The following is a 57,671-nucleotide window of genomic DNA, read 5'->3' as shown; positions in this document are numbered from 1 at the left end:
TCTGTTTGATTCATGTAGTCAATCATTGAAGCTAATGTGGTTGATTTTCCACTACCTGTTGGACCAGTTACTAGCACCAATCCTTGGGGTTTTTTTGAAATGTTTTTAACTACCTCTGGCATTTGTAACTCATCTATTGTAGGAATACTAGTTGGAACCACCCTTACTGCTAAAGATATGCAGTTACGTTGGTGATACGCGTTAATTCTAAATCGTGAAACACCTGAAATACCATATGAAAAATCAATCTCACCATTCTTCTCAAATTTTTCAAATAACGAATCTGATAATATAGCTTCTGCCATTCCTTTTGTAATTGCAGGGGTTAGGTTCTCTTTTCCATATTGCTTTAAATCTCCATGTACTCTAAGAACAGGAGGCATCCCTACAGTTAAATGAACATCAGAAGCTTCTAACTCAAACGCGTGTTGTAATAACATATCGAAACGTTCTTTCATAATCTTCTTGACCTCCTAACTACTTTGGGCAACTCTTAATACTTCTTCAATTGATGTATGCCCTTGCTTCACCTTCAAGAGACCATCATCAACTAGAAAAATCATACCATTTTTCCATGCGTAACTTTGAATATCATTAATGGAGTTGTAATTCATCATCATTGTTCTGATCGTATCATCAATTACCAATATTTCTTGAATTGCCATCCGACCTTTATATCCCGTTCCTTGACAACTGTTGCAGCCTTTTCCTTTATATATCTTGTCTACTTTTAAACCACGCTTATTAAAATGTTGATGTTCCATATCAGTAGGGGTATATTCAGTTTTACAGTCTCTACAAATTTTCCTTACTAATCTTTGAGCAACAATTCCAGAAAGGGAAGATACCACCAAATATGGTTCAACCTCCATGTCAAATAGTCTAGGAATGGTTGCAATTGCACTATTCGTATGCAATGTACTGAATACTAAATGTCCTGTCAACGAAGCTCTAATTGCAATTTCAGCTGTTTCAGAATCTCTAATCTCTCCAACCATTACTATATTTGGATCTTGTCGAAGAATAGATCTAAGCCCTTTTGAGAATGTTAATCCTACTCCGTTGTTAACCTGCATTTGATTAATACCTTCAATTTGATATTCCACCGGATCTTCAATAGTGATAATATTCACATCATCTGTATTCAAATAATTTAAAGATGCATATAATGTTGAAGATTTACCAGAACCCGTCGGACCTGTTATTAAAATCAGACCAGAAGATTGATTCAGTAAATCTTGATAACTTTTATCATTTATTTTATTAAAGCCTAACTCAGATATTTTCGTAAGTGCACTTCCTAAATCCAATATTCGAATAACAATTTTTTCACCATAAACTGTAGGAAGAGTAGAAATACGTAAATCAATTGGTTTTCTATCAAAAGTAGTTTTGGTACGACCATCTTGAGGCAATCTTGCTTCCGTAATATTCAAATTTGCCATTATTTTCACTCTAGCTATGATAGAATTCTGAAAGGATTTAGGCAAAGTCCTCTCTGTTCGAAGAACTCCGTCAATACGATAGCGTATAATCACTTTTGTTTCCTGTGGATCAATATGTATATCACTAGCTTTTAATTGTACTCCTGCTTGTAGTATTTGATTAATCAAACGAATAGCTGGTGCATCGTTCGGATCATCAGTTATATCATCTTCTAAATTTTCATCCTTCAAATTATATTGTTTGTTAATTGTTTGCAAAATTTCATCTTTCGTTGCAATAACTGGTGATATTTGAAAGCCAGTTGATATCTTTAAATCATCAATAGCATAGTAATCCATTGGATCATTCATGGCAACAATTAAATGATCATCTTCTTTATTTAATGGCATTAAAGTATTACGTTGTGCAAATTCTTTTGGTACTATATTAATAATACTAGGATCTATTGGATACTGATATATAGATATATGAGGAATACCTAATTGAAATTCTAGAACTTCAATTAATTGTTGCTCTGTAATATATCCTTTTTCTAGCAGAGCATCCCCTAATTTTTGCTCTTCTCTTTTCGTAGTAATTGTCTCATTTATTTGATTTTCCGAAATAAGCCCTGCTTCCTTTAATAAATCTCCAAGTCTTTTGCGCTGAGCCATTTTACCACCTCACTAGTAAAGTTAGAAGAGCAAGTCCAAAGTGGATTCTTACGTACAATTATTTTATTCACCTTTAGATGGTTCATCAGTCTGATCCCACATATCCTCTGGATTTGTTACTACTCCTTGTTTTTCACTTTGATTTGTTTGCTCGCTTTTAGAATCATTAGGACTAGATTGGTTGTTTTGATCTTCTTCACTATTTGAAGAGTGTTCTGAACTTGATTGTGAATCTAATGATGAGCTAGAGGTAGGGATATTAGAATCTGTATCACCTTCTTGAGTAATATCTTCATCATTATCATTATAATCCTTCTTTTTATAATGTAGCTCCACCCTATGTAATGGAGAATAATAATCCTCAGCAATAAATTCGTTTGAAATTACTTGGTTATTCTGATTTACGGTAAGTCTATGTAATTCATAAACTTCACCTTTAGAACCCTCCTTAATAATTTCAGTACCTACTACTTTATTAGAAAAATTCACAATAGTTTTAGGTTGAATCTCCTGTACTCCTTTTATAGCTACTTTATAATTACTAGGAAGAGGATAACCTTTCCATTTTGCTATTAAGTTGCCATCTTGAACATAGATTGTAAGTTTATAATTACTCTCATTTATATTCACGAATTCAAAACCTTGATTTTCTTCAGGATTTATGCTTGCTTCTCGTCCTCTTGGGATGTATTCAGGTCGATGCTGACTTATGTGTCGTTCCTTAATAGAAAAATTAGTTTTTAATGAAGATCCAAGTATTGCAGATGCAACTAAGTTTAACGCTTCGGAACTTTGAAAAGATGCATCATTCGTATATTTCAACAATGAGAATGTTTCTTTTGCATTGACGGTCACCCCATCTAACACTCGTATATAATAGGAGGGATCAATACCATTCGGAATTGGAATAGAGTATTTACTAACTGTTTCATAAAGCTCAACAGTACCTTTTTCAACATAATCATATATAGAAAACTCAATGGGTTTAGATGGTAGGGATTCTACTGTATTTTTTAAATCAGTATTTAAACTTTGCAAAAGTAATTTGTCATACAAATTGGGCCCTAATTCATTCTCTATACTAGAAAATTCCTTGACATTAATATTAATAGATATTTTAGTAGACTCTCCATATTTTATATTCTTAAGAGTTTTCTCAATATTAAAATCAAATAAAGAGGGGGGGAAAGTCAATTGATTCTGTTTCATATTTATGAGAACCGGATGCTTCTTAATCCATTCAGAAGCAGCATTTTGCAGCTTAATCTTTGCTTCCGCTTTTGTTAACCCACTTAGCTGTACGCCGCTTACACTAGTGCCTTCATCATAGGTTTCTGGTTCAGCTAATACTGTTTGATAAATAAAATTTCCACTTACTGACATAGCTATTAAGAAAACTGCCATAGTAGTTAGTAAAATAAAAAGTTTTATATCCAGCTGTTTTCCCACATTACCTTCCCCTTGTTGTAGATATCTTAAAGATATTACTTGTATTATATAAATTCATTTTTCAAAATCTCTTTCATAAATAATAGTATTATTCACGGATGTCTTCTTCATATTCAAGCCTAGATAATCTTCCTATTGGCTCTATATAATCTTCGGCATGTGGTTTGGTGTAGTTTTCATCACTAAAATAGTCACTATTATCGTTTTCTTGATAAGTTTCCTCTTGTTGAATCCCCTCTGATTGAAAGTCATCATATTCCATAGATTTATTGGTCTTAGATAATTGATTAAATCGATTCGTAATTAGTTCTTCTTCAGGGCTCAAACCTTCCTCTTCTTTACTTGTTTCTATATTATTTGTTAGTTCCTTATCTTCTATTTTAGAATCTTGATGATAGCTTTGATAATCTTCGGTTGTATCAACAAACTGAATTGGTTCGATATTTGCTAGAGTATTATAGGTCTGTTCTTCATTAGAAGTGTGAGTCAAAGGTGAATTGTCATTAGATGTTGAAGATTTGAATTCATTTTTTTTATCTATTAGTTCTTCAGTAAATTCTTTTGAAATATTGGTATCTATATTCTTTTTATAAAGTTCACCGTTAGGTTGTTGTATTATATCCTTTACTTCATCATCGTTTTCACGTTCATTTAAATGCTTTTCTTGGTTATTTTTATATAAGTATCGACTTATAAGAATTGTCATTAAAAAAGATAATAATAGAAGTATGAGTAAACTTTCCCACCATTGAAATACAAAGTTGGAATAATAGGTCGATAATGCAATTAAAAGTGCAGATCCTACTACTAATAGTTTTCCTCTTCTATTGTACCCTACAGGTATTATGTAAAAAATCAATAATAAGATAACTCCCCCAACAAGGGCAAATAGAATGTCCAAAACCTCACCTCTTTCCTTTTTCACCGAATTTTGACAACGTTCGACTATATCGTAATTGTATAATAAAGTTGGTATATTTAAAAGAATTTATTGCTATATTGGACCTAGTCATTACCACAAATTCCCCGAATCATTAGTCCCTATGAACCACTTCATTCACATTATATACATGTAAGAGATATAGCGTGGCGTTTTTTTAGGTTAATAGACACTAGTGAAATTCTAATGTATATTTGGATTCTCCATATATGAAACATCTCATCTTTCCAATGGCTATGTTAAAGTTTAGTGTTGATTTTGGAATCAACTAATCTAAATAGTTTTATACAAGTTAAGAAGCATAATCTGGAATAAGCATTTTTGGTGCTGAGTTGTTGAATCGTTGGGAATTCACTCGCTTTCCGCGGACAATCGGTGAAGCCTCCTCGTTCGGCATTCGCCTCTCTGCGGGGTCTTCACACGATCGTTTTCCCGCAGGAGTCTCGCAAATTCCCAACGATTCAACGCCATGTATTGGAGTACTTATTTAGGAAGGTATTTACCTTTTTATTGGATTAAGGGAAAGTTTCAACACTATTAACGCATATATTCAAGGAAGTAAAACATACTTAAACCCCTTTGATATCAAGGAAATTATTATTATAAACAGTTTGACCAATCTGTTAAAATCATTATACTTACCTAGCACTAACTACGATGAATCCGTTATCTCTCATACCGATGGGCGGAGGGAAATGGTGAGACTCCTGCGGAAGAAGGGACAATGCTAGACCCCACAGAGAGGCGTAGCCAAACGAGGAGGCTTGCATGTTCCTCCGCGGAAAGCGAACCATTTCACCGCAGCCCCACGTAACGGGTCCAGCCTCACCAGTTATTCAAGATTATGGTGCTATTATGGAGGAACATAAAACTAATTATTATATCAACATCAAACTTTAACGCAGCCATTCCATTAGAAATAAAAAAAACAGCAGAGTCATTACTCTGCTGTTTCCACTACCTTCTCATAACTGGCTACTTTATTGCGACCTTGGCGTTTAGCTCCCATATACATGGCTCGGTCTGCATGGCGAACTAGCTCCATAGGGTCTTCGCAATTATCAGGGTATGTTGCACTCCCAATACTTGCTGTTATATTTACCTGAACTGGATTTTCATCTTCTAGTATGTGCTCATATAGAGTAAAGGGAGTGTTTGCAATTTTTCGTCGGACGTGCTCTGCGATATGGAGAGCATGCTCTTGGTTAACATTTGGTAATAATATAACAAATTCTTCTCCACCATACCTGGCTACTGTTCCCTTATCGGAAATAATATTTCTTAAACGATTAGCGAGTTCGCATAATGCTTCATTTCCACTTTCATGTCCGTATTGATCATTAATCTCTTTAAAATGGTCTAAATCTAGTAAAATAAGCGCAATTTCTTCCTGGATATTATGACTCTGTAAATGGTCATAATATGCTTGTAAGTGTTTTTCAAAATAGCGATAGTTATATAGATTTGTAAGTAGACATATTTCACTCTGCCGTTTTGTTTCTTCATAATTTCGGGCATTTTCGATGGCAACAGCTAAGTAATTTGTCAGTATGTCTACAATCATATACTGATATTTTTCATATGCTCGTTTCTTTTTGGATGTAAGTGTTAACACACCAACAACTTGTTTGTGGCGTTCGATAGGAATGGAAATTATGCTCTCAACTTCTTTAGACATAAACTTTGCGTTGCCCTGTTCCCATTGTTTACGAGAATGATAATAGAGCCCCTGAGCATTACCCCATACCTTTCCACTAACTCCTTCAAATTTATGTAGATGATTTATAGGTAATTCGCGATCTTGCATTGCATCATAGAAGCGAATTAAAGTTAGCCTATTCTGTTCCTCATCAACATCGTAGATATACGCATAATTCACATCCAACAGCGTTGAGATGTTCTCAACAAAACGATCTAACACTTCACTAACTTCTAATTTTTCCGTTAACTCATGTCCAATATCGCTTGTCCGTTGTAAATAATCATTAATGCGGCGACTTCTATAAAAAAGCATGAGGATGATAGATAAACTAACAAATGGGACACCTACATAATATATAGCCCCTAGTCCAATTTCTATATATAAAATATAAAGTACGAGTGCTACTGGTAGAATAATTAGGTTACTAACACCCTCCCACAGCAAACTACTATTAAAGAATTTTGAAGGTAAGCCCATTATAAGAGTTCGAATAACATTCAGGAGTAGTTGATTAATAAGAATGATTGCAAGGGAATAAGCTAAAATAGGCAAAATATCTATAGGTGAACTGATATCTAGTGCCCCATGTCTTCCACCAAATAAGTAATACACACCAGCTGCACCGATGGAAACAAACATAAACATAAGAAAGTTTAATGGAATTTTATATAAATCATTTCTAGGTAACCGCAATTTAGCAAACAGAATGATATAAGCCATTTGGGTTAGCATGATTTCCACAAACAAACCAAAATAAATAAACACGGTTAGACCAATTCCATGAATGAAAAATATTGGCGTACCATTCACGATGATTGGAAATAACGCCACAATTCCCATTAACATAGCAAAAGAGAGGAGATCAATTTCGTGACCTTGAAATGTTGGGGGTTGGAGCTGATAAATCAATACAAATATGCTGGGCCACAATAGAGCCCAAACTACCCAAAGGGCCACTGTTTTTTGCTTCGTTAGCATGTCATGCATCTCCCTACCGAATCAATCTCTAACCTAGCAAGCTTGTCATAGTGAAACCAGCTATATTTTCTTATATTTTTCTTGCAGTTTTTGTAAATAAATATTACTAACATAGTAGCACAATCATCCTATATTTTCAAAAAATTTTCTCACTTCTGAAATGAAATATAAGGAACCAGATATAATCAGTACTTCCTCTTTTGATAATGTTTTCATGCTCTCCATTACGAATTCTTTCCAATCATATGTCTTATCCTTACGTGGATGTGAGGATAATGAATATAGTTCTTCTGGATTAGTAGCCCTTGGAAAGGAGAACGAGGTAAAAGTAACTGTATCAAATGTATTCGTAAACAAGGGCACCATCTTATCTAAAGGTTTATCGTGCAAAGCTGCAAATAGTAAATGCTTTTTCTTATCATGGTAATGGTCACGAACAGTCTGAGTCATCGCTTGAATACCCTCTTCATTATGAGCTCCATCAAGAATGATAGGAGGATGATCAAAAACTTGTTCAAACCGCCCCACCCAACTTGTTGTTAGAAGTCCTTCACGAACTTTCTCTTCGCTTACATGTGTAAGACATTGCGTTACAGCTTGAATAGCTAAAGCTGCATTCTTCATCTGATGTTTTCCCTTCATATGAATCACAAGCTCGTCCCAATTAATCATTTCATTCGTAAAGTTGAATTGTTCTCCAATAGGTGTAGTGGAAACATCTATAATTTGAAATTGATCCCCTAGAGTATCTAGCTTTGCATCCTCTATGATTGCTTTTTGTTTTATCACATTTAAAGCATTCGGGTTTTCTACTCCAGTTATTACAGGTACACCAGGTTTGATTATACCTGCTTTTTCTGATGCTATTTCCTCCATTGTCTCGCCTAGAATAGCAGTATGATCTTTTCCTATGCTTGTAATAACAGATAAGATAGGAGATATAACATTGGTTGAGTCCAAACGCCCACCCAATCCTGTTTCCATTAGAACAATATCTTGTGGGTGTTCTGAAAAGTATAATATAGCTAATGCAGTGATAACTTCAAACTCTGTAGGTCCACCTAGTGGTAAAGTTTCTAATTCTTCAGCGAGTGGCTTGATTTTGTCTACCAGCTCTGCCCATTCCTCATCAGCTAGTGGCTTTCCATTTATACTGATACGTTCATTAAACGTGACAACATAAGGAGAAGTGAACGTGCCCACCGTATATCCATGAGCTTGTAACATATTACGGATAAACGAAATGGTCGACCCTTTTCCATTCGTTCCTGCAACATGAATAGCTTGAAGGTGTTGTTCTGGATTACCAAGGCGGGACATTAACCATTCCATACGTTGCAAACCAGGCTTGATACCAAATTTATGTCGATTATGAATCCATTCCATTGCATCTTGATAGTTCATTACCATTTTCCTCGTTTCTTCCTTGCATATAAGTACATTTTTCTTCCACGGAGCATTGTGCTTAATACAATAACTCCTTCCTACTAGCGATATTTCCTTTATTGGAATAAAGACGAACCCAATACAGGTCCGTCTTTTTCCATAAACTTTTTAAGATTTTAGTTCGTTGATTCGTGTCTCTACCTTATCACGTTTATCTAAATAATCTTGCTCTTTGTCTCGTTCAGCCTGAACAATGTGTTCTGGAGCTTTATTAACAAATTTATCATTGGAAAGTTTCTTTTGAACAAGCTTCACTTCGTCGTCCCATTTCTTCCATACTTTTTCAAGGCGGGCTACTTCTTCTTGAATATCAATCAACCCTTCAAGCGGAAGGTAAAGTTCAGCTCCTGTAATAACAGAAGACATTGCCTTTTCTGGGGCCTGAAGATTTGGATCAATTGTTAGTTCGCTTGGATTACAGAAACGTTCTAAATAATGACGATTGTTATTTAACTGTTCAGCTACCTCGTCATCTTTCGCTTTGATCATCAGCTGAATTTGTTTAGACATTGGTGTATCAACTTCAGCACGAATGTTTCGTACAGATCGAATAATATCAACAAGTCGCTTCATTTCTTCTGATGCCTGTTCATTATGAAGATCATTTCGCACTTCCGGCCATTTTGCAACGGTAATGGATTCACCTTTAGTAGGAAGAGCTTGCCAAATCTCTTCTGTAATAAATGGCATAAAAGGATGAAGCATTCGCATTGTCTGATCTAATACATAAGCCAAGATAGAACGTGTTGTCTTCTTCTCTGCCTCATCTTCTCCATATAACGGTAATTTCGCCATTTCAATATACCAATCACAGAATTCATCCCAAATGAAGTTGTATAAATGACGTCCGGCTTCTCCGAATTCGTATTTATCAACATTCCGCGTTACATGCTCAATGGTTTCGTTTAAACGAGTCAAGATCCACTGATCAGCAAGTGATTTCTTCCCTGATAAATCAATTTCCTCATATTTTATGCCGTCCATATTCATTAGAGCAAAACGAGAAGCATTCCAAATTTTATTAGCAAAGTTCCATGTTGCCTCCACTTTCTCCCATTGGAACCTCAAATCCTGACCAGGAGTAGAGCCTGTAGCAAGGAAGTAACGTAACGAGTCTGCTCCATACTTATCAATTACGTCCATTGGATCTACACCGTTACCTAAAGATTTACTCATCTTACGTCCATCAGCATCTCGTACAAGCCCGTGAATGAGCACATCTTCAAATGGACGACGGTCAGTAAATTCAATCGATTGGAAAATCATACGGGATACCCAGAAGAAGATGATATCATAGCCTGTTACCAATACATCGGTAGGGAAATAACGATTGTAATCCTTATTGTTTTCATCTGGCCAGCCCATTGTAGAGAAAGGCCATAATGCAGAGGAGAACCAAGTATCTAGCACATCCTCATCCTGTACCCAGTTTTCAGGATCAGCTGGTTCATCACGACCTACATATAATTCACCTGTTTCTTTATGGTACCAAGCTGGGATACGATGGCCCCACCAAAGCTGTCTAGAAATACACCAGTCGCGAATATTCTCCATCCAGTTTAAATAAGTTTTCTCAAAACGGTCTGGAACAAAGTTAACTTTGTCGTCCCCTTTTTGTAACTCAATAGAAGCATCGGCTAATGGCTGCATATTTACAAACCATTGTGTAGAAAGGTATGGTTCAACAACCGCTCCACTTCTCTCAGAGTGGCCTACCGAGTGCATGTGTTCTTCAATGTTAAATAGAACACCTTCTTCTTGAAGATCCTTAACCAATTGTTTACGACAAGCAAAGCGATCCATGCCTTGATATTTACCAGCATTCTCATTCATTGAGCCATCTTCGTTCATAACAAGTACACGCTCTAAATTATGGCGATTTCCGATTTCAAAATCATTCGGGTCATGAGCTGGTGTAATCTTCACAGCACCACTTCCAAACTCCATATCAACATAATCATCGGCTACAATTTCAATTTCACGTCCAACGATAGGAAGCTTCACCTTCTTGCCAATAAGGTGTTTGTAACGATCATCTTCTGGATGAACTGCTACAGCTGTATCACCAAGCATCGTCTCTGGACGAGTTGTCGCTATCTGAATCTCATCAGATCCATCCACTAACGGATACTTCATGTGATAGAAATGACCTTGAACATCATCATAGATTACTTCAATATCAGATAGAGCTGTCTGCGTTGCCGGATCCCAGTTGATAATGTATTCACCACGATAGATTAGCCCTTTTTCATATAATGTAACAAATACTTCGCGTACGGCATTGGATAATCCGTTATCTAGAGTAAAACGTTCACGAGAATAGTCTAATCCTAATCCAAGCTTTTCCCATTGTTGACGAATGAAATCAGCATATTCTTCTTTCCAATCCCATGCTTGTTGAAGGAATCCTTCACGCCCAAGGTCATATCGAGATGTACCCTGTTCTTTTAACTTTGCTTCCACTTTAGCTTGTGTAGCAATACCAGCATGGTCCATTCCAGGTAGCCACAGTACATCGTATCCTTGCATACGCTTCACTCGAGTTATGATATCTTGTAGTGTCGTATCCCATGCATGCCCTAAGTGAAGGCGACCCGTTACGTTTGGTGGTGGGATAACCACAGTAAACGGATCTTTATTCTCGTCATCTTTTGCTTCAAAAAACTTACCATTCACCCAAAAGTCATATCGACCTTTTTCAATTGCATTCGGATCGTATTTTGTCGGTAAAGATATTTCTTGGTTTTCATTTTCCATTAAACTTCCTCCTTCTAACCACCGTGATTACGAATATGATGCAATAAAAAAATCCTTTTCATCCTATAAAAAGGACGAAAAGGATTCGCGGTACCACCTTAATTTACAGCTATTAGATAGACTTCACCTATCTAAACTGTACACTTCAACATGTAACGGATGGACTCCGGCTTCTCCTACTCCACGTTTCAAAGAAGCTGCATCTGGGGTGACTTCTGCATTCAAGAGCTTAAGAATCTCTCAGCAAATGATTCTCTCTCTGAAAAAGATTGAAACGCATACTCTTCCCCTTCACGGCATTTCGATAAATTGATTGTATTGTTATTTTATCCATTTATCCTATGTTAAGTCAATCCTTACCTTAAAAACTTTTGTATTCACCAATTAGGCTAATCCTTACATAAGATAAAACAAAAGCTAATAAAGGAGGCATAGCTAAATGGGACAATTTTATCGGTATAAACTTCCTCCATGGTGTCGCCAATGGATTTTTATTATTGAAAAATGCACCTTACCTATAGCGGTGTTCCAATTAATTCGTACCCTTTTATTCCCGACCACTTTTGATGTATTCTTGTTAGGATTATTAATAGGGTTATATTTTGCTTTTTATTTGAAATGGATTTAACCTTCCTCTTCTTGCTCTTTCTCTTGTGCTTGCTCTTGAATATACTCCCTTGCTTTTTCAAGCTGAGCTTGAATCTGCAAAGAGTGCTGTAGAACATAATAGGAGCGTTCGAGCTTTTGCACTAAAAAAGGTTGCCCACTATCTCGGGCACCACTTACATAAGCATCTATTTGATCAATGTAATGATCAGGACTTAGTAAATAAAGAGCAAACAAACAACGCTCACTATTCATTAAGTTAAACCTTTCTTCATAGGAAGAAAAAGTGGTAACCAATTGTTCTACAGGAGCATCATGATATTTAATTATGTTCCAATAATAAGACGTTAAATCAAATACCGGATAATTCCAAGAAGCTCGTTCCCAATTCAAAAAGTACGGTTTATTTTCATCATAAATGAAATGACTCGGTTTTAAGTCTCCATGACATAACGTTAGGCGAATCTTCTTATCTTCCTCAATGTCCTCTAAAAAGCGATCGCACCATCCTTCCGAGGTTTCAAACACATATAATAAATCACGGAAATGAGTACACACTTGTAACTCAAACGGTGCCATATAATGACGTTTCTCAAATGCTTCTACATACCCCTCTAACTTATCTTTGTCAGCTCTAATTTGATTCTTCTTAGACTCCATTCTCTCTTCAAAATCTTCTCGTTTTACTACTTGAGTCTTAGAAGTACGTCTATGAATATCAGCAAGAGAAGAGTAAAAAAGATCAAAAGGATAAGGTGGTGTATCTCGATGAGGGGTTTCAACCCATGGCATGACATACCACGTATGGTCTTGCTGCTGAACGTATAGCTCTTGACTTGAGGTCATATATAATGGCATTAGAGATGAAAGTTGAGATTCATTTGCTTGTCGATAAGCTGCAATCCATTGTTCTATTTGTTGAGCACTCATATCTGAACGTTTAACTGCAACTGACCCATGATTGGTGTAGACTTTATATACATGTTCCGTCTGCTGGTACACCTCTAAAGGATACAAGCCATAGTGAGCAAGCACTTCAGATAAAAACTCACTCATGCCCATACCTCCTTTTTATATAAGGTTAATACAAGAAATTAGGCTGACTCCATCACTTAGAGTCAGCCCCTGATTTCTTACTTTGAAGGAATATATAAAATTTGTCCGGCTGAAACATCTTCATCTCCTAAATCGTTTATACGACTTAGTTGAGTAGGTGGAACCTTATATTTTTGTGCAATAGACCCTAACGTATCGCTTTCCTGCACTATACACATCCGCATTTTTGCATAAGGCTCTTCTTCGCGCTGGAACATAGAAGTTAAATAACGTGCATCTTGAGGATAATGTTCTTCTTCATCACGATCATCTTCCTCGTATTCATAACTGTCTTCGTATTCCATGGTATCCTCGTCTTCATCTGTTTCTTCTTCAGATGGAGGGGCTTCTGCTTCATTCCCAAAGAACTCAGAAAAAGATTGGACTTGCTTATATTTCCATCTTCCACCTTCGTCCTCTGTTAACGATGAATCATCTTCTTGTTCAATGGTTTGATGATCAAATGAATCTGCTACGACTGGGTCTTCTTGGTCCTCATCTTCTTCATACTTCACATCAAAACTAAACCGACTTTCTAGCTCATCATAATGAACTTCCTCATACTCATCCTGATCTTGAAAAGCATCCCTTTGTTCTTCTTGTACATAGGAAACCTCTTCATGATTAACCCCGTGAATAGCGACGGTAGCATTTAACTTTAACTGACCTCGTTCCGGTAGTTCATAATCAAATGAATCAATACTAACAGTGACATCATGTAAGTTTTCGATTCTACTTTTAGGAATCGAGATTTCTACCGGAAAACGGTGATAGCATTCGCTCACTCCGTCCTCATGGGTTTCCACTTCTTCAATTAATCTTTTAGAAGCATGATCGCGAAGAGATAATACTTGCGGCTCTTCTTCAAGCTCTTCTCTCGACTGATAGTACTCTCCCGTTAATTCAATCACACCTCTAATGGAAACTGTATCATCAAACTCTTGAATGGAGATATCTGGTTCAAGTGAAATCCCCATGAATTCATCTACTTCCTGTCCTCTTTGAAACCAAAGTGACTCATTTAAATGAAAAGAAAACACATTTTGTTCATCATATGACAAACCTTTCTCCTCCCTTCAAATACACACATGACCTCTCGATCTCTTATGTCATTACAGGTATATGTCCTTGTAGGACGATTTATGACTGTGGAGTGATTTAGAACTGATGATAATTGAAAAGAGTGAGTACCTAGTACCATATAGATACTCAATGCTTGAGAGAGCTATACATATAATCTGTTTTTTCATATCTTGATAGGATTATTTAAAACCTTTTGCTGTATTGATGGGTAGTTTAAAAATTTTTTCAGTATTAGAGGCATAATCTTGGAGACTTGGATTCGAGATAAATTAAGTTATTTAGCAAATAATAGGCAAAAAAAAGAGGGATGTTTCCGTTGCTTTTGTGAGAATAAAGATGGCCGTGGAACAACTCGCGTCCTGCCGGCGGCCCTACACCATGTATGTTCGATCAACGTTGTCACACGATGTGACGGTTTTAGTCGAACCTCCTCTTCCAAGCCTCCTCGAGCCCAAAAAGCGGGGCTCTCCGAGGGGCTCGCCTACCTCTTTCTCCGGCGGGAGTCTCCTTGTTCCACGGCTACATTTGCTGTTATCTGGATGAACGGAAACATGGTAAGTCTAGAGTGGGGGGTAATGTGGCCTATTTTCTTAATGAGAGTAATGGGCATTCGTGACCGACATGAGTTCGCTATTTGGTATATACATTAGAAGATGAACTACTTATAGCCGTAGGTCTGATCGCAACATATTGGCAGGGTTGGGCGGGAAACGACGAGACTCCCGCGGGAGAAAGAGGTAGGCAAGATCCCCTGAGGGTGTTTTCCCCGAAGGTAGCTTGCCAGCTCGCCCGCAGGACGCGAGTTGTTTCCCACCCAACCCTAATCATTTTAAAGTATCGGACCTATCCCAATATATCTCGCCCCCAAGTCTTCAAGACAATGGGGCAATTATAGAATAATAAAGCCCTTATCAGAATTTGATAAGGGCTCCAATTTATTTAAGATTGAATAGAAGCAAAAGCACATTGAGCTGCTTCGATTGTTTTTTCAATATCTTGGTCAGTATGCTTCGTAGATAAGAACAATCCTTCATATTGAGAAGGAGCAATATAAATGCCTTCCTCAATCATAACGCGATAAAATTTAGCAAACATGTCAGTATCTGCTTTTTTCGCAGTTTCATAATTATAGACTTCTTCATTTGTAAAGAAGAAAGCAACCATTGAACCAGCTCGATTTACAGTGAGAGGAATATTATATGTTTCCGCTGCTTCCGTAAACCCTTCAACAAGACGATCAACTTTTTGATTAATAGCATCATAGGATTCAGGTGTTAACGCTTGTAGTGTTTCTAGACCCGCTGCCATTGCTAATGGATTTCCTGATAGCGTACCTGCTTGATAAATAGGTCCAGTTGGAGCAATCATCTCCATAATTTCGCGTTTACCACCATACGCTCCTACCGGAAGTCCACCGCCGATTACTTTTCCTAGGCAGGTAAGATCAGGAGTTACACCATAGTATCCTTGAGCACAATTGTACCCTACACGAAATCCAGTCATTACTTCATCAAAGATGAGCAAGGAACCATGGTCTTCAGTAATCTTACGAAGTTCAGGTAAGAAATTGTCTGATGGAGGCACAACCCCCATATTTCCTGAAACAGGCTCGACAATGACACCGGCAATATCATCACCATATTCATTAAACGCATAGCGAAGACTTTCTAAGTCATTGTAAGGCACCGTAATCGTGTTCATCGCAATTCCCTCTGGGACTCCAGGAGAATCAGGTAAACCTAGTGTTGCAACACCTGACCCAGCTTTAATAAGCAAGGAATCACCATGTCCATGATAGTTTCCTTCGAATTTAAGAATCTTATTTTTCCCAGTATAACCACGTGCTAATCGTAGTGCACTCATCGTAGCCTCAGTACCTGAGTTTACCATGCGAACCATTTCGATAGAAGGTACTCGATCAATGACAACCTTCGCTAGTTCATTTTCTAGAATAGTCGGTGTACCAAAACTCGTCCCCTTCATAGCTACTTCATTCACGTGGCTGACAACATTTTCATCAGCATGTCCTAAAATCAGTGGTCCATAGCTTAATACATAATCAATGTATTCATTGCCATCGATATCATATATCTTTGAACCTTGACCTCTCTCCATGAATATAGGATCCATTCCAACAGATTTAGATGCTCGTACCGGTGAATTCACTCCACCTGGCATATACTCTACCGCTTCTTTAAATGCTTCTTGAGAACGATTAAAATCACGCATTCTATTCCTCACTCCTTACAATTATTCACTTAGATATCGTGCTACATCTTTTGCAAAATACGTAATAATTAAGTCTGCTCCTGCTCGCTTCATAGATGTTAATTTCTCTAAGACAATTTCTTGTTCGTTTACCCAGCCATTTTGAGCAGCAGCTTTTATCATAGAATACTCACCGCTTACATTGTAAGCCACTACAGGAGAATTAAATCGATCCTTTACTTCTCGCATAATGTCCAAATAAGATAGCCCGGGTTTTACAATGAGAAAATCTGCCCCTTCTTCCACGTCCGACTGTGCTTCACGAATCGCTTCTAAACGATTGGCTGGATCCATTTGATAAGCACGTCGATCTCCAAATTGCGGAGAGCTATGAGCTGCGTCACGGAATGGTCCATAGAAAGAAGAAGCATATTTTACAGCATAAGACATAATAGGTGTATTCTTAAATCCGGCTTCATCCAGACCTTTACGAATAGCAGCAACGAAACCGTCCATCATATTTGAAGGTGCGATAATATCTGCTCCAGCTTTGGCCTGACTTACAGCTGTTTCGGTAAGTAGTTCTAGTGATTCATCATTGAGGATTTCTCCATCTTGTACGATGCCACAATGCCCATGATCTGTATATTGGCATAAGCAAGTGTCAGCAATTACCGTTAACGAAGGAACCTCCTCTTTAATTTGACGAATCGCTTTTTGTACAATACCAGTTTCGCAGTAGGCTTGTGTTCCTTTTTCATCTTTATGTGCAGGAACACCAAAGACAATAACAGAACGAACGCCCAAGCTTACTAACTCGTTCATCTCTTCTGTTAAGTAATCTAGAGACACATGATACACACCTGGCATGGAAGGTACTTCTTTTTTAATTTGTTCTCCTTCTACAACGAATATCGGATAAATAAGGTCTGTTTTTTGAAGATGTGTTTCTCGCACAAGTGAACGCATTGATTCAGTTGTACGTAAGCGTCTGTGTCGATTAAATTGAATGTTATCCATAGTCTTCTTATCCTTTCTTGTTAAAGTAAGCAGAAGCAACCTCTATCATACCTTCTACTGTGTAATATTCCGGAATCATCGTATAGTTAAAACCTTTTTTTATCGCTTCAGCTTGTGTAGATGGACCAATACACACACATGGAATGGACATGAGTTCCTCTCTCCATTCCTCTTCTGCTAATTTCACAAATGCCTGTACAGTAGAAGGGCTTGTAAATGTAATGATATCTAACCTAGTACCCTGAAGAGATTTTTTCAACGCCTCTTTCATTCTAACATTTACTCGTGTCTCATACATTTCAGCAGTACTAATAACGTGGTCCCTAGTTGAAAGTTCTTGAACCACAGATTGTTTCGCTAAGTTACCTTGCACGACTAAAATAGAACAACACTTACTTGTGAACTCATTAAACTCTTTTCCAAGATGTTCACCTGTATATGTATTAGGAATAAAATGAGCTTCATAGCCAAAATCATTTAACACTTCTTCTGTCTTTTCACCGATGACTGCAAATTTCAGCTTTGCTGCTTGTTCATATGTGTTATTGTAATGCTTCATTAGTTCGAAGAAGAAATGAATTCCATTCGTACTCGTGAAAAAAACCCAATCATAAGAGGGTAACTGCTTCATTATTTTTTCATTTTCATCAGAATAAATACCCTGAAAGTGAAGAAGCGGAATTTCTATAGAAATTCCGCCCTGTTGTTCTATAAGTCTCGTGATTGTATGAGCTTTAGTGGCTTCTCTTGTAACCAAAATGCGCTTACCAGAGAGAGGTAGCATTATAGATCTAACTCCTCTTTTGCCTTTTGGATAATCTCGGCCCCGCCACGTGCTTTTATACGATCTGCTGCATCTCGACCTACTTCAACAGAATCGGTACCACGTACTTGCTCTTTTAAAATCGTTTCTCCATCTGGACTACCTACCATTGCAGTTAGAACCACGTCTTCTCCATCAAGGTAAGCATAGCCTCCGATTGGGACCTGACAGCCTCCATCTAATAAATCAAGAAATGTACGCTCAGCAATGACAGTTTTATACGTATATTCATGATTAAGATGCTGAAGAAGATCAAGGATTTCTTTATCCTCTTCCCGACATTCAATTGCTAGAGCACCTTGTCCAACCGCTGGCACGCATACATCAGGCTCTAAATACTCTGTGATATAATCGTCTGTCCATCCCATCCGCTTCAAGCCTGCAGTTGCCAACACAATAGCATCAAAATCTTCTTCTTTTAGCTTACGTAATCGTGTATCTATATTTCCACGAATGGATTTTATATGAATGTCAGGACGTGCAGCTAGCACCTGTGCAGCTCTACGAAGACTGCTTGTTCCTACTACCGCTCCTTCAGGTAATTCATGAAAAGGTACGTTGTCATTAGCGATATAGGCATCTCGGTGATCCTCGCGAATTGGGATACAACCAATGGTAAGACCTTCAGGTGTTTCAGCAGGCATATCTTTCATACTGTGAACAGCAATATCGATTTCACCGCTATATAGAGCATCCTCAATTTCTTTGATAAATAATCCTTTGCCGCCTACCTTTGATAAGGTTACATCAAGGATTTTGTCACCTTTTGTCACAATCTTTTTTACTTCAAATTCATACGGCAGCTCAAGCTTTTGAAGCTGATCGATAACCCAATCTGTTTGAGTAAGGGCCAGCTTACTTTTACGAGTGCCTACTACAATATTTCGCATATCTGTTCCTCCTGACATTTCCTAAAAGTGAAAGTTCGATAATGATCCAAATAGAAAGAAATTTACTAGTAGAAATAGGAAGGCTAAGGTATTATAAAGGGCCATTGCTCTTCCTTGATAACCACGAACTACTCTTAAAGCTAGATAAGTTAAATACACTCCTAGCACAACGAATGAACCCAGCGTCTTAGAATCAAAGATATAAAACACATCTGTAGAGGTGTATCCCCAAATCACCCCTAAAATATTCGCAATCAGGAGTAAGGGTACCCCTAAAACGACAGCAATATAAGATAAACTATCAAGCTTTCCTAAATCCCCTAACCGGAGTAGCCATTTATTCCATCTTTTCTCCTTTAATAAGCGATATTGTAATAGATACATAAAGGAGAATATACAAGAGAATGTAAAGAAACCATATGACACCATCGCAAGTGTGATGTGTGTAACGAGTAGTTCACTAACAAGTCGCATAGATTGTTCTGTTGCATCACTATTAGCTCTTGTGAAGATATGCAATACCATTAAAAAGAAACCTAATACATTCGTGAAGAAGATGAAGAAATCAACACGAAACAGTCGATTAATCACAAGAGAGAAAGTGACGAGAATCCAGGCATAAAAATAGAGTCCATCGTAAATCGTAGAGATTGGGAAGTTTGAGTAGGCTAGCATTTCCCCCAATAAAAAAAGGGTCTGTAAAACCCAAACCATAGAAAGTAACCAGAAGGCAATTCGATTCGCCTTCCGGTTATATTGAATAAAATCTATAAAATATCCTATTAGACTCAAGCAATAAATGAATATGATGAATTCATACAGCCATTTGAAATCAAACATAAGGAAATTCCTTTCTTAAGAATTAGCTACGTTCGAAGCCGGTTGAAAGGATGATTTCCCATCGGTATCTAAGACAGCTTGTTTATTTTTATCTTGCTGCTTTTCAATTTCCTGCTGAACCTCTTCTTCGATACCAAATATTTGCTTAAACATATCCAACTGCTGGTCTGCGTTTGGATGTGCAGCATATTCTTTAGCCTGAAGAATTGGTTGCTTTAGCATTTGATTAATAATACTTTTGGTATGCTTATTTAAAACTTTCTTTTCTCGCTCTGTTAAGTCAGGCATTTTTCGCTCGATACTTTCCATTGTATCTGCTTGTATCGATAAAGCCTTGTTGCGTAGTGCAGAAATAACTGGAACAACCCCAATGGTTTGCAACCAATCTTTAAATGCGACTATATCAGCCTCCACCATGATTTCGATTTGTTCCGCTGCTTCTTTGCGTGCTTCTAAATTAGCGTCTACGATACCTTGTAGGTCATCAATATCATAAAGGAATACGCTCTCTAAATCATCAATAGCTGGGTCTAAGTCACGAGGCACCGCAATATCTACCAAGAATAGAGGGCGACCTTTACGCTTCTTATGAACCGCTTCGATCGTCTGTTTGTTAATCACATAGTCGCTTGCACCTGTAGAGCTAATAAGAATATCAGCTTTTTCTAATACTTCATTTAGCTGTTCAACTGTTTTAGCTTGGCCATTAAATTGGGTAGCCAAACGCTCTGCATTCTCCATAGTCCGGTTCACAACCGTTACTTCTCGCACTCCAGAGCCGTGAAGATTTTTAGCAGCTAGTTCGCCCATTTTACCTGCACCGTAAATGACGACATGCTTATTTACTAAATCACCAAAGATTTTCTTTGCTAATTCAACTGCTGCATAGCTAACAGAAACAGCATTATCCCCAATTTCTGTTTCTTTATGGGACCGTTTTGCTAGTGTAACAGCTTGCTTAAACAATTGATTGAAGATGGTACCAGTCGTCCCAGCTTCTTGGCCTTGTAAAAAGGCTTGTTTCATTTGTCCAAGAATTTGTGTTTCACCCAGTACCATTGAGTCTAGTCCACATGTTACGCGGAATAAGTGTTCAAGCGCACCATCCGCTTCGTACATAGATAGAAATGGCGAGAATTGATCTTTATCTATATTAAACCATTCAGCTAAAAATTGTTTTATATAATAACGGCCAGTATGAAGCTGATCAACAACCGCATAAATTTCTGTGCGGTTACATGTAGAAATAATCACACTTTCCAACACACTCTTCTGCTGGTTTAGTGATTTCATTGCTTCTGCTGTTTGATTCTCTGCAAAAGTTAACTTCTCTCTAATTTCAATAGGGGCCGTTTTATAATTTACGCCAACTACTAAAATATGCACATCTTTCACCCCCAAAACACTGATAAACGAACAATTATCATCAATTACGTCCATTATAACATGGTTATCAAGCTCACAATTATGTAAAATGTGAACAGTTATTGAAAGGTTATGATACGATAGAACTATCAATTTATTCGAATTATTCATGTATAATACCGTATGTACCTTAACATAACCATGCATTTAAAGCAAGAAACACAACTATTTTCTCCCATTTAGAAGGAGGTATTTGATTGAAAAAACAAAACACATTTCCAGGTATTTTTTTAATTGGTATAGGTATATATTTCTTATTACAACAATTTAATATTCCTATTATTACCCACTTTTATTCGTGGCCAACGATTCTAATTATCATTGGTGTAGCCATGCTATTAAATAGCTATATCTCGAATGATTATGAACCCATACTGCCTGGAACAATATTGTTAGGGCTTGGCATCCACTTTCATGGGCTATATACATATTCCTTTTGGATTGACCACTGGGGTATGTTTCCCCTTATAGTTGGAATTGCATTTTTATTACGCTATCAGAAAAGCAAACAAGGTCTTCTCCCTGGCCTGCTCCTTGTAGCGATTGCCTTATTTTCGATCTTTGTTTCAAACAAACCGGGTTGGTTCCAGTGGATTACGATTGCAGCAAATTTTGTTGAAACCTTTTGGCCCCTGTTATTGATTCTTATAGGCATATATATATTATTCATTAAGAAAAAATAATATATGAAGTCTATAGTTGATTTTCTATAATGATTATATCATATATCAGATTGTAATAATTATAATTTGCTCATGTTTTCTAGTAATCTAATTTTTTGGACAGTTATAGAAACAGATTATTCATGACGCAACTGAGATTTTCTTAAGTGCCCATCAGAAGAACAAGTTATAGCAAAACGTACTACTGTACACAGAACAAAAGCGCAAGCGCCCGCTTAGCGACGTACAAACTGGACGGCTACGTATGAGATAAAGGAAACACGAAGAGCGCAAGCGATTCGATGTTGACTTATCGTAAGGAGGGGCAGGAAGTTTGCTAGTCGCTGGGCGCTGGAGCTGGACGTGGCCGCATCACTTTTTCAGTTATACACAAGCATTGAATTTTATAATTTCGCTATAAAATAAAAAAGGTTCCATAGCATGGAACCTTTTTTATTATTTACCAATATATGAGCGAATTGTTCGCCAAGCATCGTCTTTCCCTTCCCCCGTTTCGGCAGAGAAAGGAATGAGAGTGTCTTCATCTTCTAGCTCTAACACTTCAATTATACGTTTTAGCTGCTTAGCGCGCTGACCTCTTTTAATCTTATCTAGCTTCGTTGCGATTACAGTAACGGGCAAACGATAATGCTTTAGAAAATCATACATCATCCTGTCATCCTCAGATGGATCGTGACGAATATCTACTATCATGACGACCATCTTTAATTTTTGACGATTGGAAAAATACTCTTCCATCATTTTTCCCCATTTTTCCCTTTCGGTTTTAGATACCTTGGCGTATCCATAACCAGGAACATCCACAAAGAAAAACGCCTCATTTAATTTATAGAAGTTCAATGTCTGCGTTTTTCCTGGTTTTGAGGATGTTCGAGCTAATGCTTTTCTTTGTATAAGCTGATTAATAAAAGAGGACTTCCCCACGTTTGAACGTCCGGCTAAGGCAATTTCCGGTAACGGTTCATTTGGATATTGCTTTTGACTTACGGCACTTATAACAAGTTCCGCTTGGTTGATTTTCATTATTTCTCCTCCACTAATGCTTTGTCTAACACTTCATCAAGATGATGGACTGGGATATATGTTAAGCTATCTCGCACACTTTCAGGTATATCCTCTAAGTCCTTTTCGTTATCAGCAGGCATAATTACTGTCGTCAATCCAGCTCGATGAGCACTTAGTGATTTCTCTTTTAATCCACCAATAGGAAGGACTCTACCACGTAAGGTGATTTCCCCGGTCATTCCTACTTCTTTCCGTACTGGACGTCCTGTTAGTGCTGATACAAGGGCTGTAGCCATCGTTATACCAGCAGATGGCCCATCTTTTGGAGTAGCTCCTTCAGGTACGTGAATGTGAATATCATTCTTATCAGGGAATTCAGGATCAATTTGCAATTCTTCAGCTCGAGAGCGTATATAGCTGAATGCTGCTTGAGCTGACTCCTTCATAACGTCACCCAGTTTACCTGTTAAGGTAAGTTTTCCTTTACCAGGGTATAATGAAACTTCTATTGATAGTGTATCTCCACCTGCTGACGTGTATGCCAGTCCTGTAGCTGTTCCAACTTGATTCTCTTTTTCTGCTTGTCCATATCGATATTTCGGTCTACCTAATAAGGTTTCTAATTTCTTTTCAGTTACGACAACACGCTTTTTATCTTCTGACACTAATATTTTGGCTGCCTTACGACATACAGCTGCGAGTTCACGTTCCAATCCACGAACACCGGCTTCTCTTGTGTATTGGCGGACCAGCTTTAGTAATGCATCCTCACGTACTTGAAGTTGACTTTTCTTTAATCCGTTTTCTTTGATTTGCTTTGGAAGTAGATGCTCTTTGGCGATATGAAGTTTTTCTACTTCTGTATAACCAGCTATCGTAATAACTTCCATACGGTCTAATAAAGGTCCAGGGATTGTCGCCATATTGTTTGCTGTTGCAACGAACATCACATTGGAAAGGTCATAAGTCTCTTCAATAAAGTGATCGCTAAAGTTGCTGTTTTGTTCTGGATCTAATACTTCAAGCATAGCTGAGGAAGGATCGCCTCTGAAATCACTTGCCATTTTATCAATTTCATCTAATAAAAAGACGGGATTAACCGTTTCTGCTTTCTTCATACCTTGAATAATTCGTCCCGGCATTGCACCAACGTACGTACGACGATGACCTCTAATTTCGGCTTCATCGCGGACACCACCTAAAGAAGCACGCACAAAGTTACGGTCCATCGAACGAGCAATGGATTTAGCTAACGATGTCTTCCCAACTCCCGGTGGTCCTACTAAGCATAGTATTGGTCCTTTAATGGACTCGGTTAGCTTTTGAACAGCTAAATACTCTAAAATCCGTTCTTTTACTTTATCTAACCCATAATGATCTTCGTTTAAAATTTGTTCAGCATGTGGAATATCTAAGTTATCGACCGTTTCTTCTGTCCACGGTAGAACTACAAGCCATTCAATATAATTACGAATTACTGAACTTTCAGCTGAACTACTTGGAATCTTTTCATATCGATCAAGCTCTTTATATGCTACTGCTTCAATACGCTCAGGCATGTTAGCATTTTCGATTCTTTCTTTCAGCTCGGCAATTTCACCGGATTTGCCATCTTTTTCACCAAGTTCTTTTTGGATGGCTTTCATTTGTTCACGAAGATAGTACTCTTTTTGGGTACGTTCCATTGATTTCTTGACTTGTTGTCCGATTTTTTTCTCTAAATGAACTACTTCTTTTTCATTATTTATTAGTTCGATAATATGTTTGAGACGGTCTGGGACGTTCGCTATTTCTAACACTTCTTGTTTATCCTTAATCTTTAACGATAAGTGAGAAGTAACAATATCAGCTAGTCGACCTGGCACATCAATATCTTTAACAGAAGCTAGTGTTTCATCGCTAATTTTCTTCGACACTTTTATGTATTGCTCAAATTGCTCCAGCAAATTACGCATAAGTGCTTCTTCTTCATTTTGATCGCCATGTTCTTCTTCTACTTCATTAAACTTAACTTTGAAATATTCATCATCTTCAATGTGCTCATCAATTTTACCACGGTATAAGCCTTCAACTAATATACGTATCGTCCCGTTTGGCAATTTCAGCATTTGCTTAATTTTCGCTACAGTACCAATCGTATAAATGTCATCGGTTGTCGGTTCATCTACACTCACTTCTTTTTGGGCAGTAAGAAAGATGATGTTGTCCTCTACCATTGCATTTTCAATTGCATTTACTGATTTATCCCGGCCCACATCTAAATGCATGACCATTGAAGGATATACTAATAACCCACGTAAAGGAAGGAGGGGAATCTGTTTAATAGTTGTATCAGTCATAATGCTAACACCTCCATATATATACTACTTCTTATTATTCGTAATTTGTACGCTTTATCCTCTTTCCCTATTCTGAAGAGGAGTGAAGCTCTCTTTTTCTCTCATAAGTGAAAGAGAGCATGCCTTTTATTCTCAAGACAACGCTCTTTTCACTTAACAATATGGTTCTTTAAAAGTATATAGAAAAGCTATATCAATGTAAACTATTCTAACTAGACGATTGGCCTATTTTCTTCACTCACGAAGATTGAGTATTTCGCTTTGGATTAGGTAATAGGCGTTTCTCTTTTAGTAACGATTGTATATCTCCTGCCAGGCATAACGTCAATGCTTCTTGGATGTGATGAATCGGAATTATGTGTATGCCTTCAATTTTATCAAACATTGCTTGATTATTTTCAGCAGGAATGAGGACTTTATTCGCTCCTGCACGTTTAGCAGCTTTAATTTTAGACATTACACCACCAACCGGCTTAACGTGGCCATGAATGCTTATTTCACCGGTCAGAGCAAGGTCATGGCGCACAGGGATTTTGTGAATGGCTGAATAAATCCCTACCGCCATTGCTATTCCGGCCGATGGGCCATCAACAGGAATACCACCTGGAAAGTTCACATGGATGTCGTATTCATGCGCTGGAACACCTAGGGAACGAAGAACTGTAATCACATTCTCTATAGAACCTTTGGCCATACTTTTTCTTCGAATGGACTTACTTTGACTACCAATACTCTCTTCTTCCGCAATCCCCGTAATATTAATTGCTCCTTGTTGGTTGGTTGGCAGAACGCTTACTTCTATCTCTAATAAGGATCCTGAGTTCGGCCCATAAACAGCCAATCCATTTACTATACCAACCTGATCTTGAGCATATATTCTCTTTTCGTAGCGTGGAGCTAACTGAGATGCATCGACTACCCATTCGATTTCCGCTCTACTTACTGATTCTTTATTAGCCTTCTTCGCAATTCCAGAAGCAATTTGAATCATGTTCACTGCTTCCCTACCATTCCTCGCATAATCTGCAAGGGTGGTTAAACCTTTTTCTTCAACAGTAAACTGAATCTTATTTGCTGCTTTCCTAGCTATTTCGATAACTTCCTCATGCTCAAGCTCTCTAAAAAAGACCTCTAAGCAGCGAGATCGTATCGCAGGTGGGATTTCCTCAGGACGTCTTGTTGTAGCTCCAATCATCCTAAAATCAGCAGGCAACCCTTTTTTAAAAATCTCATGAATATGTAAAGGGATTTGCTGATTCTCTTCACTATAATAAGCACTTTCGAAGTACACTTTTCGATCTTCCAGTACTTTTAATAATTTATTCATTTGAATGGGATGTAACTCACCAATTTCATCGATGAATAATACCCCACCATGTGCGTTGGACACGGCTCCTGGCTTTGGCTGTGGAATACCAGCCTGCCCCATTGCTCCTGCCCCCTGATAAATTGGATCATGGACAGAACCGATTAATGGATCGGCTATCCCGCGTTCATCAAAACGAGCTGTGGTAGCGTCTAATTCAACGAAAACAGCATCCGTTCTAAAAGGTGACTCCGTAACTTGTTTTGCTTCTTCTAACACTAACCTTGCTGCTGCCGTTTTCCCAACTCCTGGAGGTCCATAAATAATAACATGTTGAGGGTTCGCACCACATATAGCTGCTCGCAATGCCTCTATACCATCCTGTTGGCCAACAATGTCATCAAACGTTTTCGGTCTTACTTTCTCAGAAAGTGGCTCAGATAATGCGATTTGGCGCATTTTCCTAAGCTCACCAAGCTCTTTTTTTGATTCGCGGTCAATCGTAACTTTTTGAGAACGTTGATTTTTTAATAAGTTCCAAAAATACAACCCAATTACGATGCCAAAGAAAAGTTGCACGAAAAGAGCAATACCAGCTAATGTCATAAAAGATTCCTCCTGCATTTCATCTTTAATGTTATCAGCTAGTATCTCCGCAAATGAACACATTAAACCTTGGGAAGGCATGAAATTCTGCCATCACATACTTCACCATATGTTGAGTTACGATTATTCATTACATAAGCGCAAGTGCACGGCTAGTGACTAGTATGCTGCGTAAGGAGGCGATGGGAGCAAACTAGTCGTTGTGATACTGTATCTTACATCATGAATTTATAAAGTGATTCACAACCTAACTCCGATTATAATTTCCTAGACAAGAATAAAACAGTAGCCCTAAGGCTACTGTTTTATTATTAAGCACTCTCTTTTGGAGTTTCATTTTCATCTTTTACTGTGCCATCACTTAGTACAAACTTCGGACGCCCATTTTCCTTTGTAACCGTGTCTGGTGTGATAATACATTTCTCAATATCCTCACGACCAGGAAGCTCATACATAACATCTAACATGATGCCTTCAATAATGGAACGAAGACCACGAGCACCTGTTTTACGTTCAATGGCTTTACGAGCTATTTCACGAAGTGCTTCTTCTTCAAACTCTAATTCTACGTTATCGATTTGGAATAACTTCTGATATTGCTTAACAAGAGCATTCTTAGGTTTAGTAAGAATTTCTACTAGGGCATCTTCATCAAGTGGCTCTAGTGCTCCAATAACTGGAAGACGACCAATAAACTCAGGAATTAAACCATAACGTAATAGGTCTTCTGGTAGTACTTTTGTAAGTACTTCTCCTTTATCCATATCTTCGGCACTCTTATCTTCAGAACCAAATCCAATTACTTTTTTACCAAGACGGCGTTTAACAATTTGATCAATTCCATCAAAAGCTCCACCGACAATAAATAGAACGTTAGCTGTGTCGATTTGAATAAATTCTTGATGAGGATGCTTACGTCCACCCTGAGGAGGAACACTTGCTACGGTACCCTCTAGAATTTTTAGTAGCGCTTGTTGAACACCTTCGCCAGACACATCACGTGTAATAGATGGGTTTTCTGACTTACGTGCAACTTTATCAATTTCATCAATATAAATAATACCTTTTTCTGCTTTTTCTACATCATAATCAGCAGCTTGAATTAGCTTTAGAAGAATGTTCTCTACGTCCTCACCTACATAACCAGCTTCTGTTAATGAAGTAGCATCCGCCATAGCAAACGGTACATTTAGAATACGAGCTAATGTTTGTGCAAGTAGTGTTTTACCACTACCTGTAGGACCAAGCATTAGGATGTTACTTTTAGCAAGCTCCACATCATCCTGCTTCTGCACGGCATTGATACGTTTATAATGGTTATAAACAGCTACAGACAATGACTTCTTAGCATAATCCTGACCAATTACGTAATCATCAAGAATGGAGTTAATCTCTTGAGGCTTAGGTACTTCTTTAAATTCTACTTCTTCTTCATTACCTAGCTCTTCCTCAACAATTTCTGTACATAGTTCAATACATTCATCGCATATATAAACTCCTGGTCCAGCTACAAGCTTACGGACTTGATCTTGAGTCTTGCCGCAGAAAGAACATTTCAACTGCCCTTTCTCTTCGTTAAATTTAAACATGCTTTTCACCTCTCAAAGTATAAGTCACAACAAATCTATACATAAACTTAATATTAACATTACATAGAATATAAAAACGCTTCTTTACGTCATCATATCAAATTATATATAGTACTAAAAGTAAAAAACTCTCTGAAAAACAATCTTTCCTGTCATTTGTATTCATTATGTACATGTGCTGAAAAGAAGTCAATCATTTAAGGTGAACTAAATAGCTAAACAACAACATGCTCATTTGTAATAATTAGATAGTAGAAGAAGTTCGATATGTGATATGTATTTTTCCATAAGAGAGAACATTCCATACTTCATTTCAAAAATTCACGAAGAATAACTTGTGACATAAATCCAGGTAACACCTTTATGGAATGCTTCAAATACAATCTATACTATATGTATATGTAAGAAATGGCAGTAAAAGTAGGACAACTTTTTGTTTTTTTAGTAAAAAACAAGGCACGATCATGTCGCGCCTTGTTTCTAGTGTTGACTATGCAGATTTGCTTTCTGCTACAAGGAAGTCGATCGCTTTTTTGATTTTAAGATCTTCTTCAACTGCGTCTGTATTGCCACCTAGCATTTGCTTCAAGTTATCAACATCTGTTTGATACATGGAAGCCATGTTTTCTAGCTCTGCATTTACATCTTCTTCTGTAACTACAACATTTTCTGCTTCAGAAATTGCTTCAAGTACAAGGTTTGTTTTCACGCGTTTACTAGCATCTTCTTTCATCTGCTCTTTAAGCGCGTTCTCATCTTGACCTGTGAATTGGAAATACATGTCCATCGTCATACCTTGCATTTGTAGACGTTGTTCGAACTCTTTAACCATACGATCAAGTTCTGTGTCTACCATAGCATCTGGTACGTTGATTTCAGCATTGTCAGTTGCCTTGTTAACAAGCTCTTCACGTTTCGTGTTCTCTGCTTCACGCTCTTTTTCTTCTTGTAGACGAGCTTTTGTTTTCTCTTTAAGTTCAGCAAGAGTTTCTACTTCTTCGTCTACGTCTTTAGCAAATTCATCATCAAGTTCAGGAAGTTCTTTTGTTTTCACTTCATGTACTTTAACTTTGAATGTTGCAGTCTTTCCTGCTAATTCTTCAGCATGATACTCTTCTGGGAATGTAACTTCTACTTCTGTTTCCTCTCCAGAAGATTTGCCTACAAGCTGCTCTTCGAATCCAGGAATGAACGTGCCAGAACCGATTTCTAGAGAATAGTTGTCTGCTTGTCCGCCTTCAAACGCTTCTCCATCTACGAACCCTTCAAAGTCCATTACTACTGTATCGCCATTCTCAATTGTACCTTCTTCTTTAACAACCAATTCAGCTTGCTTTTCTTGTTGTTGTTGTAGTTCGTTTTCTACATCTTCATCTGTTACTTCAGTGTCTTGCTCTTCTACTTCAAGACCTTTGTATTCGCCAAGTTCTACTTCAGGCTTAACTGTTACTTTTGCTGTAAAGATAAGGTTTTTGCCTTTTTCGATTTGCTCTACATCTACTTCTGGGCGATCAACTGGGTTGATTCCTGTTTCTTGAAGAGCGTTTGAGTACGCTTCAGGAAGAATGATGTCTAGAGCGTCTTGATAAAGAGACTCAACACCAAAACGTTGTTCAAAAATTGGACGAGGTACTTTACCTTTACGGAATCCTGGCACCTGAACGTCTTTAACTACTTTTTTAAATGCTTGGTTTAAGGCTTGGTCAAATTCTTCCGCATCTACTTCTACTGTTAATTGACCTTCGTTTCCTTCTAACTTTTCCCATTTTGCTGACATGATTTTCCCTCCAAAATCTATTAATACATTCATTGTGTATAATGGTTGTTTCGTAATCTACATACAAAAGAAGGCAGTGTATAAATTGCAACCACCTTATTATAACATAATACTTTCTGCTTTCAACAATCAACCATATGATGATTTGATTAATAGGAATACATTGATATTCCCGTAAAAACATACAAAATTATTCATCTAATACAGAGAAATAATGAACTTCATAGTATTCAATTTGTTGCTTCCAAACATCCACTGAATCTTCTGGTATCGAGGATGACATAGGAAACGGCTCATTCTCAAGCTGTAGATATGTAGAACTTAGCTCAAACAATGCTTTAGCTATAGATGGTAAATCTTTATCCTCTGGCATAATCGGAAATCTGACGTACATATACCTGAATAGTAACTGTTGAATAAACTCATATAAGGTTGGATTATTTTGTTCCACTTCATTTAATAAGTTCAATATATGTATAGATGAAGGGTGAGCGAGGATATCCGATAACTCACTGGGATTTACTATAATTGAATCTCCAAGTTTTTGGACCTCAACATTTCTTTCAACTTGTTGTTCCTGCATCCATTGTAGCAATGCAGTTTTAATGACAGGTTGAATATGTTCTTTTTTTAAGTATGGAGCAACATCATTTAAGTAAGGCTGAATACTTGTTTTCCTAAGTTTAGATAAAAGTTGCCACTGTGTTTTCACATCTTCTGTATCCAATGCAACTAAAAACTCATCTAAACTTTCCATGTGTTCAGCTTTTGTTTCATCTACTTTCAGCTTTTCAGTTATGTCATATAATTGCCAGAATTGTTGTCTAAGTTCCTGTGGAATATCATCTGATTTGAAAACTTCATCTAGTAAATCGATCAATTCTTCATATTGGCTTGTTTGAAATAACACAGTTAAATAAATATGTAAGTATTGAAAGTAATGTCCGTCATCTAACTTCATTAAATCACGGCAAATTATTTCTGCTTCTGTGTATCTACCTAACTCCATCAGAGCAATTAATTTACCAGTCAGCACTTCAGAATTTGCAGCTTCAAATTGTATCAATTGATCAAAATGTTCAAGTGCTTCTTCATATTTTTTTGCCTTCAAAGCTGCTAGGCCATTTTCTTCTAAAGATGTTTTCCATTTCGGGAATATAACGACATCTGCTTTTTCTTTGGTCATGTTGTCCCTCCCCTCTTTATTTGATTTTCTTATATCATATGTATCCTTTAACCTAGTATTCATCATTCTCCAAATACACGTACTCCTAAACATACATTCGATATCAAGTTACAAACTCCTTTTTCCAAATGAATGTTTAAATATCTTCACTTGAAAACATCATAACATTCTTTGACGAAAATATATATTGAGAATACTTATTCGTAGCACAACCAAGGTGATATTCCTTAATCGCCCCATTATCTTGAAGGCTTGGTTTAGGACGCAAAGTGATGCAGTGCTAACGGACATAAAGTATCTTTTTCTTCGATTTGAAGACTAACAACATATCAGGGTTGGGTAGGAAAACAGCGTGACTCCCCCGGAAAAAAAGGTTAGTGATACCAATCATTAAGGCAGCAGGAAAGCAAGTTGCTTCCTCCCCAACCCTGCTCTTCTTACGCATCTGATCCACCTAATTATCTCGAATCCTAGTCTTCAAAATTATGCCTCTTCTACTGAATAATATTTTTTCAATCTATACTTAATACCTGATAGCTAATAAATAGCAAAGATTGATTACTTAGCCATAATAAAAAGAAAGACATTAGGTATAGCACCTAATGTCTTTCTTTCAATTCTTAAACGAAGTGTCCCAGGAGAGATTCGAACTCCCGACCTACGGCTTAGAAGGCCGTTGCTCTATCCTGCTGAGCTACTGGGACATAGTAAAAATATTTCGTTAGTAAAACAATGTTTCTTAAGTGTAACTCCGTCGCCCCAAACTCGGGATGATTTTTCAAGATGTTGCTCGTTTGGTGCGTTGAGGTCTTTTCCAAGTAGCTTAATCGATCATGCTCTATCCTGCTGAGCTACTGGGACATAGATTAGTTTGTATTTATGTATGGAGCGGGTGATGGGAATCGAACCCACGACATCAGCTTGGAAGGCTGAGGTTTTACCACTAAACTACACCCGCAAGAAAGATGTTATTTATGTATATTATGTATTCTACAATTACTTCGTGTGTGAAGCGAACAAAAATAATTATATGAATTTATTCGTGAAATGTCAATGGGTTCAGACAGAAGAATTTTATTCTTCTGTCTGAAAATCTGCAGTATAGGTCAAATCGGGTATAACTACACCTTGATCTGTAAAGAATTCTACCGTTACAACAGAGGGATCTTCCCAATACAGGGTTGCATATGTTTTCTCAGTTATTCCTCTTGGTAAGCGAATGCTACCTGGATTAATAAATAACTTTCCATCTACCATTTCCACTCCTGCAGTATGAGAATGACCAAAGCAAATGACTTGAGCTCCAAGTTCATCCGCACGATATGACAATGGCATGAGGGTAGATTTCACTCGGAACAAATGTCCATGCGTCACAAAAAAGGTTAAGTCCCCTATAGTGAAATCTAATTCTTCTTGATACCGTTCGTCCATATCACAATTTCCTTGAACCTTTTGAAACTGGTCCATGGCGTTATCATCGAAAGGTAATTCTGAATCGCCGCAGTGGATCATACCATCCACTTCATCTGAGTGGCGATCTTTAATTTTCTGTACTTCATCTGACAAGCCATGACTATCACTGATAATTAATACTTTTGGCACGGTGATCTCCCCTTACGTTAAAATGTCCTGGATGGAGGTCTCCATTTGTTGTATAGCTCTACTGCGATGACTCATTTGATTTTTTTCCTCTGAAGGGAGCTGCGCAAACGTTTCCTCGTATCCTTTAGGGATAAATATAGGATCATAACCAAATCCACTTTCTCCAAATGATTTAGTTGCTATCCTTCCCTCACATGTGCCTCGCTCAAAAATCGTTTCTTTTCCTGGTATTGCTAAAGCCAGTGCACATACAAATCTAGCCTCACGATTTTCTATTCCGTTTAATTCATCCAGCACCTTTTCAAGATTACGTTGATCATCCTTTTCCTCTCCTGCAAATCTTGCAGAGAATACTCCAGGTCGTTTGTTTAATGCATCAACTTCCAAACCAGAGTCATCTGCTAGCACTGGTACTTGAAGAAAGTCGGCAATTGTTTCAGCTTTTAATTGAGCATTTTCTTCAAATGTCGTTCCTGTTTCCTCAACATCTGGCATAGGTGTATCTAGATCATTCAGAGAATACGTCTCAATACCATATTTAGAAAACATATCACGAAACTCGTTTACTTTTCCTTGATTCTTAGTGGCCACAATCAATTTTTTCATTGTACATTATCCTTTTTAAGAAGATTGATTACGGTTACGATCTATATGAGCTGTCCATTCTCCCATAATTTCTTTTTGCTTATCAAATAATTCTTTTACACCTGACTGTGCTAATTCAAGCATTTTTTGAAGTTGTGTATAAGAGAAAGTAGCTTCTTCCCCTGTACCTTGCAATTCAACAAATTCTCCATTTCCAGTCATGACTACATTCATATCAACCTGAGCTTCTGAATCTTCTTCATAGCAAAGATCTAATATCTCACTCCCATTTGATAATACCCCTACAGAAGTAGCTGCAAGATAATCTTTAATTGGAAGTTCTTTAATCGTGCCATTCTCAACTAACTTACCGAATGCCAAGACCATAGCCACATATGCACCTGTTATGGATGCTGTACGTGTACCACCATCTGCTTGGATAACATCACAATCAACCCAAAGTGTGCGTTCACCAAACTTTTCAAGATCCACTACAGCTCGTAGCGCACGTCCAATTAAACGCTGAATCTCCATTGTACGACCAGATACTTTGCCTTTCGAGGATTCTCGAATATTTCGCTGTTGAGTAGCACGAGGTAACATTGCATATTCTGCTGTAACCCAGCCTTTCCCTTGACCTCTCATAAAAGGAGGGACACGATCTTCAATACTTGCATTACATATTACTTTTGTTTCACCAACGGTTATTAAAATAGACCCTTCAGGATGTTTCACATAACCTGCTTCCATATGTATTGGTCTTAGTTCATCTTCTTTTCGTTCATCCGTTCTCATTTCTTGCTCCTCCTTCATCTATCCTTGCTCATCGTAACATATTTTACTGTGAAAGTTTAAATAGAACATAATTAGGAATGAAAAAAGAGGCTAGTAAAGTTTAGCCTCTTCGTCTTCATTTTATTATAACCCATTCCGATAATTTAAAAACTTCTTGTGTTGACCATTTGAGGTCGTGACACAGGCTCTGCAATAACTGACCCTTCCTCTGTAAATACTTGGTCAAAATTCTCAACCTTTACTGATACTGCTTCTACACCAGGCTGTTCAGTAAGAGATAGAACCAATGAATCCATTACTTCATTTGATAATATTGATTGATCTTCAAAATTACTAAGAACATTTTCATTAAACGTCAATGTAAGAACTCCATCTTCATAGGACGGCTCATCCATAAGCTCTACATCTTGATTAAACACATTCAACAAGTTCAATTGGTAATCAGGACCTTCTACCAATGATTGAACAATAGCTTCATACATATTATCTTCTGAAGCATCGATTCGTTTTGTTACTGGTACATAATAATACTGATCGTCATGTTGTGCTGGATAATATACTGTAACAGACTCACTTTTTGTTAAATCAGCCACATCGCCTACATGAATGTTTATACCATTTGCTCTTGAATATCCATCAGATATCGGCGTGCTGTTCACAGGCATTACGTCTGTTTCGTATCCATTAATTTGTAATTTAATTTTGTTCACACTATCGAATTGAGTCAAGGTGTAAGTTAATGACTGTAAAATTTTTAATTCATCCTCAGCACGGTAGTCTGTAAATTCTTTAGACACATCGACTACAAGTGTACCATCATCTTTCAAATTCAATGAATTTACTTGAGTGCCAGCGGGTAATACAGCTTGGAACCCACTTGGAAGCACCTCTGTTACTGGTCCACCTTTAACTAAGTATTCAAGAACTTGCTGAGCAACTTCTTTGGACTCAGATTTAGGTAAAGGTAATGTCTGTGGTACGACCATACCATTCTCATCTAATAAGTATAATTGACGATCAACTGTTTCTGAAACTACAACCTCTTGCTTATCTTGCTCACTATTTTCAGCGTTCTCATCAGAAGAAGCGTCTTGCTCGGTGTTCTCTCCTGCTTGCTCATTCACTTCTTCTGGTGGAGTGTCCATCTCTTCTAATGATTGTTCCCCTTGAAAAACACACCCTGATAGCAGTGTGACACTTGCAAACATACCCATAAATAACATAGCACGCTTTCGCATGTTTTTCGCCTCCTATGATGGTTTGTACTACCATATATACGAGCCATAATTTAAATTAGACCAGCATGGAGGAAATTTTATGGGCGGATATTGTTATGCTACGTTTCAAAATGGTTTTATTAAAGTTAACTGTTGGTTAGATAAAACAAGCGTATAATATTGATCTATTCCAATTAAGCCTCATTATGTTGAAAACTTGAGATTGAGATATTATGGGGAAAGAGTTTCGCGAGAAGATAGGAGGCCCGATTAAAGTGGGACGTTTTCTCAATAATGGTATTTACGAAGCAAGGAATAGTTTATGACGCAAAATGATGCTGTGCTATCGGACATATAGTCTCTTATCCTTCGATTTCAAGGGTATTTTCCATTTGCAACGGACATTCAGTTCGCTATTTGGCCTAAATCACCTTAATCGAGTGTGTTTTTTTACCAAACAAGGTATCATATGTCCGTTCGCTCCTCCAAAAAAGGGTTTTTACAGTAAATAAGAGCATATATGTCCGCTAGAAGATGCCCTACGTATTGTCGAGAGTTCGAATGCTACACCCATCCCTAATCCTTTTTAAGTATCGGACCCACTCCCTACCCAATAAATTGCCCCGAATCCAAGTCTTCCATAATATAGCTCTTTCGTTAAACAACAAAAAACCTGCCACTTTAGAGTAGCAGATTGTAAGTATTTTATAATTCGATTACTTCGATAAATCCTATCGGTTCTTCAAACCATTCATTTGCTATTTTCTCGAAAAGCTCTCGGTCACCTGTTGCATAAAATTGATGCTGCGGAATGCGGTCACCGTAAAAAAGAGTTTGATAGTAATCTAAAATAACACTGACTTCTCTTGCTGTTTCATCACCCGAACAAATAATGGTTATCTCCTCTCCCATTACCTCTTGTATGGTATCTTGCAACAACGGGTAGTGTGTACAGCCTAATATCAATGTATCGATATGATTGGCTTGTTTCATGGGTTCTAACGTTTCCGATACAACATGCTTTGCTCTTGGACCTTTGAAAATCCCCTGTTCAACCATTGGTACAAAAGGAGGGCATGCTAGATCATTCACAAAGATATTTGGATTTATATGTTTAAGGGCATTCGTATAAGCTTTGCTCTCTATTGTCCCCTCTGTACCTATTACTCCAATATGTAGGTTTTCAGAGGTTTTAATAGCAGCTCTTGCACCTGGCTGTATAACACCAATAACAGGAATGTCCAACTCATCCTTTAATTCTTCTAATGTAAATGCAGTAGCTGTATTACATGCAATAACAAGCATTTTTATATTTCTATCGAGTAAAAAACGAACCATTTCCCATGTATATTTTACAACCTCATCCTTTGGTCTAGGACCATAAGGGCATCGTAATGTATCCCCTAAATAAATTAACTCTTCATTTGGAAGTTGCCTCATTAATTCTTTAGCTACGGTCATTCCGCCTACTCCTGAATCAATAACTCCTATAGGTCGGTCCAACATCTATCGCCTCTTTTTATGAATTCTCGTTGTTCGTCTGATTTTCCTGTTGAATCACTGTCATCTCATCATGCATAGTGTTTAATAGTCCACGAAATACATCAATTTGATCATCTGAGAAGCTTCGTAACACATCTTCTAAATATGCCTGTCGCTTTTCAATCACTTCATGAATTATCGATTCACCTTTTTCTAATAGGTGAATTCTCACAACACGGCGGTCTTTAGGATCTCTGACTCGCTCCACTAGCGCATTCTTTTCCATCCGATCTACTAAATCGGTAGTCGTGCTGCAAGCAAGATGTATTTGATTCGATAATTCTCCAATTGTCATATCACCTGATTCCGATAACCATTGTAATGCTACAAATTGTGGTGGGGTTATGGGATAGTGATTTAATATTTCTCTTCCTTTTTGCTTAATAATTCCAGATATATGTCGTAATTTTTTCTCTATATCAGCAATTTTTTCTTCAGTAATTGTGCTCTGATTCAAAAGGCTTTCCTCCTTCAAAAATCACTCAATAGATTAATTGTTACGGTTTTCACTGAAAATTGCAAGAACATACTATTGTAAATTACCTGTTGTTTATCGGAATAAACACTCATAAATAATAAGAATGATTAAGAAGGCTCGCCATGAAGCAAGTTTTTTATGGAGTTACAAAGCTTAGTTATACTTATACTTTGACCCTTTTAAATGGTCAAATTTTTTAAGTGAAATAAAAACCGACTTCCCGTAGAAAGTCGGCCCTCCACTATAGCTTGAGTTCCCCCATGCGAAGGAGCTCAACAACAGCCTGAGAACGCCCCTTAACGCCCAGCTTCTGCATAGCGTTTGAAATATGATTTCGCACAGTCTTTTCCGAAATAAAAAGTTCCTGGGCAATATCTTTCGTCGTCTTGTCTTGCACAAGCAATTCAAAGACTTCTTTTTCCCTTTTCGTCAGTAGTTGCTTCGGCTTATAGTCTTTCTCCTTCAAGCATTAACCCCTCCTTGCTGACATAGAGCTGCAGTTACGAGGGTAATTATTTAGTCTTTACATCTTATGAAGGTGAAAGCACAGCCGTTCCAAATAAAGGCATCCCAATTTTATATTTCTGAAATCAATCCAAGTTCTTTCGCTTTCATTAAAGCTTCCGTCCTTGAGCGTACTTCCAGTTTGTTAAAAATGCCTGTTAAAGTGTATTCCACACTACGCTGAGACATATGAAGATTTTGCGCGATATGTTTATTAGTAAATCCTTTCGATACTTCATTCAATATATTATGCTCCTTCTCATTAAGAGAAATTGCAAGCGCCTTTTCGTCTCCATCTGATGTGGTATCATTAACTTTTGCTTCAGCACGACGCAATTGCTTAAATAAATGCAAGGGAACCACTACTTCTTCTCTAAGAGCACACTGTATCGCTGTTACGAGTTGTTCCTTTGAAGCTGTTTTACTGACGAACCCGGAGATATTAGATTCAACTAGTAGATTAAAATGGGTGCTTAAGTCAAAACCCGTATAAATTAAAACTTTCATATCTGGATAGGTCGTTTTAATTTGCTTGGCCAACTCAATACCATTTAAGCCTGGCATATATAAATCTAACAACAATACATCATATGCCTTCTCAAATAATTTGTTTTCCGTTTGTAAGCTATCAGATATGACGTCTACTTCCATATCATCTTCTTGTTCTAGTAAAGTCTTTGTCCCTGTACCAACAGCAGGGTGATCATCTACTATTAAGATACGAATCATATAGAACCCCTTCCATCGTTTGTAGTCGCACTATAAAATATAATATTTAACCTAAACCCCTGATTCGGCTGGGTTTCTATTGAAAGTTGACCGTTCAAACCGTTCACCCTTTGCTCAATTCCAGAAAGACCCATATGGGAAAAGGTTTCGATCTTGTTGTCCATATCCATACCAACCCCATTATCCATATATTGAAGCTCCACATTGTCTTCTGTATTCTTCAATATCAACAACACTTTATCAGCCTTTGAATGCTTCATTGCATTTGTTAGTAGCTCTTGAACAATACGATATATACCTAAAATATACTCATTGTCTAGTTCTGCTTTAAACTTACTGCTATCAAACTGAACCGTAAAGTTAGAACGGAGTTGATATTGATTGATTAAATTTCCTAATGAAGGAACAAGTCCTAATTCTTCTAAAAAAGGAGGCCTAAGCTCATTACAAGTCTCACGTATTAAATGTATGTTATCTAGCATTTGTTCCCTAAATAAGGTCAGCTTGTCCAACACCTCTGGATGCAATTGAGCATTATAGCGATTTATAAAGTCATCCATTTGTCTATAAATATAAAGTTGTTCCTGTAATACTGAATCATGTAAGTCAACAGCTATTTGCTTCCTTTGATTATCTGATAATGAAAACAGCAGCCGTGAAAGCCATGCAGGATATTTCTGTTGGTCATCACTTTTCATATGTTGAAGTTCTTGAAATAAATCCTCAATTAATAAAAGATTTTCTAAAGCTATATGGGTGTTATACGCCATTGTTTGTAAGTAGGCCTTCTCATCAATGTTCAAAACTGTTTTATTGGGTTTTTCAGAACAATATAAATAGGTAATCTTACTAATGGTATGCCCTATTATCAATACATACCCCTCATGTTCTTTAAGATTGACAAGCGTACCTGCTTCAGCATTCGTTTCCCTTACCCTTTGTTCGCATTCTGCCATTAAATTCCCATCAATAGGGTAATACACACAATAATAATTAGAAATTGTATTTTTTGAATATATATAGATATTGTCTACTCCAATTACATCTATAAGCTCACGTTTTAATCGTTTAAATAAGTCTATAGCATTCGTTTCCTTCTTCATTTCCTGGACAAATCGTTGCAAACTTTGGTGATAGTTATTTTTTTCAGAGAAAAGATTTCTCTGAATTCGAAAGTCGAAGATTTCTTTTATATAAAGGAACAATATAAGAACGCTTATAATGCAGAAGAATAGCTGAAATACGTGCTTAATATGCCAGTCATAATCGACCACTATCATAACTATTAACAATAATAATACGGTAGGAATTATAGACACATATGCGTAATAGCGTACTCTCCCTATAACGAAATCAATATCAAATAACCGTTGTGCACTAATCAGATAAATGAAGGTGAGAGGTAACGTTAATAGAAATAGAAGCGCTACTTCTGCTGATAATAGGTTCACTCCGAATAAATATTGAGGGACGAGTGATATAAATGTAAAAGGAACAAAGGACGCAACAAGGCCAAAAATCAAGTACTGTAATATTGGTGCGTATTCTGATTCTTTATAGATAAAATACCCTTTGAAAATCACACTAAATGCCACTAGTGCAAATACAACAAAAGTAACAGAAATAAAACTTGCGTACCAGTTAGGATAAGCGTGAACAAAGAAGAATATGGCTTCAACAACAGTTATGATAAGTACAATCCCTATCATAAACTGATAAATACGACTAGAAAACCAAGTTTTATTTAACTCTTTAAAATAATAATCAATAAACTGCAGTAGTAATGCAGGAGTAGATAGAAACATAAATGTATTTATTAAAGAAGAAATGTATTCTCCTCTAGCAGTCCCACTTCCAGCTAAATAAGCAAGACCTAAGGCAAGAAAGAAAAGAATAAGTTTCTGTCCAGCCTGACTGTGTTTTTTATGTATAAGAATAAATAATGAGAGAAGGAACATGATTACCATAAATACAGAAGGAAAAATAATATAAAAGAGCCATTGATCTAAACTAACTTCTTCCTCAATTTGAGTAAATGTTTTTGATTCTTCTAGCTGCATTGTAATAGTAGATGCTTTCTCAACCGTCTCAAACAATTGGACAGTTGTATATTCTCCTGGTTTCACACCGTCAATTAATTCAATTACAGTACCTTCTTCGATATTATTTTTATCTGCCCAACTATGAGGGGCTATATCAGAAACAACCCATTGATGATTTGAATTTCTGTCAACATCAATACCAATATAAGGATACTTTAATATAACCGTTATAAGATAAATAGAAAGAAGCAAGAATATAATGGGGATGAAATATATCTTATTCGATTGAATGAATGTGTTGAGTTTCTTCATAAATATAATTACTCCTTTCCTTACAGAGATAGAAATTGAAAAGCTAGTAAACTTATCCTGACCTTATCATATCCTAACCGATTATTTTGGAACAAGTAGTCCCTTTATTTCCTGGGGAATTTCGACAGGTTTCCCAGTGTCTTTATTGATTTGGACAACTCGTCCTCTACCCGTTAAACAAACTTCATTACTTTGATTGAGTGCTAAGTAGTGTAAATCGTATGAAGTTGTACCTATATAATTCACCTTTACATAAAGTGTAAGTTGATCATCAAAATAGATTTGTTGATGAAAGTCACATTGCAAATCTGCAACAACAGGAATGCTCTGCCATTCAGATTTAGCTATATCAAAAATTCCAAGTGATTTCATAAATTCAATTCTAGCTTCCTCAAAATAAATAAAAGGAGCAGTATTGTTCATATGTCCGAACATATCAGTTTCTGAGAAGCGAACTTTCACAGGTACATAAAACACAAACTCCTTAACCCAATTCTCTGGACTTTCTATATAGGATGTTCTCTTCATTATTCTCTACCCCTTAGATTCACACGTTATTTTTTTACAGCAGCCTACTAATATGTACCCTTACATAAATATTCTCATTACGACAAAGAAAAATCCTGACATATCAACTGACATGTCAGGATCCTTCCAACTTCATCTACTTACTAACCTGGAAATTAACTATTACCAGTATATCCGAATTTGAGGTTACTCTTATTCTACTTCGTGGTCACTTCCAAAGAAGCTCTTGAAGGAATGTAAAGCAGTCTCACGGTTCATAGAAGCAATGGATGTTGTCAAAGGAATACCTTTAGGACAAGATTGAACACAGTTCTGAGAGTTTCCGCATTCAGCTAAACCACCCTCACCCATTAATGCTTCTAAACGTTCATTCTTATTCATTGCTCCTGTAGGGTGGGAGTTAAATAAACGAACCTGAGAAATAGCTGCTGGGCCAATGAAATCGGATTTACTATTTACGTTTGGACAAGCTTCTAAACATACACCACATGTCATACATTTAGAAAGCTCATATGCCCATTGACGCTTATTTTCAGCCATTTTAGGTCCTGGTCCAAGATCATACGTACCATCGATTGGTACCCATGCTTTTACCTTCTTCAAAGAATCAAACATGCGACTACGGTCCACACCAAGGTCACGCATAACCGGGAAAGTAGACATTGGCGCTAGACGGATTGGTTGCTCTAGTTGGTCTACTAACGCTGTACATGATTGACGAGGTTTTCCATTGATAATCATAGAGCATGCACCACATACTTCTTCCAAACAACCCATATCCCAGTACACAGGGGTGGTTGCTTCTCCATTAGCATTGACAGGGTTACGACGAACTTCCATCAGAGCTGAAATCACGTTCATATTGTTACGGTATGGAATTTTAAATGTTTCATCATAAGGTGCTGATTCCGGATCGTCTTGTCGTGTCACAATAAGTGTAACTTGTTTATCTTCACTCATCATTAATTACCCCCTTTGCTCTTAGAGTAGTCTCGCTTACGTGGCTCAATAAAGGAAGTATCAACTTCTTCATAACTGAATTCTGGTGCATTCTTTTCAGGATTGTAAGATGCTTTTGTTGTCTTTAACCATTCTTCGTCATTACGATCAGGATAGTCTGGTTTAAAGTGAGCTCCACGGCTTTCGTTACGGTTATAAGCTCCAATTGTTATAACTCTTGCAAGGTGCAACATGTTTTCTAATTGACGAATAAACATGGCGCCTTGGTTACTCCAACGAGTAGTGTCATTAACATTGATATCTTTAAAACGTTCTTGTAATTCTTGAATCTTCTTATCTGTTTCAAGCAGTTTATCATTTTTACGAACAACAGTAACGTTATCCGTCATCCACTCACCAAGCTCTTTGTGGATTTGATAAGCATTCTCCGAGCCGTTCATGTTCATGATAGCTTCGAACTTGTCTTGTTCTTCTTTTAGCTTATCATCAAACAGCTTAGAAGACATGTCTTCTGCAACTTTATCTAAACCTTGAATGTACTTCACAGCATTCGGACCAGAAACCATTCCTCCATAAATAGAAGAAAGAAGAGAGTTAGCACCTAAACGGTTACCACCATGCTGTGTGAAATCACATTCTCCAGCTGCAAATACTCCAGGGATGGTCGTCATCTGATCATAATCTACATACAATCCACCCATAGAATAGTGTACAGCAGGGAAAATCTTCATAGGAACTTTACGCGGGTCATCTCCTACGAATTTTTCATAAATTTCAATAATTCCACCTAGCTTAACATCTAGCTCTTTGGAATCTTTATGAGAAAGGTCAAGATAAACCATGTTTTCTCCGTTAATACCTAGCTTCTGGTTAACACAAACATCAAATATTTCACGTGTTGCGATATCACGAGGAACAAGGTTACCATACGCTGGATACTTCTCCTCTAAGAAATACCAAGGTTCTCCATCCTTGTACGTCCATACTCGTCCACCTTCACCACGAGCTGATTCACTCATAAGACGTAGTTTGTCATCTCCTGGAATGGCAGTTGGGTGGATTTGAATAAACTCACCGTTTGCATAAACAGCCCCTTGCTGGTATAAGGATGAAGCCGCAGAACCTGTATTGATAACAGAGTTCGTGGATTTACCAAAGATAATTCCAGGGCCACCTGTAGCAATAATCGTTGCATCAGCTCTGAAGGATCGAATTTCATGTGTCGTCATGTTCTGAGCCATAACCCCACGACTTACTCCAGATTCATCAACTACAGAAGAAAGGAATTCCCATCCTTCATATTTCGTTACAAGACCTGCCACTTCATGACGGCGAACTTGTTCATCAAGTGCATATAGTAATTGTTGCCCAGTAGTTGCTCCTGCATATGCAGTACGGTGGTGTTGAGTTCCACCAAAGCGACGGAAATCAAGGAGACCTTCTGGTGTACGGTTAAACATAACTCCCATACGGTCTAACATGTGAATAATGCTTGGTGCTGCCTCACACATTGCTTTAACTGGTGGTTGGTTCGCTAAGAAGTCCCCACCATAAACTGTATCATCAAAGTGTTCCCAAGGAGAGTCACCTTCCCCTTTGGTATTAACCGCACCATTGATTCCACCTTGCGCACATACAGAGTGAGAACGTTTAACAGGTACAAGAGATAATAAATCTACATGTACACCTGCTTCAGCGGCTTTGATTGTAGCCATAAGACCAGCTAGGCCTCCGCCTACTACGACGATGTTTTCATTACTCATTGTTACTACTCACTCCCTTTTATACTCTAAAACAGAACGTTTCTTTATAATCTTTTTATTTATTACAATGCGAATGCTAGTATTGCAGCTATTCCTACGTAACTAAGCAATACAAATACGCCTAGTGTTACATACGTTGATATAACCTGTGAACGTGGAGACATTGTGATTCCCCAAGACACTAAGAATGACCATAAACCATTAGCAAAGTGGAACGTTGTCGAAATCACACCAATTATGTAAAAAACCAACATAAATGGATTTTCCAAAATATTCTCCATTAATGCATAGTTTACTTCAACATTTCCCAGCCCTGCTTGGATACGAGTCTCCCATACGTGCCAAGTTACGAAAATCAGTGTAATGATACCTGATATCCTTTGCAGATAGAACATCCAGTTACGGAAATATCCGTAAGATGATACGTTATTCTTGGAGGTAAAAGCTATGTACACTCCGTAAATAGCGTGGAAATACAATGGGATGAAAATAACAAATAATTCTAACACAATCCTAAATGGAAGATTCTCCATAAAGTGTGCTGCACTATTGAATGCTTCTGGTCCACGTGTTGCAAAATGGTTAACAACTAAGTGTTGGATTAAAAATAGTCCAACTGGTATTACCCCTAGTAATGAATGTAATCTTCGATACAAAAACTCTCGGTTCGCTGCCATTTGTGACGTTTACCCCCCTCAGTAAATAAGTAAATCCTATTTTTGGTATGCACACTTTTCAGACAATAAAGCGCTTTACAAACGATTAAAAAAATAGAGGAATGCTTTCCTCCCCCACATTGCCTGTAAAAAAGTACAATTTGTGACACGTTTATTGTACTTCTATAGTCTGTAAGCGTCAAGAAAACTTGTTGCTAAATTGGTGATTAGAATGGAAAACGTTAACAGGGTTACTTAACGTAATACTCTATATCTTAACATCTGACACTCTATACGTCTAAAGACTTGAATGGGATTTCCTAGATAGTTTATCTTCTCTAATTATGCTATCTTTATCCATTGCGCATACCCCTATCAGCCTGTAATAATGAGAAGAAGATAGAGAGGATGAACAAAATGAATGATCAAATCGCAAATCTATTCGACCAATATCAAGACATCCCTTCTTCTTTGATCGGGCATGAGGTATTGAGAACACAGCTTCTTCCTGATTTATTGGGAAAAGAATCAGATACCATTCTTTATATAATGGGCAAAAACTTAGCACGTTATTACCCTTGTGCGTCTTTAGATGAAATTGAAACGTTCTTTACGACTATGGGATGGGATCATATCACCTTAGAAAAGGAAAAAAAGAACGAGTATCATTTTTCCCTAAAAGGAGAATTAACTACCAAGCGCTTAACTTATAATCCGCCTTATTCTTACAAGCTAGAAGCTGGGTTCCTAGCAGAACAAATCACTCTTTTAAAAGAAAAACAAGCAGAATGTGCCTATGAAACTGATCAACGCAACCAAACTGTAAGCTTTGAAGTAGTCACATAAAGGCTTGATAAACTATGAACACCCTAGTCACTTCTATGAGAGACAGGGTGTTTTGTTTAAAGTTCTTCTTCTTGTTGTGGATCTGGCTCTTGGTTTAAGTGATCAAGTATAACTTGTGCTACATTGGTAGGGACTCCTAATTTTGTGAAGTCTGCAATCTCTGCATTTTTTATCCCCTCAATCGACTGGAAGTGCTTCAGTAGTAGACGACGTCTTTTTTCCCCTACCCCAGGTATCTCATCCAATTCTGATTGAATAGCACCTTTTCCTCGTAATTGCCTGTGAAAGGAAATAGCAAAACGGTGAACTTCATCTTGAATACGTTGAATAAGATAGAATTCTTGAGACTGACGATCCATGTCTACCATTGTGGGTGGATCACCATATAGTAATTCACTAGTACGGTGCTTATCATCTTTTGCTAACCCGCATAATGGTATATCCAAGCCTAACTCATTTTCCAATACTTCTTGAGCAGCAGTCATCTGCCCCTTACCACCATCAACTAAAATTAAATCTGGAAGAGGCAATCCTTCCTTTATAACTCGTTTATATCGACGGCGAATGACTTCACGCATCGTGTCATAATCATCAGGACCTTGCACATCTCTAATTTTATATTTTCGGTATTCCTTCTTATCGGGTTTACCATCAGTAAAAACGACCATTGCTGAAACTGGGTCCGCCCCTTGAATATTAGAGTTATCAAATGCTTCAATACGATGTGGTACTTCAATATGCAGTCGTTCCCCTAGATCTTCCACTGCTTTAATCGTACGCTCTTCATTTTGCTCAATTAATGAGAACTTCTCATCCAATGCAATCTGTGCATTCTTTTGGGCTAATTCAACTAATTCTTTTTTTCTGCCCCTCATTGGAATGTGAACATCTACCTCTAACAACTCTTTTAACATTTCTTTATCTGCACCTACTGGCACGAGTACCTGTTTAGGTTTTGGATGGTTTTTATGAAGATAGAACCTACCGATAAAACTAAGGAATGTTTCTTCAGCATCATCGAAAAAAGGAAATATAGAGACATCACGCTCAATCAACTTGCCCTGACGAACAAAGAATACCTGAACGCACATCCAACCTTTATTATATGAATAGCCAAATATATCACGATTAACTTGATCATTTAACGTCATTTTTTGCTGTTCCATTACAGAATCAATGTGCTGCATTTGATCTCTAAGTTCTTTCGCTCGTTCAAAATCCATATCCTCTGATGCCTGATACATTTTCCCTTTCAAGTCCTCTTTGATTTCCTTGTGTCCACCATTTAAGAACTTCGTAATCTCATTAACGATACCTTGATTTTGCTCTTGAGTAACTGTAAATTCACAAGGTCCTAAACATTGGTTCATATGATAATACAAGCATACTCGATCAGGCATCGTATTACACTTCCGTAAAGGGTACAAACGATCTAACAACCTTTTTGTTTCCCTTGCTGCAATAACGTTTGGATAAGGTCCAAAATACTTTCCCTTATCTTTTTTTATATTACGAGTCACGATAAGTCTTGGATGTTTCTCTGATGTAATTTTTAGATAAGGATACGTTTTATCATCTTTTAGAAGTACATTGTATTTAGGATCATATTTTTTTATTAGATTCATTTCTAAAATTAACGCTTCTAGTTCAGAAGTAGTGACAATGTATTCAAAATCTACTATCTCCTGCACTAAACGCTGCGTTTTAGCATCATTCGCACCAGTAAAATAGGACCGAACGCGATTTTTTAATACTTTTGACTTGCCGACATAGATCACAGTGCCATGCTTGTCTTTGTAAAGATAGCACCCTGGTTGATCTGGTAGAACGGCGAGTTTTTCTTTGATGTTTTCATGCACTGTCATCACTCTCCCCCCGTTTAACACCATGCTAATAGTATAGCACGAATCTCCACTACCTCATGAAAGGTGATGTTCTTATTCTACAGTTTAGTATGTTTCCACCTTTCTAACCAACAAATTCTTGAAGCAGAAAATACACTCTTATTAAAAGCAGAGTTCACATACAAAAAACAGCCTGGAGACCAGGCTGTTTTTCAAGATCAAGTGTATTTTGGATTAAGAATGTTTGTTAATTAGTTCTACTAGTGATTCTTTTGGTTGGAAACCAATTACTTGATCCACTACTTTACCATCTTTGAAAAGCAGTAGCGTTGGGATACTCATAACGCCATATTTACCTGCTGTTTCTTGGTTTTCATCTACATCTAATTTTACAATTTTAACTTGGTCGCTCATTTCTGTATCTAGTTCTTCAAGTACAGGAGCGATCATTTTACAAGGTCCGCACCATGGTGCCCAAAAGTCTGCTAGTACTAGACCTTCTCCTGTTTCTTGAGGGAAATTTTGGTCGCTTGCATGTACGATAGACATATGTGAATTCCTCCTAAATAACTTCTGTTTGTTAGATTTTCTTTATAAAGTATATCACTTTCATATACCACACGCTAATAATCTGTTTATAATTACCTTACCCATAACAAATAATAACATTCTCCTTATGTTATGGAAAAGAGCTTGCTCACAGATTCGCTTTTTGCGTAAATATAAAAGTAAAAAGCACTGTAATAGAGTATATTACAGTGCTTTAAATTGTTGATTAAGAATTGACTTTAATCTCTTTAATTTGCTCTGTCAACTTAGGAACTACGTCAAAAAGATCTCCTACAATGCCATAATCAGCTACATTAAAGATATTTGCTTCTGGATCTTTATTTATGGCCACTATGACTTTGGAGTTTGACATGCCTGCTAAGTGCTGAATAGCGCCTGAAATACCACACGCAATATATAAATCAGGTGTTACAACTTTACCAGTTTGACCAATTTGTAGAGAGTAATCGCAATATTCAGCGTCACACGCTCCACGTGAGGCTCCTAACGCTGCACCTAATACGTCTGCCAATTCTTCTAGTGGTTTAAAGCCTTCTGCGCTTTTCACACCTCGACCACCAGCTACGATAATATTCGCTTCAGATAAGTCCACTCCATCTGATGTCTTTCGAATAATATCTTGAATAATCGTGCGTAAGTCAGCGATATCCACCTCTTTAGCAGAAACACTTCCGCTTCGGCTATCGTCACGATTAAGCGCTTTAATATTATTCGGACGAATCGTCGCAAACATTAATCCATCTGTTATGATTTTCTTCTCAAATGCTTTACCAGAATAGATTGGGCGCGTAAACACCATATTTTCCCCAGTTTCCTCAATATCCACTGCATCTGAAATCAAACCTGTTTCAAGCTTACTAGCAAGCTTAGGAGTCAGGTCTTTTCCTATAGCTGTATGCCCCATTATAATACCTTCTGGTTTTTCTTCCTCTATAACGGCCATTACAGCTTGACCAAATCCATCTGAAGTATAGGTAGTTAATTTATTATTTTGAACGGTTACAACTCGATCTGCACCATAGTAAACCATTTCTTGACCCATTTCTTCGAGGTTTTCCGAACCGCATAGTACTCCGACAATTTCTCCGCCATCACTTACTTTCGTAGCGGCAGCAATCGCCTCAAATGTAACATTACGTAGAGCTCCATCACGAGCTTCCCCAATTACAAGCATTTTTCGACTCATAAAGATTCCCCTTTCTTAATAGCTGTTCAGTATGAAAGATGTTTATAGTACTTTTGCTTCGTCACGTAGAAGCGTTACAAGTTCTTTTACTTGGTCCTCTACTTCCCCTTCAAGAACTCTTCCTGCTTCTTTTTCAGGTGGTAAATAAATTTCAATTGTTTTTGTTTTCATTTCTACATCATCTTCCTCTAAGTCAAGATCATCTAGTTCGAGCTCTTCAAGAGGCTTTTTCTTCGCTTTCATAATTCCTGGTAGTGACGGATAACGAGGCTCATTTAAGCCTTGCTGACATGTAACGAGTAACGGTAATGAACTATCAATTTTTTCTACATCACCTTCAACATCACGCTCAATGTGTACCGTTTCTCCATCGATTTCAATGTTTGTGATTGTTGTTACATACGGGATATCCATACGTTCAGCCAAGCGAGGTCCAACTTGTCCGCTCGCCTCATCAATCGCAACATTACCAGCTAAGATTAAGTCAGCATCTTTATCAGCAAAAAATGCTTCTAAAATTTTAACAGTTGTGTACTGATCGCCCTCTTCCACATCGTCTTCTGTGTTAATCAACACGGATTTATCTGCTCCCATAGCAAGTGCTGTTCGCAGTTGCTTTTCTGCATCTTCTCCTCCGATTGTAACAACCGTAACTTCTCCACCGTGCTCATCACGAAGTTGAATTGCTTCTTCAATTGCGTATTCATCATAAGGGTTAATGATAAATTCAGCGCCTTCTTCTTCAATACGACTATCTTCAATCACAATTTTCTCTTCAGTATCAAATGTACGTTTCATCAGAACATAAATATTCATAACCTTACCCCCTAGTTCTATTGGTCTTTAAATTGTGGCTTGCGTTTTTCTATAAAAGCTTGAACGCCTTCTTTGGCATCATCATTACCAAACACTTTACCAAATTCATCAGCTTCACTTGATAAACCGCTTTCAAAATTCGATGTAAACGTGTATGGCAATAAGCGCATAACAGCATGGATAGATGGTCCACTCTTCGATGTAATTTTTCCAGCAAGGGTCATAACTGTGCTTTCCAATTCTTCATCAGCAACAGCATGATTTGCTAAACCTAAGGAAGCGGCTTCCACTCCACTAATTGGTTCACCTGAAAGAATCATTTCATAAGCTTTTGCTTGCCCGACATATCGCGGTAGGCGTTGAGTACCAGCAAAGCCTGGAATAATCCCTAAAGATAATTCAGGTAGACCTAGCTTGGCACTCTCTGTAACGATACGCATATGACAAGACATTGCTAACTCTAAGCCTCCACCCAGCGCAGCACCATGTATTGCAGCAATAACAGGGACATGGTAGTTTTCAATACGATTAAACAATTGTTGCCCTTGTTTTGCTAGATTGCTATATTCACTCTCTGCTTGCAATGAAGTGAATTCTTTAATGTCTGCACCAGCAGAAAAGAACTTTCCCTCTCCTTTAAGCACTACTGCTTTAATAGTGCTATCCTGCTCAATGTGATCTAACGCCTGGGCTAAATCTTTTAAAATATAAGTAGCTAGTGCGTTAGCAGGAGGGCTCTGAATTGTAAGAACAGCCACCTGTTCTTTTGTTTCAAATTGAAGATGGTCCACTAAATGTTCCTCCTTTATTCCCTTGATTGTGATAATCCATTTATAAGAAGTTGATGGACACCATTAGCCTGTTGCATCAAATCATACTTTTGCTCGTTCATCACCCAATTGGTAACAGTCTCGTCCAGGGTTCCAAATACCATCTGTCGAACGAGTCGCATGTCTAAGGATGGGTCAAAATGTTTCTCATCCATTCCTTCTTGCACTATATGATCGATGACTTCTAGATACCGCTTTAATACATCATTAATTTTTAGTCGAAGTTCTTTATTTGACTGACGCAACTCTAGCTGAGTAACAATAGCTAATTGATGATTTTTAGCAAGTTGACTGTAATGCATCTCTACCATTGAAAGAAGCTTCTCTTTTGCATTCGACTTTGTTTGTATTTCTTCCTCTATTTTTTCGATAAATTGCCCCATTTTTTCTTGAAATAGGGACACAAGTATATCTTCCTTGTTCTTAAAGTATAAATAGATTGTTCCATCTGCAACGCCAGCTTTTTTGGCGATCTTAGAAACTTGTGAAGAATGATATCCATTTTCAGCAATGACTTCTACAGCTGCATCTATAATCTGTTTGTATTTTGGTTTGTTTTTTTTCATAATCGATCCCCTAACTCTGTCTAACCTCATGCCTCTGAAAAATGAATGAATCATCATTCATCTATATTTTACAAAACTGCATTGTTCCTGTCAATCATGAGTATTAGACTTGTCCTTTTATCACCAAAGAAAAAAGAGCCAAAGGCTCAAACAGTCTTTTGATTGTCTATAGATTGCTTCTTTTTCTCTTCATCTACTAATGCTCTTCTTAGAATCTTCCCAACTGCTGTTTTCGGTAATTCTTCTCTAAATTCATATATACGAGGTACTTTATAGGCTGCCATATGCTTTCTACAAAATTGATCCAATTCCTCTTCCGTTAATGAGTAGTCTTGTTTTAATACAACATAAGCCTTAACCGTTTCTCCTCGATAAGGATCTGGAATACCTGCAACAACCACTTCTTGAATACCTTCGTGTTCATATAAAACTTCTTCTACTTCACGTGGATATATGTTATATCCTCCTGCTATAATCATATCTTTTTTTCGATCTACTACAAAGAAATAACCATTCTCATTCATGTATCCTAAATCACCAGTTAACAGCCAGCCTTCTCGCAAAACATTGTCAGTCTCTTCTGGGCGGTTCCAGTACCCTTTCATAATTTGTGGACCCTTCACGGCAATTTCTCCTATTTCCCCTACTTCCACTTCCTCCGTTGTATCTGGTTTAAAAATTTTAGCATCCGTATCTGGCCACGGTACGCCAATACTACCGCTAACGCGATTCGACCATACAAAATTGGAATGGGTAACAGGTGATGATTCTGTTAAGCCGTATCCCTCTACTAGCTTTCCATTTGTCACTCTCTCGAATTGCTCCTGTACCTCAGCTGGTAGTGGCGCTGAACCACTTATACAAGCTTCTATAGAAGAGAGGTCGTATTTAGATAAAGATGGATGATTTAATAGAGCTATATAAATTGTTGGAGCTCCTGGAAATAAGGTTGGCTTTTGTTTTTGGATTGTTTTTAATACATCTTCCACTTCAAACTTAGGTAATAAAACCATTTTTGATGCAAACATGATAGAAAGATTCATAACTGCGGTCATGCCATATACATGGAAAAATGGGAGAATACCTAAAACGATTTCTTCTCCTTGTTTTGCCTTATACAACCAAGCCTTACACATTTGAGTATTTGATACTAAATTAGAATGAGTCAGCATAACACCTTTAGGATATCCTGTGGTTCCACCTGTATATTGAAGTAGTGCTAGATCTTCTTTAGGGTCAATGTCTACAGCTGCTACCTCACCAGACGCCTCTTCTAATGCACGACTCCATACGTGTGTATCTTTATTATGTTCCACATTTACAACTAGCTTATATTGTCTTTTTTGTATGAATGGATAAATCATGTTTTTCGGAAAAGGCAGATATTCCTTAATACTTGCTACAACAACATGCTGTAAATCCGTACGTGCTTTCACATTTGAAACCTTTGGATACAAAATATCTAAACATACAATCATCTTTGCACCAGAATCTTTAAGTTGATACTCCAATTCCCTTTCCATGTATAAAGGATTGGTTTGAACCACTATTCCACCAGCCATCAGTACACCATAATAGCTAATAACAGACTGTGGCGTATTCGGAAGCATAATAGCTACTCGATCACCTTTTTCTAAACCTAGCTTTTGAAGATAACTGGCGAAAGCCTTAACTTGCTCATATAACTCATGAAACGTAATTTCTTTCCCTAGAAAATGAAGCGCTTTCTTTTCAGGATATGCTTGAGCGCTTTCCTCCAAAAATGACTGCAAAGGCTTCTCATCATACGTTAGAGATGCTGGAATTTGTTCAGGGTAATGACGACTCCATGGTTTTTCTATCGTGTGCTCCATTACAAAACCCCCTTCTTTTTGCTTAGACTTAACTTTATTATAACGATAAGTGCACATAATTTGAATCACTATTTGAAATTTTTAAAAAATTCCAATTAAAACTTAAGTTGGAATTTTTTAATATAACCAGTCCATAGGTCTCCCTCTCTTTAGAGATGATGTGAAAAATAAGTCCTAACAAAATTCTCTTTAGATATAGAATATCTTCACTAAAACTACTTAAGTTAACAAAGAAGGAGGGCGATTACATGCCAAACCAAAAACAAAACACTCATTCTCAGACGTCTCCTCATCCTGATGGAGAGAGAGAAGGCGTAATTAACGATTCAACAGGAAAAGAGGTAGGAATTGCTAAAGAATCAAAAGGAGATTGGAACCGCAAGGACCATCAAATTGAATTGCAACCCGATGAAAAAATGAAAGATTTTAAAAAAACGATGGAAAAGCTTTTGTAACAAGAAAAGCGCAAGCGCCCGTCTAGCGACGTATATGCTGGACTGAGCCGTAGGAGATAAAGGCAACACGAAGAACGAAGTGATTCGATGTTAACTTATCGTACGGAGGCGAGGGAAGCATACTAGTCGCTGGGCGCTGAAGCTGGACGTGGCTACTTCACTTTTTTAGTTATACACAAGCATTGAAATTTATAATTTCCTAGACAAGAACAAAAGCTCGGGGCGCCCTGCTAGCGACGCACAAACTGCGGCAGACTGTACTTCGCTCTGTAATTTTCACATTACCTATCTTTATGTAGTGGACAATACAAGGAGAAAAAACGTCTCTTCTGATAATCTCAGAAAAGGCGTTTTTTCTCCTCATCGTTGTATTCATCTATATATATGGAACCATCTTTTTGGAGTTCAGCATAAAAAACCTTTTCAGGAGTTTTTATTCCCAACTGTTGTAATTGAGCGGACAACCATTCCTCACTTAATCCTAAATCACGCAGGTTCTTCCCTAAAATATTGCCTCCCATAATAATGGATGTTGGCAAAGGAAACTGTGGTGGAGTAGATGCAGCATTTACATCAGTTCTACTTGCAGGTAATTTCCCTTCTTTTTTTAGTACGGAAAGTTTACCATTCGTTTCCATAATTGCATAATCTACATCCTGTATAGAAAACACATCCTTGTTTCGCAACAATAACACCACTTCATCCAAGTCCATACGCAGTCTTTTTAACGCATCATCCATAATTTTGCCTTGTTTAATCACAACTACTGGTTGTCCATCCATTATATCTCTTACGCTCTTGGAATTAATACTAATAAGTCCGGCAATCACCGTAAGTGCACTCCATCCAATTAATGCGGTATATCCAGTAACCATTTCTAAATTTTCATCTATGGTAAGACTTCCTCCAATTGTGCCAATACTAATACCAGTAACATAATTAAAGAATGTTAATTGACTAATTTGCTTCCTCCCCATCACCCTGGTAAGTATAAGTAAGACAATAAATGTAAGAAGAATTCTAACTAGTACCTCTATCACACTCATAATACATTTACCTCCATCCCTTTTAGTAGCGTTTACTAAAAATACGAAATCACTTTTGTAAATTTATGGTAGGTTTTGTATGGGCTTTCATGAAGAAAAGTATCCCTCCCCCTATCGGTTATTAGCTTAGACCTTTATAATGGATAAGGATGACTAAGAAAATGAGGTAAGGTGTATATATATGAGTTTATTAACCGTAAGTAATTTGAGTCATGGTTTTGGGGACCGTGCCATCTTTGATGATGTATCGTTCCGCTTGCTACAAGGAGAACACATCGGACTCATTGGAGCAAACGGAGAAGGTAAATCAACCTTTATGAATATCATTACAGGCAAGCTTCAACCAGATGAAGGAAAAGTTGATTGGTCTAAACGCGTCCGTGTCGGATACTTAGACCAACATGCTGATCTTAAACCTGGTATGACGATGCGTGATGTATTAAGAACAGCTTTCCAATACCTGTTCGATATGGAAACAGAAATGAATGAGTTATTTGCTAAAATGGGGGAAGTTGAGCCTGAAGAGCTAGAATCATTGTTAGAAGAAACGGGAAAACTGCAAGATGCTCTAACCAACAACGATTTCTATATTATTGATGCAAAAGTTGAGGAAGTAGCTAGAGGACTAGGATTGGATGATATTGGTCTTGAACGCGATGTCCATGACCTAAGTGGTGGACAACGTACCAAAGTATTGCTTGCTAAGCTACTGCTTGAGAAACCAGATATTTTACTACTTGATGAGCCAACTAACTACTTGGACGTTGAGCATATAGAATGGTTAAAGCGTTATTTACAAGAATACGATAACGCGTTTATTCTCATTTCTCACGATATACCTTTCCTAAATAGCGTAGTAAATTTAATTTATCACATGGAGAATCAAACCATCACTCGTTATCCAGGAGATTATAATGAATTTCTTCGCGTTTATGAAATGAAGCAACAACAGCTAGAAGCTGCCTATAAAAAGCAGCAAAAAGAAATTGCTCAACTAAAAGACTTCGTCGCACGTAATAAAGCAAATGCTGCAACAAGTAAAATGGCTATGTCCAGACAGAAAAAGCTCGATAAAATGGATAAAATTGAGCTTTCTAGTGAAAAACCTAAGCCAAAATTCGACTTCAAGCAAGCGCGTACTCCTGGTAAATACTTGTTTGAAACAAAAGATCTTGTAATAGGCTATAACGAACCATTATCAAGACCTCTTAACCTTGAAATGGAAAGAGGTCAAAAGATTGCACTATCTGGTGCCAATGGAATTGGTAAAACCACACTACTTCGTTCCATCCTAGGTGAGATTCAACCTGTTTCTGGAACGGTGGAATTAGGTGATCATCTCGAAATAGGTTACTTTGAACAAGAATTGAAATTCGAAAATAATGAAACGTGCTTAGAAGAGGTTTGGAATGAATTCAGACACTTCAACCAAGCTGAAGTACGTTCTGCACTAGCGCGTTGCGGGTTAACACCTAAGCATATTGAGAGTAAAGTACAGGTGCTAAGTGGAGGAGAAAAAGCAAAAGTTCGCTTATGCAAGCTTATGAACAAAGAAACCAACCTGCTTGTATTGGATGAGCCTACAAACCACTTGGATGTCGACGCGAAAGCTGAGCTTAAGCGTGCTCTTCAAGCATATAAAGGTAGCATCCTACTCATCTCCCATGAACCTGATTTTTATCAGGATATTGTGACGGATGTTTGGAATTGTGAAGATTGGACTACTAAAGTATTTTAATTTCAGAATTTCAGATAACAGCTACTAAACTTGACACATTCATTAAGAACAAAAGCTCGGGGCGCCCTGCTAGCGACGTACAAACTGTCCTAACTCTATGGAAGTTCGATTAAAACCGCTACATCACGTAGCAACATCGAACCAACCTACGTCCTGTAGGCCGAAAGGAAACACGAAGAGCGGTAGCGATTCGATGTTGACTTATCGTAAGGAGGAGCAGGAAGTTTGCTAGTCGCTGGGCGCTGGAGCTGGACGTGGCCACATCACTTTTTTAGTTATACACATGCATTGAATTTTATAATTTCCTAAGCAATAAAAAAAGAAGGGGCTGGGACATAACTAGCCTCAAGTAATTA

General features: G+C 37.5%; 47 protein-coding genes, 2 tRNA genes, 1 pseudogene and 1 other annotated feature (1 of these 51 running past the window's edge). Of the genes and pseudogenes, 6 read left to right on the top strand and 44 right to left on the bottom strand.

Going from position 1 to position 57,671, the window contains the following annotated elements:
• From N782_RS04300 to N782_RS04285, 4 genes are all read right to left on the bottom strand, one after another.
• Positions 1 to 458, bottom strand: the 5' end (the start) of a protein-coding gene (locus N782_RS04300; protein ID WP_036816593.1) for a type IV pilus twitching motility protein PilT. 583 nt of this gene lie to the left of the window's left edge; 458 of the gene's 1,041 nt are visible here — the first part of the coding sequence; its start codon is at positions 456 to 458; its stop codon lies off the left edge, out of view.
• A 15-nt stretch (positions 459 to 473) separates the two neighbouring features.
• Positions 474 to 2,099 carry a GspE/PulE family protein gene (locus N782_RS04295; RefSeq protein ID WP_036816590.1) on the bottom strand — a complete coding sequence of 542 codons (1,626 nt, stop codon included), beginning with the start codon at positions 2,097 to 2,099 and terminating at the stop codon, positions 474 to 476.
• A 63-nt stretch (positions 2,100 to 2,162) separates the two neighbouring features.
• Positions 2,163 to 3,548, bottom strand: coding sequence for a VanW family protein (locus N782_RS04290; RefSeq protein ID WP_036816588.1), 1,386 nt, complete (start codon positions 3,546 to 3,548; stop codon positions 2,163 to 2,165).
• A gap of 88 nt (positions 3,549 to 3,636) precedes the next feature.
• Positions 3,637 to 4,449, bottom strand: coding sequence for a hypothetical protein (locus N782_RS04285; RefSeq protein ID WP_036816585.1), 813 nt, complete (start codon positions 4,447 to 4,449; stop codon positions 3,637 to 3,639).
• Between the two features lie 807 nt (positions 4,450 to 5,256).
• Here N782_RS04285 and N782_RS22060 point away from each other — a divergent pair.
• On the top strand, positions 5,257 to 5,388 hold the full coding sequence (locus tag N782_RS22060; RefSeq protein ID WP_272913638.1) for a hypothetical protein: 132 nt from the start codon (positions 5,257 to 5,259) through the stop codon (positions 5,386 to 5,388).
• A gap of 40 nt (positions 5,389 to 5,428) precedes the next feature.
• Here the strand turns inward: N782_RS22060 and N782_RS04280 are convergent, their stop codons facing one another.
• The 3 genes from N782_RS04280 to N782_RS04270 all read right to left on the bottom strand — a co-directional run bounded on the left by N782_RS04280 (position 5,429) and on the right by N782_RS04270 (position 11,371).
• On the bottom strand, positions 5,429 to 7,168 hold the full coding sequence (locus tag N782_RS04280) for a GGDEF domain-containing protein (protein ID WP_052111166.1): 1,740 nt from the start codon (positions 7,166 to 7,168) through the stop codon (positions 5,429 to 5,431).
• A 123-nt stretch (positions 7,169 to 7,291) separates the two neighbouring features.
• Positions 7,292 to 8,578: a bifunctional folylpolyglutamate synthase/dihydrofolate synthase gene (locus tag N782_RS04275; RefSeq protein ID WP_036816583.1), complete on the bottom strand. Its 1,287-nt coding sequence runs from the start codon at positions 8,576 to 8,578 to the stop codon at positions 7,292 to 7,294.
• Positions 8,579 to 8,722: 144 nt separating this feature from the next.
• The gene (locus tag N782_RS04270; RefSeq protein WP_036816581.1) at positions 8,723 to 11,371 is read right to left on the bottom strand and encodes a valine--tRNA ligase; all 2,649 of its coding nucleotides are present in this window, start codon (positions 11,369 to 11,371) and stop codon (positions 8,723 to 8,725) included.
• 67 nt (positions 11,372 to 11,438) lie between these two features.
• Positions 11,439 to 11,675: a binding site (T-box leader), on the bottom strand.
• A gap of 135 nt (positions 11,676 to 11,810) precedes the next feature.
• Here N782_RS04270 and N782_RS04265 point away from each other — a divergent pair.
• Positions 11,811 to 11,999, top strand: a complete 189-nt coding sequence (locus tag N782_RS04265) for a hypothetical protein (protein WP_036816579.1) — start codon at positions 11,811 to 11,813, stop codon at positions 11,997 to 11,999.
• On the opposite strand, the gene N782_RS04260 is transcribed toward N782_RS04265, so the two are convergent.
• The 8 genes from N782_RS04260 to hemA form a co-directional block, all read right to left on the bottom strand.
• Positions 11,996 to 13,033: a phosphotransferase gene (locus tag N782_RS04260; protein ID WP_036816576.1), complete on the bottom strand. Its 1,038-nt coding sequence runs from the start codon at positions 13,031 to 13,033 to the stop codon at positions 11,996 to 11,998. The two genes, N782_RS04265 and N782_RS04260, sit on opposite strands and share 4 nt — an antisense overlap.
• A gap of 77 nt (positions 13,034 to 13,110) precedes the next feature.
• Positions 13,111 to 14,133 (bottom strand): stage VI sporulation protein D, encoded by a 1,023-nt coding sequence (spoVID, locus tag N782_RS04255; protein ID WP_036816573.1) that lies wholly within the window; start codon positions 14,131 to 14,133, stop codon positions 13,111 to 13,113.
• 961 nt (positions 14,134 to 15,094) lie between these two features.
• Positions 15,095 to 16,384 carry a glutamate-1-semialdehyde 2,1-aminomutase gene (hemL, locus tag N782_RS04240; protein WP_036816567.1) on the bottom strand — a complete coding sequence of 430 codons (1,290 nt, stop codon included), beginning with the start codon at positions 16,382 to 16,384 and terminating at the stop codon, positions 15,095 to 15,097.
• Positions 16,385 to 16,405: 21 nt separating this feature from the next.
• Positions 16,406 to 17,383, bottom strand: coding sequence for a porphobilinogen synthase (gene hemB / locus N782_RS04235; RefSeq protein ID WP_036816566.1), 978 nt, complete (start codon positions 17,381 to 17,383; stop codon positions 16,406 to 16,408).
• A 7-nt stretch (positions 17,384 to 17,390) separates the two neighbouring features.
• Positions 17,391 to 18,167 (bottom strand): uroporphyrinogen-III synthase, encoded by a 777-nt coding sequence (locus tag N782_RS04230; protein ID WP_036816565.1) that lies wholly within the window; start codon positions 18,165 to 18,167, stop codon positions 17,391 to 17,393.
• The gene (gene hemC / locus N782_RS04225; RefSeq protein ID WP_036816562.1) at positions 18,167 to 19,096 is read right to left on the bottom strand and encodes a hydroxymethylbilane synthase; all 930 of its coding nucleotides are present in this window, start codon (positions 19,094 to 19,096) and stop codon (positions 18,167 to 18,169) included. Before hemC ends, N782_RS04230 begins: the two co-directional genes overlap by 1 nt.
• Before the next feature lie 21 nt (positions 19,097 to 19,117).
• Positions 19,118 to 19,936 (bottom strand): cytochrome c biogenesis protein, encoded by an 819-nt coding sequence (locus N782_RS04220; RefSeq protein ID WP_036816559.1) that lies wholly within the window; start codon positions 19,934 to 19,936, stop codon positions 19,118 to 19,120.
• Between the two features lie 15 nt (positions 19,937 to 19,951).
• Positions 19,952 to 21,322 carry a glutamyl-tRNA reductase gene (hemA, locus tag N782_RS04215; protein ID WP_036816555.1) on the bottom strand — a complete coding sequence of 457 codons (1,371 nt, stop codon included), beginning with the start codon at positions 21,320 to 21,322 and terminating at the stop codon, positions 19,952 to 19,954.
• Positions 21,323 to 21,558: 236 nt separating this feature from the next.
• Here hemA and N782_RS04210 point away from each other — a divergent pair, with 236 nt between their 5' ends.
• A complete protein-coding gene (locus N782_RS04210; protein WP_036816554.1) occupies positions 21,559 to 22,044 on the top strand; it encodes a LiaI-LiaF-like domain-containing protein in 486 nt (161 codons plus the stop codon).
• Positions 22,045 to 22,479: 435 nt separating this feature from the next.
• On the opposite strand, the gene yihA is transcribed toward N782_RS04210, so the two are convergent.
• The 21 genes from yihA to N782_RS04105 all read right to left on the bottom strand — a co-directional run bounded on the left by yihA (position 22,480) and on the right by N782_RS04105 (position 45,586).
• The gene (yihA, locus tag N782_RS04205) at positions 22,480 to 23,067 is read right to left on the bottom strand and encodes a ribosome biogenesis GTP-binding protein YihA/YsxC (protein ID WP_036816553.1); all 588 of its coding nucleotides are present in this window, start codon (positions 23,065 to 23,067) and stop codon (positions 22,480 to 22,482) included.
• Positions 23,067 to 25,388 (bottom strand): endopeptidase La, encoded by a 2,322-nt coding sequence (lon, locus tag N782_RS04200; RefSeq protein WP_036816552.1) that lies wholly within the window; start codon positions 25,386 to 25,388, stop codon positions 23,067 to 23,069. The genes yihA and lon overlap by 1 nt, the downstream gene beginning before the upstream one ends.
• A 238-nt stretch (positions 25,389 to 25,626) precedes the next feature.
• Positions 25,627 to 27,300, bottom strand: coding sequence for an ATP-dependent protease LonB (lonB, locus tag N782_RS04195; protein WP_036816551.1), 1,674 nt, complete (start codon positions 27,298 to 27,300; stop codon positions 25,627 to 25,629).
• A gap of 311 nt (positions 27,301 to 27,611) precedes the next feature.
• On the bottom strand, positions 27,612 to 28,889 hold the full coding sequence (clpX, locus tag N782_RS04190) for an ATP-dependent protease ATP-binding subunit ClpX (RefSeq protein WP_036816550.1): 1,278 nt from the start codon (positions 28,887 to 28,889) through the stop codon (positions 27,612 to 27,614).
• 490 nt (positions 28,890 to 29,379) lie between these two features.
• Positions 29,380 to 30,666 carry a trigger factor gene (gene tig / locus N782_RS04185; protein ID WP_036816549.1) on the bottom strand — a complete coding sequence of 429 codons (1,287 nt, stop codon included), beginning with the start codon at positions 30,664 to 30,666 and terminating at the stop codon, positions 29,380 to 29,382.
• A gap of 190 nt (positions 30,667 to 30,856) precedes the next feature.
• Positions 30,857 to 31,852: a tetratricopeptide repeat protein gene (locus tag N782_RS04180; protein ID WP_036816547.1), complete on the bottom strand. Its 996-nt coding sequence runs from the start codon at positions 31,850 to 31,852 to the stop codon at positions 30,857 to 30,859.
• Between the two features lie 630 nt (positions 31,853 to 32,482).
• A tRNA-Arg gene (locus N782_RS04175) sits at positions 32,483 to 32,556 on the bottom strand.
• A gap of 180 nt (positions 32,557 to 32,736) precedes the next feature.
• Positions 32,737 to 32,810, bottom strand: a tRNA-Gly gene (locus N782_RS04170).
• Between the two features lie 116 nt (positions 32,811 to 32,926).
• Positions 32,927 to 33,454, bottom strand: a complete 528-nt coding sequence (locus N782_RS04165) for a metallophosphoesterase (protein WP_036816544.1) — start codon at positions 33,452 to 33,454, stop codon at positions 32,927 to 32,929.
• 12 nt (positions 33,455 to 33,466) lie between these two features.
• Positions 33,467 to 34,060: an XTP/dITP diphosphatase gene (locus N782_RS04160; protein ID WP_036816542.1), complete on the bottom strand. Its 594-nt coding sequence runs from the start codon at positions 34,058 to 34,060 to the stop codon at positions 33,467 to 33,469.
• A gap of 15 nt (positions 34,061 to 34,075) precedes the next feature.
• Positions 34,076 to 34,834: a ribonuclease PH gene (gene rph / locus N782_RS04155; RefSeq protein WP_036816541.1), complete on the bottom strand. Its 759-nt coding sequence runs from the start codon at positions 34,832 to 34,834 to the stop codon at positions 34,076 to 34,078.
• A 143-nt stretch (positions 34,835 to 34,977) separates the two neighbouring features.
• Positions 34,978 to 36,072: a GerMN domain-containing protein gene (locus N782_RS04150; protein WP_036816539.1), complete on the bottom strand. Its 1,095-nt coding sequence runs from the start codon at positions 36,070 to 36,072 to the stop codon at positions 34,978 to 34,980.
• 684 nt (positions 36,073 to 36,756) lie between these two features.
• Entirely contained in the window at positions 36,757 to 37,554 is a 798-nt protein-coding gene (racE, locus tag N782_RS04145) for a glutamate racemase (protein WP_036816686.1), read from the bottom strand.
• Positions 37,555 to 37,570: 16 nt separating this feature from the next.
• The gene (locus tag N782_RS04140) at positions 37,571 to 38,050 is read right to left on the bottom strand and encodes a MarR family winged helix-turn-helix transcriptional regulator (RefSeq protein WP_036816536.1); all 480 of its coding nucleotides are present in this window, start codon (positions 38,048 to 38,050) and stop codon (positions 37,571 to 37,573) included.
• A 262-nt stretch (positions 38,051 to 38,312) separates the two neighbouring features.
• Positions 38,313 to 38,537, bottom strand: a complete 225-nt coding sequence (locus N782_RS04135) for a helix-turn-helix domain-containing protein (RefSeq protein ID WP_036816533.1) — start codon at positions 38,535 to 38,537, stop codon at positions 38,313 to 38,315.
• Positions 38,538 to 38,647: 110 nt separating this feature from the next.
• Positions 38,648 to 39,304, bottom strand: coding sequence for a response regulator transcription factor (locus N782_RS04130; protein ID WP_036816531.1), 657 nt, complete (start codon positions 39,302 to 39,304; stop codon positions 38,648 to 38,650).
• Entirely contained in the window at positions 39,301 to 41,658 is a 2,358-nt protein-coding gene (locus N782_RS04125; protein ID WP_036816528.1) for an ATP-binding protein, read from the bottom strand. Before N782_RS04125 ends, N782_RS04130 begins: the two co-directional genes overlap by 4 nt.
• A gap of 81 nt (positions 41,659 to 41,739) precedes the next feature.
• Positions 41,740 to 42,186, bottom strand: coding sequence for an acyl-CoA thioesterase (locus N782_RS04120; protein WP_036816526.1), 447 nt, complete (start codon positions 42,184 to 42,186; stop codon positions 41,740 to 41,742).
• A gap of 192 nt (positions 42,187 to 42,378) precedes the next feature.
• A complete protein-coding gene (gene sdhB, locus N782_RS04115; protein WP_036816682.1) occupies positions 42,379 to 43,146 on the bottom strand; it encodes a succinate dehydrogenase iron-sulfur subunit in 768 nt (255 codons plus the stop codon).
• Between the two features lie 2 nt (positions 43,147 to 43,148).
• Positions 43,149 to 44,909, bottom strand: a complete 1,761-nt coding sequence (sdhA, locus tag N782_RS04110; protein ID WP_036816523.1) for a succinate dehydrogenase flavoprotein subunit — start codon at positions 44,907 to 44,909, stop codon at positions 43,149 to 43,151.
• Positions 44,910 to 44,971: 62 nt separating this feature from the next.
• On the bottom strand, positions 44,972 to 45,586 hold the full coding sequence (locus N782_RS04105) for a succinate dehydrogenase cytochrome b558 subunit (protein ID WP_036816521.1): 615 nt from the start codon (positions 45,584 to 45,586) through the stop codon (positions 44,972 to 44,974).
• 396 nt (positions 45,587 to 45,982) lie between these two features.
• On the opposite strand from N782_RS04105, the gene N782_RS04100 reads away from it, so the two are divergent.
• Positions 45,983 to 46,411 carry a YslB family protein gene (locus tag N782_RS04100; protein WP_052111165.1) on the top strand — a complete coding sequence of 143 codons (429 nt, stop codon included), beginning with the start codon at positions 45,983 to 45,985 and terminating at the stop codon, positions 46,409 to 46,411.
• Positions 46,412 to 46,467: 56 nt separating this feature from the next.
• Here the strand turns inward: N782_RS04100 and uvrC are convergent, their stop codons facing one another.
• The 7 genes and pseudogenes from uvrC to N782_RS04065 all read right to left on the bottom strand — a co-directional run bounded on the left by uvrC (position 46,468) and on the right by N782_RS04065 (position 54,076).
• Positions 46,468 to 48,270: an excinuclease ABC subunit UvrC gene (gene uvrC, locus N782_RS04095; RefSeq protein ID WP_036816680.1), complete on the bottom strand. Its 1,803-nt coding sequence runs from the start codon at positions 48,268 to 48,270 to the stop codon at positions 46,468 to 46,470.
• 219 nt (positions 48,271 to 48,489) lie between these two features.
• Positions 48,490 to 48,822, bottom strand: a pseudogene (trxA, locus tag N782_RS04090) (thioredoxin); the annotation flags it as partial.
• A 208-nt stretch (positions 48,823 to 49,030) separates the two neighbouring features.
• Positions 49,031 to 50,011, bottom strand: coding sequence for an electron transfer flavoprotein subunit alpha/FixB family protein (locus tag N782_RS04085; protein ID WP_036816514.1), 981 nt, complete (start codon positions 50,009 to 50,011; stop codon positions 49,031 to 49,033).
• Between the two features lie 42 nt (positions 50,012 to 50,053).
• On the bottom strand, positions 50,054 to 50,827 hold the full coding sequence (locus tag N782_RS04080; protein ID WP_036816511.1) for an electron transfer flavoprotein subunit beta/FixA family protein: 774 nt from the start codon (positions 50,825 to 50,827) through the stop codon (positions 50,054 to 50,056).
• Positions 50,828 to 50,844: 17 nt separating this feature from the next.
• Positions 50,845 to 51,618: an enoyl-CoA hydratase gene (locus N782_RS04075; protein ID WP_036816508.1), complete on the bottom strand. Its 774-nt coding sequence runs from the start codon at positions 51,616 to 51,618 to the stop codon at positions 50,845 to 50,847.
• A gap of 14 nt (positions 51,619 to 51,632) precedes the next feature.
• Entirely contained in the window at positions 51,633 to 52,223 is a 591-nt protein-coding gene (locus N782_RS04070) for a TetR/AcrR family transcriptional regulator (protein WP_036816505.1), read from the bottom strand.
• A 146-nt stretch (positions 52,224 to 52,369) separates the two neighbouring features.
• A complete protein-coding gene (locus tag N782_RS04065; RefSeq protein ID WP_036816503.1) occupies positions 52,370 to 54,076 on the bottom strand; it encodes a long-chain-fatty-acid--CoA ligase in 1,707 nt (568 codons plus the stop codon).
• A gap of 248 nt (positions 54,077 to 54,324) precedes the next feature.
• On the opposite strand from N782_RS04065, the gene N782_RS04060 reads away from it, so the two are divergent.
• On the top strand, positions 54,325 to 54,531 hold the full coding sequence (locus N782_RS04060) for a hypothetical protein (protein WP_036816500.1): 207 nt from the start codon (positions 54,325 to 54,327) through the stop codon (positions 54,529 to 54,531).
• A gap of 338 nt (positions 54,532 to 54,869) precedes the next feature.
• On the opposite strand, the gene N782_RS04055 is transcribed toward N782_RS04060, so the two are convergent.
• Positions 54,870 to 55,577 carry a DUF421 domain-containing protein gene (locus N782_RS04055; RefSeq protein ID WP_036816497.1) on the bottom strand — a complete coding sequence of 236 codons (708 nt, stop codon included), beginning with the start codon at positions 55,575 to 55,577 and terminating at the stop codon, positions 54,870 to 54,872.
• A gap of 181 nt (positions 55,578 to 55,758) precedes the next feature.
• On the opposite strand from N782_RS04055, the gene abc-f reads away from it, so the two are divergent.
• Positions 55,759 to 57,315, top strand: coding sequence for a ribosomal protection-like ABC-F family protein (gene abc-f / locus N782_RS04050; protein ID WP_036816496.1), 1,557 nt, complete (start codon positions 55,759 to 55,761; stop codon positions 57,313 to 57,315).
• Positions 57,316 to 57,671 lie beyond the last annotated feature (356 nt).

The sequence above is a fragment of the Pontibacillus yanchengensis Y32 genome (assembly GCF_000770635.1).
GTDB lineage: Bacteria > Bacillota > Bacilli > Bacillales > BH030062 > Pontibacillus > Pontibacillus yanchengensis.
Note: the sequence above shows the minus strand (reverse complement) of the source record. Positions and strands in the feature narration are given on the sequence as shown.

Bases quoted from the DNA above. Each gene is read 5' to 3' on its own strand.
- hemB (WP_036816566.1), bottom strand. From the start codon at position 17,383: ATGGATAACATTCAATTTAATCGACACAGACGCTTACGTACAACTGAA.
- N782_RS04260 (WP_036816576.1), bottom strand. From the start codon at position 13,033: ATGAGTGAGTTTTTATCTGAAGTGCTTGCTCACTATGGCTTGTATCCT.
- sdhB (WP_036816682.1), bottom strand. From the start codon at position 43,146: ATGAGTGAAGATAAACAAGTTACACTTATTGTGACACGACAAGACGAT.
- yihA (WP_036816553.1), bottom strand. From the start codon at position 23,067: ATGAAAATCAACCAAGCGGAACTTGTTATAAGTGCCGTAAGTCAAAAG.
- N782_RS04160 (WP_036816542.1), bottom strand. From the start codon at position 34,060: ATGAAAAAATTGATTGTGGCCACTAAGAATCAAGGAAAAGTAAACGAG.
- N782_RS04125 (WP_036816528.1), bottom strand. From the start codon at position 41,658: ATGAAGAAACTCAACACATTCATTCAATCGAATAAGATATATTTCATC.
- abc-f (WP_036816496.1), top strand. From the start codon at position 55,759: ATGAGTTTATTAACCGTAAGTAATTTGAGTCATGGTTTTGGGGACCGT.
- N782_RS04150 (WP_036816539.1), bottom strand. From the start codon at position 36,072: ATGCGAAAGCGTGCTATGTTATTTATGGGTATGTTTGCAAGTGTCACA.
- sdhA (WP_036816523.1), bottom strand. From the start codon at position 44,909: ATGAGTAATGAAAACATCGTCGTAGTAGGCGGAGGCCTAGCTGGTCTT.
- lonB (WP_036816551.1), bottom strand. From the start codon at position 27,300: ATGACATTAGCTGGTATTGCTCTTTTCGTGCAACTTTTCTTTGGCATC.
- hemC (WP_036816562.1), bottom strand. From the start codon at position 19,096: ATGCGAAATATTGTAGTAGGCACTCGTAAAAGTAAGCTGGCCCTTACT.
- lon (WP_036816552.1), bottom strand. From the start codon at position 25,388: ATGACTGATACAACTATTAAACAGATTCCCCTCCTTCCTTTACGTGGG.
- rph (WP_036816541.1), bottom strand. From the start codon at position 34,834: ATGAGAACGGATGAACGAAAAGAAGATGAACTAAGACCAATACATATG.
- tig (WP_036816549.1), bottom strand. From the start codon at position 30,666: ATGTCAGCAAAATGGGAAAAGTTAGAAGGAAACGAAGGTCAATTAACA.
- N782_RS04220 (WP_036816559.1), bottom strand. From the start codon at position 19,936: ATGTTTGATTTCAAATGGCTGTATGAATTCATCATATTCATTTATTGC.
- N782_RS04060 (WP_036816500.1), top strand. From the start codon at position 54,325: ATGCCAAACCAAAAACAAAACACTCATTCTCAGACGTCTCCTCATCCT.
- N782_RS04230 (WP_036816565.1), bottom strand. From the start codon at position 18,167: ATGCTACCTCTCTCTGGTAAGCGCATTTTGGTTACAAGAGAAGCCACT.
- N782_RS04130 (WP_036816531.1), bottom strand. From the start codon at position 39,304: ATGATTCGTATCTTAATAGTAGATGATCACCCTGCTGTTGGTACAGGG.
- N782_RS04105 (WP_036816521.1), bottom strand. From the start codon at position 45,586: ATGGCAGCGAACCGAGAGTTTTTGTATCGAAGATTACATTCATTACTA.
- N782_RS04295 (WP_036816590.1), bottom strand. From the start codon at position 2,099: ATGGCTCAGCGCAAAAGACTTGGAGATTTATTAAAGGAAGCAGGGCTT.
- N782_RS04055 (WP_036816497.1), bottom strand. From the start codon at position 55,577: ATGAGTGTGATAGAGGTACTAGTTAGAATTCTTCTTACATTTATTGTC.
- N782_RS04100 (WP_052111165.1), top strand. From the start codon at position 45,983: ATGAATGATCAAATCGCAAATCTATTCGACCAATATCAAGACATCCCT.
- N782_RS04120 (WP_036816526.1), bottom strand. From the start codon at position 42,186: ATGAAGAGAACATCCTATATAGAAAGTCCAGAGAATTGGGTTAAGGAG.
- N782_RS04080 (WP_036816511.1), bottom strand. From the start codon at position 50,827: ATGAATATTTATGTTCTGATGAAACGTACATTTGATACTGAAGAGAAA.
- N782_RS04270 (WP_036816581.1), bottom strand. From the start codon at position 11,371: ATGGAAAATGAAAACCAAGAAATATCTTTACCGACAAAATACGATCCG.
- N782_RS04275 (WP_036816583.1), bottom strand. From the start codon at position 8,578: ATGGTAATGAACTATCAAGATGCAATGGAATGGATTCATAATCGACAT.
- N782_RS04265 (WP_036816579.1), top strand. From the start codon at position 11,811: ATGGGACAATTTTATCGGTATAAACTTCCTCCATGGTGTCGCCAATGG.
- N782_RS04070 (WP_036816505.1), bottom strand. From the start codon at position 52,223: ATGAAAAAAAACAAACCAAAATACAAACAGATTATAGATGCAGCTGTA.
- hemL (WP_036816567.1), bottom strand. From the start codon at position 16,384: ATGCGTGATTTTAATCGTTCTCAAGAAGCATTTAAAGAAGCGGTAGAG.
- N782_RS04280 (WP_052111166.1), bottom strand. From the start codon at position 7,168: ATGCTAACGAAGCAAAAAACAGTGGCCCTTTGGGTAGTTTGGGCTCTA.
- N782_RS04085 (WP_036816514.1), bottom strand. From the start codon at position 50,011: ATGAGTCGAAAAATGCTTGTAATTGGGGAAGCTCGTGATGGAGCTCTA.
- clpX (WP_036816550.1), bottom strand. From the start codon at position 28,889: ATGTTTAAATTTAACGAAGAGAAAGGGCAGTTGAAATGTTCTTTCTGC.
- N782_RS22060 (WP_272913638.1), top strand. From the start codon at position 5,257: ATGTTCCTCCGCGGAAAGCGAACCATTTCACCGCAGCCCCACGTAACG.
- N782_RS04065 (WP_036816503.1), bottom strand. From the start codon at position 54,076: ATGGAGCACACGATAGAAAAACCATGGAGTCGTCATTACCCTGAACAA.
- N782_RS04180 (WP_036816547.1), bottom strand. From the start codon at position 31,852: ATGACCAAAGAAAAAGCAGATGTCGTTATATTCCCGAAATGGAAAACA.